The following is a 57,671-nucleotide window of genomic DNA, read 5'->3' on the forward strand; positions in this document are numbered from 1 at the left end:
ATAGAGACGTGGAACCACCTGATCCCATTCCGAACTCAGTCGTGAAACGCGTCATCGCCGATGGTAGTGTGGGGTCTCCCCATGTGAGAGTAGGTCATCGCCAGGCACCTAATACGAGAAACCCTCACCACTTCGTGGTGGGGGTTTTTTTATGCCAAAAAATGATCAGATTGAATCCTTATCAAGTAAAATTTAGGCCATAGTTAACCTAAGGAGCCTGCATGTCCTCATTTGAACTGCCCGAACTCTGGATTTATGTCCTGATTTTCCTGGTCACGGCTATTGTGCTTTGGTTGATTAAAATTATTTATGGCCAGTGGAAGAGCTTGAAGCGACTGAAACGGAACCAGGCCGAGCAGCTACAGTTAGCTGAGCGGACTAAGAAAGAAAAAGAGCGTTATATCATTGATAGTATTACCCTAATAGCACAGGGCGTAGAGGATAATCAACTTGGTAAAATTGAAGCTGCGATTCGACTCAAGGTTTTAGTTGATAATCTGCAACCCGATTTCTCTTTGTGCCAAGAGTTAAAAATCCTGACCTTTATTTATGATTCAACTCTGCATATACCGAGACTACAGGCATGGCGCGCCCTAGCCGAAGAAGATAAATCGCGTTTTGCAGAGTTTATGCAAGGGTTAGAAGTGAAGCATGCATCAGAAATTCAGGCATCCGTACAGTATCTTTTAAGTCATCCACTCATTAAGAATAGGTGATATGGAATATCTAATCATCTTTCTAGTCACGTTCTTAGTGCTGATAGGGGTTGTCTTGGCATTGGCTTTCGGAAAAACTCCAGGCTATCGCCCCTCTCGTGTCGAGGTGTTAAAAATACTCCAAGCCCTAGAATCCGGAGAGCTTGCTCAAGAACAGTGGGATATGTTTTTAGGTTATCCCATTAGCCATGATCCAGATCTAGAAGAGATACGCCGAGACTTGATTCTAATACATGAAGGTGATGGAGTGGATCTACCAGCAGGCTCAGGAATAGATGGTTATATCTATGACAGATCTGGCCGCGCTAGAGTGTTAAAAGTTCGAGAAAAGCTAGAGCTACTTATTTCTAAAGAGATGGTTTACAAAGACTTCTAGTGATTTGATCGTAAAATTCTCTCTAAACGTTGAAAAAGCTTCCATAAACCTCGGCAGTCTTGAGCTTGTAATACATCCATGAGTTCATGCACTGTTTGCTCAAGCTCGGGCTGATCATACAAGCCTGCAATTCCCTGAAGTTGATGCAGCTCGCTACTGAGAGCGGACCAATCCTTACGATGAATTTGTTGTTGGATAGCAAGGAGGCGCTTTTCTAATTCGTCCTGAAGTGCTTGGTCTGTGACAGCGGGTACAGAAACTTCTGGATAAGAGTTAAGAGTTTCACCATATACAGTCTGATAGGTTTCTTTAAGTAGGGCGAAAAGTTTCTGATTATCTAAAGGTTTGTAGAGTATCTCTGATATGCCGATGTCGGCCAATGCCTGTTCTTCTCTTGCAGAGAGATTGGCAGTGAGTGCAACAATTCGACTTGAGCTGAGAGCCTGCCGAATCAGAGCGGATGCTTGAATGCCGTCCATTTCCGGCATGTTGATGTCCATAAGGATAAGACTGGGTTGATGTGTTTTGCTGGCGACAACTGCTTCCTTGCCATTTGCACACTCAATCACTTCTGCGCCTAATTGTGCCAGGGTTTTACTGGCGAGCAGGCGATTGAAGTCATTGTCTTCTGCCAATAGAACTTTAATCGGTTTGGGTAAGGATTTTTCTACAGAATGCTGATAAGAAATTTCGCTTCTAACATCTAAATGTAAATGTTGGTAAAGTCGTTTAGGCTCCACAGGTTTGGGGAGTGCACTGATATGTGAGTGCTTAAGCTCAATATGTACGTCGCTCGGAGATAATAAAATGATTTCAGATGATTTGTATTTAAGCTTTAATTGTCGAAGGAGAATGTTGAGATTCTTTGAGTTAAACTCTCGTGCCATTAAATTAACTAAAATATGGCTGTAATCTATATACGTGCTGTCCACAAACTCTTTCGCATTAGGGAAGAAAGCAACTCGGTCTGAGATCTCTTTCAGAAGATAGCCCAATGACAACCTTGAAGTCGGATCCTGATCTAGTACGGCAATATTGAGATGACTGGGTACTTCAAATACGGGTTTGGATTCAGCTAACTCTAAAGGTAAGCTGACGATAAATTCTGTGCCTTTACCTTCTTGGCTCGTGAAGTGAATTTCGCCCTTCATGAGGTTAACCAGACGCGCAACAATTGCTAGTCCTAATCCTGAGCCACCATAACGTCGACTAATGCTGCTATCTGCTTGAAAAAATGCTTCGAATAGATTTGCTTTAAATTCTTCTCTGATACCTATGCCGGTATCTTGAATCTTAAGATGTATCTTACCTTGCTCTAGGTCGTAATCTAGGTTTAAACACACCTCACCTTGTGCTGTAAATTTAATGGCATTACCAAGCAGATTGGTCAGGATCTGCCTTAATCGGGTAGGATCACCTTTAAGCTTATTGGGCAGAGGCTGGGGTAATAAGCAGTGTAACTCAATAGATTTACTGTGCGCGGACGGCGCATGCATTTCTAAAACCCGGAATATCAGCTCGTTAGGATCGAATAAAATACTTTCGATTTTAATGGCTTCTGATTGTAGTCTAGAAAAATCGAGAACATCATCGATTAAGCTCAGAAGGGTCTTAGAGGTTTGATCGATGATACCGATGTATTGATTTCGTTCTTTTTCTGACAGATCCATCTTTAACATCTGGGTGAAGCCAATTACCGAGGTAAGGGGGGTACGTAACTCGTGGCTCATGCGCGCTAAAAAAGCATCTTTGGCTTGATTGGCTTTTTTGGCTTTCTCTTGCGCATCGATTAGATCGCGATTGGTCACTTCGGCATTTGCTAGGCTTTGTTTCAAGGCATAGGTCGCTTGTTGAATTCGACTCTCTAACTCTCTATTCGCTTCCTGCACGGTGGAGGCAAGCTGATTGATTCCTTGCCCTAGGGTATTCAATTCATCTGTAGCAATGCGCGTGGCTCTTGCACCGAGATCCCCGCGTTGTAGTTTAAAAATGATTTCACTTAATCCACTGATGGGTTCAGTGATTCTTCGTCCAAAAAGGCTGGCAATTAAAAAGGTCAGTAAAAAGCCGATAGCAATAATTAATAAACTTCGTAATAGAATTTCAAGTTGTCGTTGAATAATAGGTTTATCCGAAATCAAAATGGCAACCCAGCCGATAATCTCTCCCTCGTCCTCTTTTGGATAAAACTCTGGATTCTGATCTAACTGAACATAGGTTATAAAAACGGGCCGTACGAAGTACCAGATTTCATCCTGATAGATAACCTCCTGATTAAATTCAGGTGTTGAAATGCTGAAGCTTGCTTCACGATAGATCATCTCTTTTTTATCGTTATAAAAGATTACATCACTAATCAGAGCTTCTCGAATCAAGCGTTGACTGAGTGGCGCTAACTCACTGGGATTTGAGCTTAATATTCCAAATTCGGCTGCCGCTGCGAGAAGACGAGTCAATTGAGCGCCCTTGTCGAGAAGAGCCTCTTTACTATCGGCTAGCTTAGTGACGGTGAAATAACCTCCTAAAATGGTGGTGATGATCAACATGGGGACTAGGGATAAAAAAAGGACGCGCTGGCGGATACTGGTGTGATGCAGTCCTTTCATCGCATCTCTTCCTGGAGAAGTGCTTGCGAAAGTTGATCGAGACTCGGTAAGCGCATCCTTAAAGTGCGCTCGGTGTTGCTGTTCACTTTTAAGGTGAAGTATTGAGGAAAAGCCTGGACGGGACTTCTTCCTTGCCGAATGGCGCTCAGGGTTTCAGCCACCTGTTGTGCTTGTTGCTCAGGGGTTGAGTAAACACCAATCAGTGCACCGGCATCCACATAACTTTCCGAAAAACCAATCAGCGGGACACGATTGCGTAGGCTGATATACAGCAGCCATTTAGTAACGGTACGATTAAATAAAGTGCTGTCAGGTAGTGCTAAAAACACCTGGCTTCTTTCCAGCAAGGGCGTCAAGGTTTGTACAGGATTACCCTCTTCACGCAAGAAGTCGCTGAGTGTTAGAAACCCGTATTGCTGCGCATACTCTTCTATTTCGGTTTGATAGATCTGTGAACTTTCTCCATAGAGAGTGCCAAGATATTTGGCTTGGGGAACCAATAATCTCGCTAAAGCGACTTGACGCTGAATCGGCTGATCCAGAAACACGGCATCGATTGCGCGCTCAATATCCGTGTCTGCTTTTTGCGGATGATCAATAAGATGTTGAAATGCCTGCGAGGGTAAAAAAGTACAGATGAGACGCGTTGGTGATTGTGTATGTCTGGCGAGTTCTTCACAGGCACGTGTGCCTATCGCCACAACAATCGGGCGCTGACGTATCTCATGTGTGGCTTGATTCAGGAGGAGTGTTTCTGTTGGTAACGCCGTGCGTTGACTGATGAGCCGCGCAAATTGTTGATAGATGCCGCTGTTGTCCGTTAGAACTAATGGAATATCGGTCGCTTGTGCCAGCGGGCTGATGCAAAGACAGACGAGCCAAAGCCGTTGTACGCTTTGGCTTAGCCTTGACCTCAAAGTCTTTGCAACATCCTTGCTCAACATATCGGTTATCAGCTCAGTCAATTGACATACTGAGTCGCACTAAAAAGCGACGTTCTTGTCGATTCTCAGGATAGAACTCCTGATAATCCCTATCCCAAAGGTTTTCCACTCGACCTGCCAGCTCAAACTCCTGACCTGCTGTGGTAGACCATTGGTATTTCAAACCTAAATCAGTGCGATGGTAGGCGCTCTGACGGGGTTCCAAGACACCATAGCTTTTGCGCCAAGTCGCATTGTCCATAAAATAATGCGTAAGGTTCACCGTCCAATCGGGTTGCACTTGCCAGTTTAGAAGTATAGACAGCGTGGTTCGTGGCAGTAGTTGCCCTCCCACAAAATTGTCAAAAACTCCTTGGCTCCATTGTTGAGTCCGATTGTGGATATAAGCAGCATTCGCGAGTAGCCAAAAATCAGTTTTGGGTTGAAAGCGCAGTTGTGCCTCAAGTCCACGATTGTGCCAGCCTCCTAAATTGTCTTTCGTTCCTGCACCGTTTGTTTGTTGAGTATTGACCAATACACGACTCACTTGTTCATCAAATACACGCAGATCCAGTGAGGCTTGGAGCGCTGTGAATTCATATAACCAGCCCAGCTCCCAGCTTTGATTGAGCTCTGGTTCTAGATTGGGATTGGCCTGATCGATAGGTTGTGGATAAGGAATGAGAATCTGATAGTTTCCATGTCGTTCAAGTAGTGAGGGTAAGCGTTCACTATGGCTGTACCCAAGCCTTAGCGATTGATTAGGAGCCATCTGCCAATTCAATGCGCTACGTAATGATTGGCCCGAACCTAGAGAGGCTTGGCGTTCATACATGCCTCCCAGGTTTAACAAGAGTTGATCGTTGAGCGGGATGCCTAGGGATGAAAAGACCCGAAAACGTTCTTGTGCGATCAAACCGGATTGCAGCAGTACGGGGCTTTCTGCAGACTCTACGCGATAGCCAAAACCTGAATAGTGTGTAACCTTCTGATGTTTGTCTGATTCAAAAGCAAGCTCTAGATCTTTTGTCTGAACTTTACCTTTCTCTCGATATCCGACAAAACTGGGATTGAGTTGTTGGAAGAGTGTAGCGATCCCGAAATTCGGGATATCTCGATAGAAGGCAACTAAATCCTCAGTACTGGGCGGCATTTCATCTAGCTGAAGATCACTGCGAGACACACGTAGATGTCGCAGCATGCCCGAATTTAGTTCTTTGCTCCAATCCAACTGTTGAAAATTTGCCTGGTAGTCACGCTTACTGATATAGCGCTCTTTATCCGGGAAGCCCGAATTGGGGAAGAGGTAACCTATACGTGTATGGCCTTGATCCAATCCGAAACGTAGAGTGAGGTTATTCTGCAAGTCGGGTGTCCAAGCATAAGCACCATTCAGATACAGGCGTTCTGCTGCATCTTTGAACTGAGAACTGCCGGCATTCTGCTCATGATTCAGGCTCAGACGATAAAAACCATCACCGAGTGCTGAGCTGTGTTGCAGATGGCTGTGCTTGCGATCTCGACTGCCATATTGAACTTCGGCTGCCCACTTAGGCGTAAGGGAAGGATGGCGCGTAATAAAGTTAATAGAGCCTAAAAAGGCATTAGAACCCTGCGTTGCGGAATTGGAACCACGCACGATTTCGATCCGCTCCAGATCATTTGGATGCAGGGCTAAGGAGGTCCAATCGACCGTGCTCAATAAGGGTAAATAAACGCTGCGGCCATCAATACGGACTTCTAACTGGTTAGGAAACTCATCCGTGACACCGTGATAGTTCACACCAAACTTGTTGCTGTTTACATGAAAGACTTGAAAGCCTGGCACCAGGCGCATCAGATCAGGCAGGTTCGTGGCACCGGATGCTTCAATTGTGGCACGATCGATCACGCTGACTGAAGCCGGAGTTTGATGCAAGCTTTGGCGTATGCCACTCGCGGCTTGGGCAACAGGAATTGAGGTTAAGAAATCCGCTTCGCTGAGGTGCTGGGCATTGGGTTGTGCCTGAAGGCCACTCAGTGGCAGACAGAACAAACCGAGCAACCTGCTCCAAGATAAGCGAGAACGCAGTCTATCAAAAACCCAAAGAGACATAGGGGATCGTCTTACATGACATGGTTGGAAGTCCTTTTATGTTTAATGATATTTTAACTTGAGTTGCAGGAAAGTACGACGCTCGAAGTCGTGTAAATCATAAAATTCTTGGTAGGTTTTATTGGCAATATTTTGTACGGTTAAGGCGGCCTCAAGCGTTTGATCGGCGCTCAAATCCCACTGTTTGGACAGACGAACATCGGTTCGGTTATAAGGGCGTTTACGATCACCCTCCTGCCAAAACACATGATCCATATAGTAGTGCGCGAGACTGAGATTAAGATTATGTAATGGTGACCAGTTCACTAAGCCACCAAAGGTGTGGCGGGGCGCGTGAGGTGGGCGATTGAAATAATTTATATTACCATCTTTGTTGATTTTACCGGTTGCCCATTTCTCATGACGTGCTCTAGTGTAGCTATAGGCCAAGGATAACCATAATTTATCTGTGGGCTGTAATCTAAGTTGTAACTCAGAGCCTGTGTTTTGTAGATTACCTATATTTTGATTGTTTCTGACTCTTTGGTCTTCCATGTCATCTGTATAGATCCAGAAACTACTGATGGAGTCATTTACTTTTTCAGAGAAAACTTTCAAATCCAAATAACCGGGAATACGATTAAATTCTTTTGTGATCCCCAACTCCAAACTTCTAATATTTTCTGCTTTCAAGTCAGGATTTTCGATACTTATTTGATCATAGATTATAGGGCCGGTAGGTCCAGGCAAGAAAATGCTAGCATTGCCATACTGCTCGGCCAGTGAAGGTAGGCGTTCGCTGTAGCTGTAGCCCAATCTCAGAGTCGTGTCGATCGATGCATGATAGTTGAGAGCGGAACGAAAGGATTTAGCATCGGCAGCTGAAGCTTGTTTCTCGTAAAGTGCACCAAGGTTTAGTACCCACTCTGGTGTCAAATCCATCTGAAAATTATTAAAGGCTCGATATCGGGTTGCAGAGATATGGCCATTTTGGAAGAGCGTATCGCTTCTACCCAGATCGTGTCGAATACCCACACCACTAGAGTGTTGAATATTAGACTGATCATAATCATAGGTGACTTGTAAATCTTGTTGTCGAGTGTAGCCATTTTCTCCCGAAAACCTTAGGCCGGGATTAAGTTCGGCAGTGCTTTTAGCATAAGCGAGCTGTACTGAATTTGGATTTGTAAAACCCAAAAAATTTGCAAAATCATATACAGTAGGTGCTGCTTCCTTGAGGTTTAAGCTATTGCGATAAGCGCTGATTACAAGTTTATTGTGTGTGTCCAGATAATGTTGCCAGCGCAGATGTTGAAAATCTGCTTCATAGTCCTGACGAACAGCAATACTATCTGCTTTTTTGAAAGAACCAATTTCCTTATGCCCCCGATCTATACCCAGATTCAGATCAATTTGATCGGATAAAGTGGGTGTAAAGCTCGCGGCTAGATTTAAGTAATTACGTTGTGCACTGTCTTGATAACGCTGACTGCCCTCATTGGTATGATGAGTCATACTCAAACGGTAGTGACCGTGAGGCGTCAATTGAGTCAAACGCGCATGTCCCTCTTGAGTTCCCAAGGAACCCTGAGTATAGACAAGTGCCGCTCTCGGTTCTGCGGCAGGGATGCGGGTGATGATATTAATTGCGCCCATAAAAGCGTTGGAGCCATGAGTGGCGGTATTCGAGCCGCGAATCACTTCAATACGTTCGATATCTTCAAGGTGCAAGCCAAGTGATGTCCAATCGGGTGCTGAGATCAGAGGCATATACACGGAACGGCCATCAATCATCACTTCTAAACGATTGGGAAAATCATCACTCATGCCATGGTAGGTCACACCGTATTTGTTGGTGTTGACGTGAAAGACCTGAAAGCCAGGAACGAGGCGAAACAGATCGGGAAGATTTTGTGCACCGGATGCACTAATCATAGCGCGATCGATGACGGTCACCGAAACCGGTGCATCGGTCAGTGTTTGTGTAAAGCGTGTCGCGCTGGTGATCTGTGGAATGTCGGCTAAGAACGCTTGTTCATCGGGGAGATGTCTGGCAGGTTGAGCCTGAAGGCTCGACACTAAGATGCAACTTACACATAAAGGTAAAAACACAAAAAAACGCATGATCAAGATCCGCTGGATTGGAAAGGGCCTAGGGGCTAGCTTTCAAACATGAAAGTAATGCCGCAACCCTTTGCAGCGAGAGCAAATCCATAAAAATATTTGGTTATTCAAACACCGCTACCGAGACTTGTCCAGTCTACTTTGGCTCAGTTCAAGCCTTGGCAGCGCCCTTCTCGGTGAGGTTGCTGATAGACCCACTCTAAGAGCTGTTGTTGTAGTTGTGTGCCTAAACCTTGATGTGCCTCGGGATGATTGATTAATAACACCACTAACCAATCCTCACCACACTGACTCCTGAGGTATCCACTGATGCCTGAGACTTGATTGAGCAAGCCTGTTTTTAAATGCATCTGGCCACGCTTAGGATCTTGGCGATATTGACGTCGTGTTGTCCCATCTAAGCCGGCAATGGAAAGTGAGGAAATAAATTCAGGGCGCCAAGGACTTCTCCAGCCTGCTTGAAGAATTTGCGCCATCTGTTGTGGACTGATGCGTGCAGAACGGCTTAAACCTGAACCATTCTCGATAAACATGCCCGAGGTGTTAACGCCTAGTTCGCTCAGAACATCGTTTAGGGCAACACGTGCTTTTTCTAAGGTAGCAGGTTCACCTAAACGCTCGGCCCCAAGGGTTAAGGCCATATGACGTGTCATCACATTATGGCTCCACTTGTTGGCCACCCGAATGAGATCACTCAGGGGACGTGAGTGATGTACCATCAGCAACTGAGCATTCAGGGCGGGCCCTGAGTGAGTGCGTACACGTCCGTTCCACTCTCCACCCCATTGCTGCCAATGTAAACGAAAGAGTTCGCCCGCATAGAACTCCGGATCGACGGCGGTACGTAAGAGTTCATAGGCACCGCATTGGCTAGGATAGGCGCCAGAAAAGATCACTCGGGTGCCTTCGACCTCATAACGTATATTGCGTTGCCAGGCATCACAGCTACCGCTGCCACGGGTGAGTTGATTAACAATTTCCATTCCGGGTAATGGCGGCTCCGCTTCAATACGGATCTTGTCTGAACCGCGCTCAGGTAGAATATGGAAACGAATCGAGTTGGCATTGAATAATAAGGGGTGTGGAAGCTGGTTGTAGGCACGATAAGGCTGGCCATCAAAGGCTCCTGGATCACCCGGTGGTAAATTGAAGTAACTCGTATCTAGAATTAAATCCCCTTCGATACGTTTAAGGCCGGTGCTGCGCTGTAAATCACGCAACATGCGCCAGTGCTCTTCACTCACGGCCCCCGGATCGCCACTACCACGTAAGATCAAATCACCCCGCAAAACGCCCTGTTCAATCGGTGCGGTGGCACGGATCTCAGTGCGCCAAGTGTAATCTGGACCGAGTGCAATCAGATTGGTCAGGGTGGTGGCCAGTTTGATGGTAGAGGCGGGATTAAATAAGCGTTCAGGCTGATGTGTAGCCAGTGGAGCCGAATCTCCTATGCGCTCAACCCAGATGCCGATGGCTTCGGCCGACAGGCGTTGCTGGCTGATGAGTCGGTTCAACGAAGCTTCTTGAGTTTGCGCAAAACTGAGGCTGGTCAGCAGGCTGATACAGCATCCACCGAGTAGATAGTTGATCCAGCGCTTCATTTTAAATCGCATCTTAAATCCCATCGTACACCTCATCGTACATCCCATCGCAAATCTCTACCTTGAGTCGAATGCATGCTATGAATAGGTTCAGAATCATACGCGCTGCCGAAATGGACGGAAAGGGTATGACGGCGTAATGCGCAGTGCGCGATTTCGATCCCTTGTCTGACCTATGTTAGTCTGAGGATTCCCAGCTGCGTGAATCAGGATGTTTTTTATGTCTAAACGACCGCTGTTTGCCTCGGGCGTGAGGCTAGGTGTGGATTATATCAAGGTAATTTTACCTTTTTTGCTACTCGGTATGGCGTTATTCGCCCTGGCCTGGCCTTTTGTTGAGCCGGCACCGCCGGAGCGTTTTCGAATCGCGACCGGCATGCCCGGCGGCGCCTATGAACGTATGGGGCAGGCCTATCAGCGTTACTTTGCTGAGCAGGGTTTTGTGCTTGAAAGCCACGCCAGTGCTGGATCTGTAGAAAATTGGCAAAAGTTATTAAGGGGTGAGGTGGATGCGGCCATTGTGCAAAGTGGTACACGCCCTTTAGGGGTGGAAAATCAGTTGCAGGCCGTGGTCAGTCTTACCTTCGAACCCTTGTTTATTTTTTATCGGCAGCGTGATTTTTCTGCCCAAAAGGCACCTGGAGATCAGCTACTCTTTGATCTGGATAGTTATTTGCCTCTCAATTTAGCCATTGGAGCGGATGGTAGTGGCACCCAAAGCTTAATGACAGGATTACTGCAATTACATACAGAAAGCCTGGGCAGAATTTCGACAGATTTGACTCTGCAGGGATTGGGTGGGGAAGCAGCTTATCAAGCGCTCAAAGAGGGAAGTGTCGATTTTGCCAGCTTCGTCATGGCGGCTGATGCGCCTTTGTTGCAGCGCCTTTTGGCGGATCCAGAACTAGGGGTCGTGGATTTTGTGCGCGCCAATGCGATCAGTCAGCGGCTACCTTTTCTAAGCCCCGTTGTTCTGCATCAAGGCGTCGTGGATCTTCAGGCAAACTTGCCTGGGCGTGACGTACAGTTGGTTGCCCCCTCGGCGTATCTAGTGGTCCGTAAAGATGCGCACCGTGCTCTGGTTCAGCTTTTAATAGAAGCGGCGCGCCAGGCACAAAGTACCTCCTCTTTGACGGCACCTCAGGGGTATTTCCCCAACTTGGCGCATATGGATCTGCCCGTGGCAGAGGAGGCTGAGTATTTTTTCCAGCGAGGCCCCAGTTTCCTGTATCGGCATTTACCCTTCGGTTTGGCCATTCTGGTTGATCGCTTGGCGATTTTAATCCTGCCCTTGCTGGCTATTTTAATCCCCTTATCTAGAATGGCACCTCCGGCGTTACGTTGGCGAATTCGCCGCCGTATCTATCGCTGGTATCGTAAGCTCCGGCTGATGGATAATGCACTTCTAGAAAGCGCCCTGACCGAGGCGCAATTACACAGCTATCTGCAGCAAGTCCGGCAATTGGAAGATGAGGTGGCGAACACAGAGGTGCCGCTATCTTATATGGAAGAGTTCTATAATCTACGTTTACATGTTGCTTATATACGTCAGCGTTTGGAAACACGCTTGTCGTCATGAGGGGAGTGAAGTTGATGAGGTGGTTTCGCAGTCTATTATTATTCTGTGTCTGCGTAAGTTTAAGTGCCTGTGTGGGGATCTGGCCTTTAGGGGAAAAAGAACCCACGGCCTTGAGTCTGCAAGTGGTGACACCGACAGGTTCAGCTCTGCCCGCTGCTTCGTTAACCCGTCCACTGCTTTCCCTAGTGGTTGAGCGTCCTAGCGCACCTTCCGGGTTGAGTGGGCACTCAATTTGGTTTGCGAGCGGTCCTCATCAGCTGACCCCTTTTCGTGAGCATCAATGGCAGACTCCTTTGCCTGAACAGTTAGAAACCTATTTGCAAGCTTATCTTTCCCAAAGTTTATCCGGTGTGCGCGTCTACTTAGATCGGCCGGGTGTCAGCAGTGATTATCGACTCACTAGCGAACTGTTACAGTGGCACCTCGATCAAACCTCACAACGCTTGTTAGTCACTCTGCATGCGCATTTGTACCAAGGTGAGCGTTTACTGATCAGCTGGCAGTGGCAACATTCTGAAGCACTGCGCGAAGTCACGGCACCCGGCTTGGTGCAAGCGGGCCAAGTTTGGATGGAAAAATGGTTCCAACAATTAGAGCGTTCCCTCTGGCCCTATTTAATCCCCCTTGAGTAATTCTGCGACAGGAGTTTAATCATGAGTTTACCCACTATGCGTATTTTGTCCGATCAGTTACAAGCCTGTGGCCAGTTGAGTGCAGAAGATATTCGTGCTCTGGCCGCGCAGGGCGTGAAAACCTTGATTTGTAATCGTCCAGATCAGGAGGAAGAGGGACAGCCTGACAGTCACAGCCTGCAAGCTTTGGCTGAGTCGTTAGGCATGCAGTGGTATTTTCTGCCCGTGGTATCGGGTCAGGTCAAGGATGAAGAGGGCGATGCTTTTGCACAGATCCTCAAAAGCATGCCAACCCCAGCGGTGGCGTTTTGTCGTACCGGTGCGCGTTGTGGTTGTCTTTGGGCTTTATCGCAGCGCCATGAACGTAGTGGTGAAGAGCTGGTACGTGCTTTGCAGCAAGCGGGTTACGACATGCCAGATTTTTTCAAACGTCTAACGGCGGTTTAAATCTAGCCTGTGTTTGAGCAGATTTGCCTGATATTTCTTCATGGAGTGAGAGCTTATGCTGGAACGACTTTTTGGGTTAAAGGCGCATAACACTTCGGTTCGTACCGAAGTGCTGGCAGGTGTGACCACCTTTTTAACGATGGCATACATCATCTTCGTTAACCCAAGTATTCTGGCGTTAGCCGGCATGGATGAAGGTGCTGTATTTGTGGCCACTTGCTTAGCGGCAGCGATTGGCTGTCTGATTATGGGCATCTGGGCAAATTACCCTATCGCGATGGCGCCGGGAATGGGGCTTAACGCCTTTTTTACCTTTGGTGTCGTTTTAGGGATGGGTAAAAGCTGGGAGGTTGCGCTGGGTGCGGTTTTTCTCTCCGGTGTGTTGTTTATCCTGATCAGTATTTTTAAAATACGCGAATGGGTGATTAATGCCATTCCTGCCTCCTTAAAGCTGGGTATTGCCGCAGGGATAGGCTTATTTCTTGCGCTCATCGCGATGAAAAATGCAGGAATTATCGTTGAGCATCCAGCGACCCTTGTCACACTGGGTAATTTAGCTGAGCCCTCTGCACTTTATGCGTTTCTCGGATTTTTTGTCATCGCAGCCTTGGCCTACTTAAAAGTGACCGGTTCGGTGATGATCGGGATACTTGCGGTGACGCTGTTAGCTATGCTGTTAGGACATAATCAATACGCCGGCCTGATCTCTATGCCACCGTCTATTGCACCGACCTTTATGGCGATGGATATTGCTGGGGCATTTGAAGTGGCGATGATCAGTGTGATTTTCGCCTTTCTGTTTGTTGATCTATTTGATACATCTGGAACGCTGATCGGTGTTGCCGAGCGCGGCAAGCTCTTAGATCAAGAGGGCAAGCTACCGCGCTTAAAACGGGCGTTGATGGCCGATTCCAGTGCTACGGTTGTCGGGGCTGCGCTCGGCACTTCGTCTACCACCAGTTACATCGAAAGTGCTTCCGGTGTCGCGGCGGGGGGACGTACCGGTCTGACCGCCGTTGTCGTGGCAGGATTGTTTCTGGTAAGTCTCTTTTTCGCCCCCTTGGCGGGCTCGATACCTGCTTATGCCACATCCGGTGCCTTGATGTATGTAGCCGTTCTGATGGCAGGCAGTTTAGCCAAGGTGGATTGGGAGGATGTCACTGAAGCAGCGCCTGTATTGATTGCGGCTCTGACGATGCCTCTGACATTTTCTATCGCGCATGGTATTGCCTTGGCCTTTATTACGTATGCCGCCATCAAATTGTTTGCGGGTAAAGGCCGTGACGTGAGTCCGGCGGTGTATGTACTAGCCGCGCTGTTTATTGTGAAGTTCGTATTTTTCCCCGATTAATCTGCATGGAGAGTGAACGTTGAGCACTTCTCCTTTGCCGCCGGTTTTCAGTGTGCTCCTAGCTGGGCACCGGCAGCAGCGCTTGCAGCGTGGCTACTCAGCTGAGGTGCAAGCACAGCGCCAGGAACAACTGCAGCAGACCTTAACGACGGTCTTGTCTCATTTAGCTCAGGAGGCGGTGAGTGCCTTTGCATTAGCACAAAAGGAATACCTCCCTCTTACACCTGAATTACGCTTGTTGACGGGTACGGCGAGTGGTGTTGATGCCTTGGGTCGCGATCTCGCACCGACTCTAGGGTATCGTTTACATTTGATGAGCGCTCAAAGTTCTGCAGAGGTCTTTGAGGCAGAGCGTAATCTGGTGCTAGGCATGCAGCCTTCCTCTGAGATGAACGCGCTTCAGCAAAGTGATTACTCACTCAGAGATGATCTACTCTTGAGTTTTGCTGATCTTTTAGTGGCTGTTTGGGATCGCTCGGAAAGCGCTGAAATTAAAAGTGGGACGGCGAAATTGATTCGCAGTGCCCTGCTCAAGCGTAAACCTGTGTTGCTGATCCGTTTTGATGCCGTAGATGCTGTGCCGCAATTGCAGCTTTGTGATACCCAAAAGCTGGGAGAGTCGGAAACCCTAGAGCTGGAAACCTTTGGTCATAAGCGTGATGTGCTTGAGCAGTTCTTTTTGCCGAGTGTCGAAAGTATGGAGGCCTTACAGGCGCCCTTGCGGCTTTGGGTGCAACGTCTTCTTTGTCCTTTTGTTCAGGTTTTGCCAGAGGTGGCAGAGCAGGAAGCGCAGCTTCGCTTGATTGATGCCCAGCCTTCCTTCTTTGCCTGGCTCGGTACTTGGTGCCGTTATGTGTGGTCGGGTCGTAAAACGCCAGTTCCCTTATCTTTTGTGCGTTGGTGCACCCAAGCGCTGTTCTGGTTAAAATGGATGCTGAACCCACCCAGTGTGTCGGCTGAGCAGCGCTTGTTGCATCTCTTACAGCGACCCGTATTGCAACAAAGCCTTCAGCGGCGCTGGATACACCGTGTACATCGCTTTGGTTCAGCGCTGGCGCGCTTGGAGTGGCGCGAGGCTTTTTTAGCGCCAAAGAGTGTGTCGCATCCTGCTTGTTCTGAACCCTCATCCTTGCCGCTCTCGAGTCTGGATATCGCCTTTGTGCGTGCGGATGAAGCAGCACATTATTATGCTTGTGCTCACCGAGACGGAATTTGGCTGGTTTACTTTGCGGCGGCTTTTGCCGTTTTCTGTGCGGTGGCTGGAACCCTCCAGCTCTGGCCCGCGACTCAGGTCGGTTTAGTGATGTTTTGGGCGGTGGGTGAATTTGTACTGCTGCGATTTATCGTCGGACAGGTGTTGCAAGCTCGCTATAAGGATTGGCATGGACGCTGGATGAGTTACCGCTTTCTGGCTGAGCAGCTGCGTTATTTACGCATCGGTTATGCCATGCTGGTCTTACCTAAGGCTTTAGATACCAGTGCCTGGTATTTAGATACACAGCATCAATTCAAACTCAAACATCCCGAGGTCTGGATATTGCAGCGATTGTTAATCGCTCAGGGGTTGCCTCAAACACAAACTGCTGGAGCGATTTATCATCTCGCGCAAGAGCGGCCCCAGGCTTTACAAGCGTTCAAGCAAGCCCTGAGTGAGCATCGACACTATTTTTCACACAGCTATCATCACTTGCATCGTGAGCATGTGTATTTACATCGCTTAGCACTGATTTTATTTGTGATTACCTTTTGTGCGGTCACTTTACATTTTTTCGTCAAAATTTCCTGGATTCTGATTTTTACAGCTTTTTTCCCAGCCTGGGGTGCGGCCATCCATGGCGTGCTGACTCATAATGAAGTGGTGCGTATGTCAGCAATGGCGGGGGTGGTCTGGTCAAAGTTGGAGTATTTGCATCAAGCACTGAGCAGTCATCCACAAACTCTTAACACCTCTCTGGATAGCCCAACAGCCTGGACTGAAACCGGTGAGTTGCGTCAACTGATTGGGCATCTCATCATGATCCTAGCGGATGAGAATCAAACCTGGCGTTCGCTTTTACAACACAATCCACCCGATCTGCCTGCATAGATTAAGAGATGGTGCCGGGTGGAATCTCCACGCGTATTTTTTGGGTTTTTGCACCTAGCTGACTCAGAGCTACTCCGCTAAAAACGATGGCGACGGCAAACCATTGCTGAGTATTCAAGGCTTCTTGCAGGATTAAAAACGCAAAGAGTAGGGTAAAGACGGGCAGAAAATTCACATAAGCACCTGCTGTGGCTGCAGAAGTTTGGCTCAACGCATAGTTATAGAGGCCATAGGCTCCCACAGACACAAAGGCGCCCAAATAGAAAAGGTTCAGCCATAAGCTGCCAGGTAGGCTCTCAGGCCAAGGGCTCAGCATCGCTAAGGGAAAAAAGAACACAGCACCGGAGAGGGTTTGCACAGCCGTCAGAAATAAGGGGCTATAACGCTGAGTCAGTTTTTTCACTAAGAGCGTAAAGCCCACCGCACTGAGCATGGCTAAAAACTCTAAGAAGTTTCCTAACCAGGGTTTTGGCGCACTGGCTGAAATATCGCTATGCCAGGACATCCACAAAACACCGATTAAAGCCAAAACAAAGCCTGTCCATTGAAAAGCCGTAATCTGCTCTTTAAGAAAGAACCAGGCACCCGCCGCTACAAGGAGAGGCAGGGTGCTGGTGATCATCCCTGCTTGACTGGCGCTGGTGTATTGCAAGGCTAAACTTTCAAAAATGAAATACAGGCAGGGTTCAAACAGAGCCATACCCATTAATAATTTCCAATCTCCGGCTTGATAGTGAAAACCTTTTCGCCAAAAGCGCCAGAGTAATAAAAAGACTAGACTGCCAATCAGCATCCTCAGAAAAATTACCTGCATCGGAGCAAGCAGTGTAATGGCCATTTTTAGGGCGATAAAGGAACTGCCCCAGATCGCCATGGCCAGTAATAAGGCGCCATGGGCACGGAGGTGAAGAGATTGGGAGGTGAACACAGGGTAAGACTCAGTTGAAAAATTAGGGCCATGATAAAGTAGGCGATCAGAGTCTAAAAGTCGGTTTTGAGAGGGAGTGAACAAACATGCCTGTACGCCTAGCCTGGGTATTCTTCTTAGGTTTCTTTTGGGTCGATCTACATGCCGAACCTTTTATTGCTCCAGAAGTGTCCAGTGGCTGGCAGGTTGCAGAAACGGCGCAGTTTCAACACTGGGCCGTTGCCACGGCTCATCCGCTAGCCAGTGAAGCTGCTCATTCTATGTTGTTGGCTGGAGGCTCTGCCGTGGATGCGGCGATTGCTGCGCAATGGGTGCTCACTTTAGTCGAGCCGCAGTCCAGTGGTATTGGCGGAGGCGGTTTTATGCTGATGGCCGATGAGCAGGGTCTTCAAGCCTATGATGGACGTGAAACCGCACCTGCCGCGGCGAATGAAGGCTTATTTGTCTATGAAACGGGTGAGCCTTGGGCGTTTCGTGATGCAATGCTCAGCCCGAAAGCGATCGGGGTGCCGGGTTTGTTGGCCATGCTGGCACAGGCTCATCAAGAGCAAGGACAACTGCCTTGGGCGCAACTTTTTGAACCCGCTTTAGCCCTAGCTGAACAAGGGTTTGAGCTGACACCCCGTTTGGTTCATCTGTTGGATGTGGATTTTGCTTTAAAGAGTCGTGCTGCCGCGGCCGAATTTTTTTACGACCCGGATGGTCAGGCTTGGCCAGTCGGCACAAAATTTTCCAATCCCGCTTTGGCAGAAATTTTCCGACGTTTGGCTGCAGAGGGAGCGGAGGCTTTTTATCAAGGTGAGCTGGCGCAAGCACTGGTGGCTGAGGTGCAGGAAGCGGGTGGAATTTTGACTTTACACGATTTACAGGCCTATCGAGCTCAACAGCCGCAGGCCTTATGCACACCCTGGCGGGATTGGGTGATTTGTGGTTTTCCACCCCCTTCTTCCGGTCATATCACTCTCATGCAGATCTTATTGATGCTGGATGAAACAGAGCTACCGAGAACACTGCCACAAACCTCTGAGCAATGGGCAAACTGGATTCATTATTTTACCGAGGCATCGCGCTTGGCATTTGCGGATCGCAATCGTTATCTGGCTGATCCGGCGTTTGTGCCCGCACCCGCTTCTACCTGGCAAGCATTATTAGAGCCTGACTACCTGAGTGCGCGCAGCCAGTGGATACAGACGAATTCTATGCAGGAAGCACAAGCAGGCCAGCCCGGAGATCAGGCGAGTGTTTGGGCCGAGATGCCGACTCAAGAAGAGTATGGCACCACTCATATCAGTATCGTGGATGGTCAAGGCCGGGCGTTAGCCTTGACTAGTAGCATCGAAGCGGCTTTTGGAACACGATTTTTGCATGCTGGGGGAACCGGTTTGCCAGGAGGTTATTTTCTTAACAACCAGCTGACCGATTTTAGCTTCCAGGCAACGGATGCTCAGGGGCGTCTCGTGGCGAACCGGGTTGAAGCTGGTAAACGACCGCGTTCGAGCATGGCTCCGACGCTGGTTTTTTCAGCTGAGAAGGGTGAGTGGTTAGGAAGTTTAGGCTCGCCAGGCGGGGCGGCGATTATCCCTTATGTTGCGCGGACGCTTTGGTTCCTGCAGGAGGGCAGTCTGGACTTGGCGCAGATTTTATCCCTGCCACATGCACTCAGTCTGAATGGGCCGACCCTGTTGGAAAAAGATCGTTTTGATGGGCAGGTTAAGCAGGATTTACGCACGCGCCAACACCGGCTTCAAGAGGTGGAGCTCACCAGTGGTGTACAGATCATCTGGCGTCATCCTGATGTAGGTTTGCAAGCTGCTGCGGACCCTCGACGCGAAGGGCGGGTCCTCGGCAGATAATTTAAAAAGAGGTGAACTGCTAGACGAGGCGCTCCGTATCATTCTTGGTGATAATGCTTATCAATATCACTAAATGAATAATTACTAAGTAATAGGATGTTTATTATGTATCTTCGTAGCGCATTAATGTCAGCACTTCTTTTGGGCTCCTCTGCAGCGATGGCGGCGGTTGATAATGCTTCTTTACCTGAGGCCGTACAAGCGCCGGCGGGGCAGGTGATGAAACTGTGGACGCTGGGCGAAGGTGAGATCACCTATGCTTGTCGTGAAAAAGCCGATGAGGCAGGTGCTTATGCTTGGGTTTTTGTTGCCCCCGTTGCTGATTTGACAGATGCCCAGGGTGAAAAAGTGGGCACCTATTATAATGGTCCGACTTGGGAAGCCTTAGATGGTTCTATTGTGACAGGTAAGCAGTTGGCTGTGGCACCGGCAGGTGAGGGTAACATTCCTCTGCAGCTGGTTGAGGCTATGTCAGACAGTGAGTCGGGTTTGTTTTCGGATATCACCTATATTCAGCGCTTAAACACTAAGGGTGGCGTAGCGCCTGCCATGAGTTGCGACGCATCGAGTCTAGGTCAGGAGCAGGTGGTGACTTATGCAGCAGATTATGTGTTCTATATCGCCGAGTAAACTAGCGAGCTGAAGTTTTACAACCCTTGGAGCGAAGGGGTTAAGAAAGCCCTTAAACCCTTCGCTTCAGGTATTGATGCGCCATCACTAGAGCGTTTGGCTCTGGCTCTGGCTCTGGGTTAGTGTGTTAACTGTAGGAGCTTTAGGGAGAGGTAAAGGCGTCACATCGACAGCAACACTTAACAGATCATTACCACCACCATTCATCACACCCTTCAGCGGAGTGACATCGGCAAAGTCCCTTCCCCAGCCGAGAATAATGTAGCGCTCATCAGGCAAGCAGCCGTTGGTGGGGTCGATTTCTAACCATCCCCAATTGGGTAGATACACCGCTAGCCAAGCGTGAGTGGCATCCGCGCCTTGGAGTTTAGGCTGTCCGGGGGGGGGCAGCGTTTCCATATACCCACTGACATAGCGAGCCGCTAAGCCCAAAGAGCGTAAACAACCAATACTGAGATGGGCAAAATCCTGACAAACACCACGACGACTAGCGAGGACATCCAGAATAGGTGTGGCGATCGTGGTATGTTCAGGATCATAGGTGAATTCATTAAAAATTCGCTGGTTCAAGCAGTGAATGCTTTCGACTAAAGAGCGCCCAGGTTGAAAGCTCTCTAGAGCAAACTCGGCTAAGAGTGGATGGTGTTGGATGAAGTCTGAGTCGAGCAGCATCAGCCGCGCCGCCAATCCATCTTGATCGAGTTGTAGGCCCTCCCGAGTCTGTGCGCTGGCCATTTCCCAGGGCATATCCTGTTCTTGACTGGGCAGGGGCCGAGCAGACGTGGTGATTTCACTTTCTGCCGTCACTTCTAGGCTGCTATGTAACTCTTGCAAGGAGAAATAGCACACACGGTTACCGAAAAAATCAGCGCGTTCACGCAAACGTATGGGTGAAGGTGAAATCTCAAGCTGGGTGTTGCAGATCTCTTGCCAGGGCAAGACCCGCGGTAATAAACGCGCCTCATTGTGACTCAGCGTGACGGCACTGGAGTAGTCATAGCGGGTGGTGTGGCGCAATAAATACTTCATGAAAAGGCAGCTCGTAATTTAGACATGATTTTGCATGGTGACCAACTGGCGTGGTGCCTCAACATGGCTGAAATGGCTGTGCGAAATCGCATTAGAAAGCTCAGACAGGGGATCAAGAATCTGATCAATGAGTTGACTTAGAGCGTTTCGAGCCTCTTCAGAGCGCTCCAGATCAGTCAGTTGATTAATATCCACGAGATGTAGAGCGCTGGTCGCTTGAATCACTAAGCGTGTTTCCTGATTCCGATAAGGGGTGGCATCTGGATGCGGAAGACGCTCGATCTGTCGCCCTAAACGTTTCAGCATATAACCGACCGAACGTGGATTAGTTTCATCAAATAAGAGTAGATCCAAAATCGCCAAGGGATGTAATTGAGAGCGATAGCGGCGGCGGTATACCGTGAAGTTATCGGTGGTGGCGAGCACCACTTCCCACAAGGGGATACCCGGTCGCTGTGCTGTGAGCAGCGCTAATTTTAATAACTCGAGCGTACACAGGGTGCGTTCAATAAAGCGGCCTAAATCGAGGAAACGCCAGCCATAATGATGTGGCATGGTTTCGTTACACAAACCAAAGAAAGCGGCAAGATCGGTCACCACATTTTCCAAGTGGCGTTGTGCACCGACTGCGCCTTGAGTTCTAGGCATATCGTTAAAAATTTGCCGAAGAGTATTCACCGTGCGCCAAGCATCATCACCGAGATGATCACGTACGGCACGACAATTACGCAAAAAATGGCTGAAGAGCCAAGGCATACCATCGGTTTGATGCTCATCAAACAACTCTAAAAGTTGATTGCGCAATAAAATATATTCTTGTTTATGGCGGCGGCCACTAGGCTCAGTATGCACCTGTTCCATTTGCTCGGCGGAGGGCAAACCGAGTTCAAGTGCGGTGAATAGATCGGGAATTAGGCGAGCTTCCGTTTCGGTTTGATCTTCTTGCAGCAGGCGCGCAAAGGTTTCACGCAGTAAACGTGAGCGTATGTCGAGGCGCTCACCATAACGCCCCATCCAAAACAGACTGTCAGCCACTCGACAGGGCAAATCATTGCCATCGCGTGTGACCACGATTGGACCATGCGCTTGACGTAATAGGCTGATATGCGGTTGCGGAACCGGTGCCATGACCCAAATATCTTTAACGATTTGGCTCGCCATCAGTGCGGTTCCGGGCTCGCCAACCCAGGCTAACCCACCCGGCATAATACGATACTGGCGCTCATGCGCGGCTTTGCGCAGATCATCAGGCTCCACGAGGCTGAAAAAACGCAGGTTAACGGTCTCCGCATCAAACTCACCTGTGCGGCGATTAAACACAGGTGTTGTGGCGGCTTCAACACGCGCTTGAGCGACATAAAGATAGGGCTGGGCTTCTACCGCTTGCCAATAATCTTGCGCTTCTTGATCGGAAAGGGTTTCTGGACGAACCAGTCCAGGTTGGCGCACATTGCGCAGGATCCAGGCATCCGGTTGACTGCGGAGTGTTTCTAGAGCTTCTGTTTTGCCACACCAGAGGGTGGCGCGTCCAGGGAGCTGAAGCGTCTCGCCCAACAAAAATTCACAGAGTTGCGGCAGAAAAGCCGCCAGCGCGGGGTGTTCTAAAATTCCGCTGCCGAGCGCATTGGCAATTTCAACTTCGCCATTGCGCGCGGCCTGCATTAAACCGGGTACACCCAATAACGAGTCGCCGCGCAGTTCAAGAGGATCACACCAGGGATCATTGATCTGGCGCACAATCACATCTACCTGTTTGAGACCGCCCAGGGTCCGCATCGAGACCTGGCCATCGCGTACTACCAGATCCGCACCCTCGACCAGTGAAAAGTTCATGTAGTTGGCTAACCAGGCATGTTCAAAGTAACCGGGACTTCCCGGGCCTGGTGAGAGCAAAACGATGTTAGGTTGTTCACGATGTGCGCTGGCCAAAGAAGCTAGGCAGCGATGTTGTGCTTGCAGGAAGCCGGCCAGACGCTTCAGCGGGGCTTCACGGTACAGATTGGGCAGCGCACGCGCCAGGGTAATACGATTTTCCAACGCATAACCCGTTCCTGAGGGGGATTGCGTCCAGTCCCCCATGACCTGCCAATCGCCTTTAGCTGTCCGTACCAAGTCGATACCATGAAAGATTACCATCGGTCTTTCTGCAGGCGGTGTGCTGTCGGCAGCAGGGAAAAGAAAGCTGGGGTGGGTAAAGACCAGTTCGGCGGGGAGAAGTCCTTGCGTGAGCACCTGGCGCTGGTCATAGAGATCTTCGACCAAGGCTTCCAGCAAACGTGAGCGTTGTATTAATCCTTTTTCCAGATTTTCCCATTCTTCTGTGCTGATCACAAAGGGCAGGCAATCGAGTTGCCAGGCACGCATTTGGCCGGGGTCATCTTCATAGGTATTAAAGGTGACCCCGTTCTCATGCAACAGATTCTGTGCTTCATCACATCTCAGTTGTAAAGCATCGGGGCCAAGTTGGCTGAGCTCTTCTAGAACCGGCTGCCACTGAGCACGCAGGCGTAGATCCTTGCCAAACAGCTCATCATGGCTGGGCTGGGCAGAGTGAGCGCGCAGCTTTTCTGTGTAATTCAGCAGCCATTGCTGCATGTCTGTGGACAAGAGGTTCGGATCGAACATGGTGTTTACCGAGGATTGCTGCTCACACCCCCAAGAGGGTGTGAGCAAGGCTGGATCGACAAAGTACATTATTATACGTCAGTTTTGCTGAAAGGGTCCTGACGACGAAGATCCAAGGTGTGTGGATATTCAGGATTGATGTAATCGGGTGAGGTGCGGATAGGTCCTTGGGTATGGCCCTGCGCCCAGAAACGCGCCAGTCGACGTGCTTCGGCCTCATTCGCATTCACTGGGAAGCTCTCATAATTGCGTCCAGCAGGGTGAGAGACATGATAGGTACAACCGCCTAAAGAGCGGCCATTCCAAGTATCGACCAGATCAAAGACTAGCGGTGCATGGACAGGGATCATTGGGTGCAACGCAGAAGGCGGTTGCCAAGCACGGTAACGAATCGCCGCCACCGCTTCACTATTTACCCCTGTCGCTTGTAAGGGCACACGACGACCGTTACAGGTCAGTTGATGGCGTGCTGGGTTAAAGCCGAATACCTTGACCTGTAAACGCTCAACTGAGGAGTCCACATAACGTGCGGTACCACTGCCGCTGACCTCTTCTCCCAGTACATGCCAGGGTTCAATAGCCTGGCGCAGCTCAATCCGAACCTGGTCATAAATGACATCACCATAGTGTGGGAAGCGGAATTCCAGGAAGGGAGCGAACCACTCTGGGTTAAAGTAGAAACCGTGATCACCTAAATCATGGAGCACATCTTTCAGATCTTCCCAGAGATAGTGCGGCATCAGCCAACGATCATGCAGAGCCGTACCCCAGCGCACCAGAGGCTTACGATAAGGGTTAGCGGCAAAGCGTGCAACCAAAGCACGAATCAATAACTGCTGCATCAAACTCATTTGTGCATGCGGTGGCATTTCAAAGCCGCGCAACTCAACTAACCCCAAACGACCTGTTGCACTGTCGGGTGAGTAGAGTTTATCGATACAGAATTCTGCACGATGGGTGTTGCCGGTAATGTCAGTGAGCAGGTGGCGCAATAAACGATCCACCATCCAGGGTTGCGGGACTTCGCCCACCGGCATCTGCTGTAACGCGATTTCCAACTCATAAAGCGCTTCGTGACGCGCTTCATCAATACGTGGTGCCTGGCTGGTGGGGCCCATAAACATGCCGATAAACAGATAGCTCAGGCTGGGATGGTGTTGCCAGTAGGTAATCATGCTGGCGAGTAAGTCTGGACGGCGTAGGAAGGGTGAATCGGCCGGCGTTTCACCGCCAAGGGTGACATGGTTCCCCCCTCCGGTACCGGTATGGCGACCGTCCAGCATGAACTTCTCTGTACCTAAGCGTGATAGGCGTGCTTCTTCATAGAGTCTTGTGGTGTTATTCACCAGTTCGCGCCAGCTGCGTGCCGGCATGATATTCACTTCGATCACACCGGGATCGGGCGTAATCATAAATTTTTCGATACGTGGATCAGACGGCGGGGCATAACCCTCGATACACACGGGTAACTCCATCTCGGCTGCGGTCAGTTCGATGCAGGCCAGAAGCTCGAGATAATCCTCTAAACGTGCCAGAGGCGGCATGAAGATGAAGAGTTTACCTTCACGTGGTTCAACACAGAGGGCCGTGTGGATAATCCCTTGTGGCCTGTCGAGACTTTGCTCCTGCCAATGTTGGCCGTGTGGAGCCTGATGATGTCCGTCCCGAGTCATCGCAATCTGTTGCAAGTCGGTGTAGCGACTGGCCACTTCACCATGGAGATCGGAAAGAGGTGGGCGTGGTTCGAACAAGGATGAGGGATAGTGCATCTCTTCACGTCCTGCCAAGGGCAGTGCGGAAAGAGGTAAACGGAATCCCATCGGGGAGTCGCCCGGAATCAGATAAAGATGTTCACGTCTGAGCGGCCATTCGCCGGATAACCAGCGCTCTCGATAGAGATCGCGGCTTAAAGGCAAAGCGTAACCGGTGATCTCATCCAGACCTCGCTCCAGAAGTTGCGCTAAGCGACGACGGTTTTCTTCATCTTTAAGATCTTCTTTGCTGAGGTCGATATCCACCGGTTGCTGGCGCTCTAACCAGAGGTAGTAGTAGGCATCTTCAAAACAGGGAATCAGTCGGTCAGCGGAGACTTGCAAACGCCGAGTCAGAGCAGTGGCAAATTGGTGCGCGACTTCTGGGCTGACGGCATAGGTTTGATTCATATCGGCCAGAAGTAGATCGTTGCGCCAGATGGGTTGGCCATCTTTACGCCAGTAGCAGGCTAAAGCCCAGCGTGGTAAAGACTCTCCTGGGTACCACTTGCCTTGTTGATAATGAATCAAACTGCCGGGTGCAAAATGCGGCCGTAAACGGCGCATGAGGACTTCAGACAGACGGCGTTTATTCGGCCCGTGCGCGGCGATCGTCCATTCCGGTGCATCCATATCATCGATCGAAACAAAGGTCGGCTCACCACCCATGGTCAGGCGCAGATCTTCGGCTTCAATCGCGGCGTCCACCTCTTCACCGAGGGCACAGATGCGTTGCCACTGCTCATCCGTATAGGGTTTGGTGACACGTGGATCTTCATGGACGCGGTTGACTTCCATATGGAAGTCAAACTCGACCTCACAAGGGTCGGTACAGCCGGAAATCGGCGCGGCACTGGAGGGCTCGGGGGTGGCGGCCAGCGGGATATGCCCTTCACCGGCGAATAAACCTGAGGTGGGATCCAGACCGATCCAGCCTGCTCCTGGAATAAAGACTTCAGTCCAGGCATGCAGATCGGTGAAATCAACTTCGGTTCCAGAAGGGCCATCTAAGGCTTTGACATCAGCCGTCAGCTGAATCAAATATCCAGATACAAAGCGGGCGGCCAAGCCAAGATGACGTAGGGCCTGAACCATTAGCCAAGCCGAATCACGACATGAACCGCGATGTTTCTCCAGTGTTTCTTCTGCGCTCTGAACACCTGGTTCCATGCGAATGGTGTAATCGATGTCTTTTTCTAGGCGCTGATTCAAAGCGACTAAGAAGTTAACGATCGCTTGCGGCTCATCGGGCACTTCGCTCAGCCATTGCGTCAGTAAAGGCCCGGATTCACGAATCTCTAAATAGGGGGTGAGTTCTTTTTGCAGGGCTTCTTCATATGTAAACGGAAAATCTTTGGCATAGTCCTCAACAAAAAAATCGAAAGGGTTGATCACTGTCATGGGAGCGAGCAACTCGACCTCTACCTGAAGATGTTCAACCTTTTCTGGGAAAACCAGACGTGCGATATGGTTGCCAAAAGGGTCTTGCTGCCAGTTGATGAAGTATTCACCCCCAGAGATCTTTAACGAATAGGCGTCAATGGGTGTGCGGCAATGGGGCGCAGGGCGCAGGCGCACTAGGTGCGGAGAGAGTGAAACCGGTTTATCGAAGTCATAACGGGTTGAATGCTTCAAAGCAACACGAATAGTCATGGTCTGAATCCGCTCAGTGTCTGTTGAGTCCTCTAGTGGTAATTATGCAGCAATTGATATGCCATTCAGGTGAAAGGTTAAGAAAAAGTCTCGATCAAGCCTGATATAGAAGATCTGTCAGAAAGGCTGCTAGGTTTTGGCGCTCGTTTAGGAGAATTCAGACATTATTCGCACTATATTAGTGCAATGTAGTGGTGCATCTAGAAAAATTCTGGTGCATTGCCAGGCCGGATCTATTCGGCATGACTGATTTCTCAATAAAAAAGCGCTTTGGTATAGCAATTGCAATTCACTCGATACTGTTTTTATCAGCACTGGATGCCAGGCTATGAGTAAAGTGAACTGGAACAACTATGCGTGTAATGGTTTTTACGATGAATTGATTGCCGCGCCTGGGCAGCCCCGCCCTGAGGCGCGCATTCTAGCTGAGTATTTGGCTCAGCTGGCGCCGGATGAGCTGGCGCAACACAAAACGGCGGCTGAGGTCGCCATCCAGGTGATGGGGATTACCTTTACTGTCTATACCGAAGGCAGCATGATTGATCGTGCTTGGCCTTTTGATATTGTCCCACGCATCATTCCCCTGGATGAGTGGCAAAAAACGTCTGCCGGTTTAAAACAGCGTGTGCAAGCGCTGAACATGTTTATTGATGATCTCTACCACGACCAGCGGATTGTCAAAGACGGTATATTTCCGGCTGAGGTCTTGGCTCAATCCGTGAATTTTCGCCCCCAGTGTGTGGGTGTGACACCGCCTCATCGAGTTTGGGCGCATATCTGTGGTTCTGATCTGGTACGCGATAAGGATGGCACCCTGTATGTCCTGGAGGATAACCTGCGTGTGCCTTCTGGTGTTTCCTATATGTTGGAAAATCGTAATATCACCAAGCGCGTGATGCCTGAGCTATTTGCGACTGGGCGCATCCAGCCTGTGGATGATTACACCGATCAGCTCTACGACATGCTGGCCTCTATGTCCCCTCGTCCAGGAGATGATCCACAAATTGTGGTGCTAACCCCGGGTATTTATAACTCCGCTTACTTTGAACATGCTTACCTTGCGCAGCAGATGGGCGTGCAGTTGGTAGAAGGTAGCGATCTCGTCGTCGGTGAAGATGATTGTGTCTATATGCGCACAGTCAACGGTCTCAAGCGTGTGGATGTGATCTACCGACGTGTCGATGATATGTTCCTAGATCCTGAGGTCTTCCATCCTGAGTCGATGCTGGGTGTGCCGGGATTAATGCGCGCTTGGCGCAGCGGTAAGGTCGCTTTGGCGAACGCACCGGGTGCAGGTGTTGCCGATGACAAGGTAGTTTATGCTTTTGTACCGGAGATTATTCGTTATTACTTAGCAGAAGAGCCATTATTGCCGAATGTTCCTAGCTATCTATGTATGTTTGAAGACGATCGTAACTACGTTTTGGATAACTTGGATAAACTGGTGGTGAAGCCCGCGAATGAGTCGGGTGGTTATGGCATGCTGATCGGTCCACACGCGAGCAAGAAAGAGCGTAAAGCCTTTGCCGATCTGATTCGTGCGAATCCGCGCAACTATATGGCGCAGCCAACCCTCACTCTATCTACTGCCCCCACTCTGTGTGAGGCCGGGATAGAGCCGCGTCATGTCGACCTACGACCCTTTATTCTTTCAGGTGCTTCCACCTATGTGACCACGGGCGGCTTGACGCGTGTGGCCTTAACCAAGGGCTCTTTGGTGGTGAACTCCTCACAGGGAGGGGGCAGTAAAGATACCTGGATAGTGGATGTAAAAGGGAGCTGAGCCATGTTATCAAGAGTTGCTGAAAATATTTATTGGTTAGCGCGTTATCTGGAACGCGCTGAAGACACTGCACGCCTGATCAGCGTGAACAGCCATCTACTGCTCGACTTCCCCAAAGCAACGAACTTGGGTTGGTCTTCGCTCGTGACGATTACCGGCAGTGAAGAGATCTTTGATCAACACTATCTGCAACGGGATGAAAGCAGCGTATTGGCCTTTTTATGCGGTGATCGACGCTACACAGGTTCGATCATCTCATCCTTGGCGGCGGCACGCGAAAATCTTCGTACCACGCGAGATGTGATGCCTCGACGCATCTGGGAGGAGGTCAATCAGCTGTACATGGCGATCAGCAAACAGGTTGAAGCTGGTGTGACACCCCGTAATCGCGATCAGTTTTTGGAAAGGGTGATTCGCAGCTGTGAAAGTGTCAACGGTATGATTGAGGGGACCTTGAGCTTTACTCAGGTACGCACCTTTTTGATGCTGGGGCGTTTAGTCGAAAGAGCGGATATGACAACACGCATCATTGATGTGCGCTCGGCGAATCTTTTGCCACGCTCTCCCGAAGAGCTGACACCCTTTGAAACCTTGCAGTGGATGAGTGTGCTTAAATCCTTAACGGGTTTCCAGATGTATCGCCAGCATGTGCGTTTACGTGTGCGTGGGCCCGATGTGCTACGTTTCTTGCTACAGGATGAGCAGTTTCCACGTGCCGTCGCTTGTAGCCTGCGCTTATTGATTGCCGAAATCCAAGCCTTGCCTGCCTGTCAGACCGCAGTGCAAGCCGCTGAACATTGTTTGCAGCATCTGATGCAAGCGGATGTAGCGACCTTGGCGGCAGAGCCTGATCTGCTGCATGCCTATATCGATGAGATACAGATAGATCTTAATGAGCTGCATCAAGCGATCGTGGATAGTTGGTTTGCCTTGTTGGAGGAAAAGAAGGTGGTGGCACTGATGGCGCAGGGCCAGAATTAAGTAGGCTATCGAGATCAGATTCTAGGGGCGGCAACGCCCCTTTTGTTCTTCTGCTCGACCTCGTTTAAGGCTCGACACCCCAAAAGGCATCAGGGAGAATAGACAAAAATTATTCAACAAAGGAGTGGTTATGCAAAGCTCATCCTGGCTCTGCGTCCGTCAGGCGCTGATACGGTTTTTCTTATTGGTGCTGGCCATGCTTTGGGTGCCACTCGCGGTCTTTATTGACGTGGAATGGGTCGGCCATGGCATGCCGGAGCGAGGTTTCACCGAAATCAGCCAAGAGCTGCTGATTTTTCTTTCCAGCGCTTTGTTTGTGGTGCTGGCGGTGAAACTGACCGAACAGCGCGGTTTGATGGTGCTGGTGGCGGGCTTTTTTCTGAGCATGTTTATCCGTGAATTGGATGCTTTGTTTGATTACATCCGGCATGGTTTCTGGAAGTATCCCGTGGCTTTAGTTGTGACGATCAGTTTGGCTGTGGCCGCTTTTTACCGCCAACAACTCCTGCCATCCATGGCAGCGGCCACGCGCTCCGCAGGCTTTGCTTATATCCTGGCCGGTATCGCAATCCTGTTGGTGTTCAGCCGTGTCTTTGGAACCAGCTCTTTCTGGACAGCCATTCTCGATTCCGGTGTCGGGGTCGCGGCGCCAGCTCTGGTCAAAAATGTCGTCCAAGAAGGACTGGAGCTGTTGGCTTATGTTCTGATTTTTTATGGAGCCACGGGGGTCTATTTGGAACATTTTCCACTTACTCGCCGAGATAACGTTGACGTTTCTTGAGTTTGATTTTGTCGAGATCGACCAATACCAAACCATCGATGCAATAGCCAAAGTCGGCATCGACCCCAAAATCTAAAAAACTGACCCCACCCTCTTCACAGAGTTCAGTGTACTGTTTGTAGAGGGTCGGGACGGTCACCCCATAACAATCTAAGCGTTCTTTCAAACGCGTGAAATCTTCTTTGGCATCGCTAAAACAGAAGAGCTTTTGTGCCTCGTTAAATCCACTATCAGAAGGAATATAGGGTGCATTGGCCAGTGCCCAGCCTTTCTTATGTGCATAATAATGTCGATAGTAGATCACCATTAGATCGCGGGCCGGTTGGGGTAACTTGGCGGATAAGGAGACAGGCCCCAGGAGATGTTGAATGTCGGGGCGAGCTTTTAAATAGGCACCAATACCATACCAGAGATAATCTAGGCTTCTGCGTCCCCAGTAGCGAGGCTGGACAAAACTACGCCCTAACTCGACGCTGTTTTGCAGTACAGGTTGAATACTATCCTGATAACGAAAGAGTTCAGCAGAGTAGAGACCATCCAGTCCCTGATCTTGCATCAGTCGTGCACATTCACCTAAGCGATAGGCACCGACCAACTCCAGAGCGCTATCATCCCAAAGAATAAGATGTTGATAAGCACGATCAAAACGATCAAGGTCCCATTTTTGCCCTGTGCCTTCCCCAACGCGCCTGAATGTCATTTCGCGTAAGCGCCCAAGCTCACGCATTACGGCTGAGTCTTTACGATAATCAAAGAGATAGATATGCATCCCATCGGCAGTGACACCTAAGCGCTGAGCCTGTTGCAGTTCACGGCGAACAGCCAAACGTTCTTCTGGGCGTGCGATCGCTTTTTCGGTGACAAACAAGGATTTTTTGTTTTTGGGTAAGCGATACACCTGTTTGCGCAGTAATTTCACCTTGGTCTTCAGTGGCAGATCTGGACGATCAAAGCGCTCTAACGGAATCAGCTCACCAATACGAATAGGCAGGTCTTCCGCATGCTTACGGAACATCTCACGCACCAGCATTAGCCCCCCGATGGGGCGATAAATTAACGAGAGCGAATAAAAGAGCGCTGAGTTTTTACTGTTGAGATGAATCGGCAATAAAGGGGTATTGGTTTTGCGCGCAAAATGCACAAATCCACTCTGCCAGGGACCATCCTTGATTCCCGTTGGCCCCGCACGCGAGACTTCTCCAGCGGGAAAAATAATCAGCGCTTCTTCATTTAATAAACAGTCGGTCACTTTTTTCAGCGTTTCACGATAGCCGCTTTTAGTCAGGGCATCGACAGGGACTAACAGCGGGCGTAGGGGTTCAAATTGCCAGAGCAGGTCATTGGCCAGAATCTTTACATCACTGCGCACTTCAGAAATCAGCTTGAGTAACAACAGTCCATCGAGTGTGCCCAAGGGATGGTTGGCTACAATAATGACACGTCCTTCCGTAGGGATGTTGGCCATCTCGCGTGCGCGAACCATATAACTGATTCCAAAATGCTCCAGCACCCGCTCGGTAAACTCTAACGCTCCCAGATCAGCATACTGCTGTAAAAAATCATTCACTTCCTGCTCATGAAAGAGTTGACGCAGAAGATGATAAACCGGTGTTTTCACCAGCTTGGGCTTGCGTTCCAGAGCGGGGTATTTTTCAGCAATCAGAGCTTGGATATTAAGCATAAGCACACCTGAATAGAGCAAGTGCGCCTAGCCTAGAGGGTCTAGGTGACGAAGCTGTGAAGTTAGGATGAAGAACTGATGAATCGTCTTAACGAAAGCGTTCAGGTTTAGATGAGAGGGGGAGGCGGCTTGGCCTCCCCGACGGCTTTAGACTTTGTTTTGACGGGTAGCGAAGGTGCGTCCTGCGGTGAATGCAGCGGTGATGAGTGCTGCGCCCAAGGCAGGGATGAGATAGCCTTCAACCTGAGGTAGTGTGCGTAGGAAGACAAAAGCCACAGCGGTGGGGGCAATAAAGCGCACCAAGAATTGCCAGGTGTGGAACCAGCGATCATTGGTATCCATTTCATTCAGGACCTCTTCACGGCTCAGTGCCCAGCCTGCAAAGAGGGCAATCAGCAAGCCGCCTAAAGGCATCATGATATTGGTCAGAAATTCGAGAATCTCAAAAGGTGAACGACCAAAGAGTTGGTGGGTCCAGGTACCTTCTGACCAGAGATTAAAGCTAAAGACGGTCAGTAAACCCAATAACCAGCAGAGGCCTGCCATGATGCTGGTCGCCAGAGGGCGGCTGAAACCAAACCGCTCGACCAAAAAAGCAGCGACCGGCTCAACCAGTGAGATGGCTGATGTTAGCGCGGCACCAATCACTAGGATAAAGAAAACGCCACCGAGCAAAGCGCCACCAGGCAGATCTGCAAACGCGATGGGCAGCGTGACAAACATGAGTCCAGGTCCTTGTCCTGCATCCATGCCGGCCCCAAACACTAAAGAGAAAATCGCGATACCCGCAATCAAAGCAATCGCCGTATCGACCAGTGCAATCGAGATGGCCGTGCGCGTGAGCGAGGCTTCTTTCGACATGTAAGCACCGTAGGCCATAATCGCTCCCATGCCTAGGCTCAGGGTAAAGAAGGATTGCCCCATCGCCTGTAACCAGCCCTCTAAGCTCAGATCGTTGAGGTTAAAGGTGAAGAGAAATTTGATCGCCGCTACCGCATCTCCAGTCATCACGCCATAGGCCAGTACAATCATCAGGATGATAAAGAGGGCTGGCATCATAAAACGTAAGCCGTTTTCAATGCCTTTATGAATGCCCATTCCGACGATTAAAGCCGATGCCAGCATAAAGAGTGTGTGGTAGAGCAAAAGCTGGTTGGGAGAGGCCAATAGTTCACCAAAGGAAGCGCTAATCACGTCTGCACTGGCACCACTGAGTTGACCGGAAAACATTAACCAGGTGTAGTGGATCGCCCAACCGGCAATTACCGAGTAAAAGCTTAAAATAATAAAGGCGGCACTGGCTCCCATCCATCCGATCACTTGCCAATGGCGGCTGGTGCCATGCGATTCGGTTAGATATTTCATGCCCATAATCGGGCTTTTGCGACTGGCGCGTCCTAGGAGTGTTTCTGCAATCAGAATCGGAATGCCCACCACGGCGATCGTCAGAGCATAGACCAAAATAAAAGCACCGCCCCCGTTCTCTCCGGTGAGATAAGGAAAGCGCCATAGGTTGCCCAAACCGACCGCTGAACCGACGGCGGCCAGTAAGAAGGTTCCTTTATGTGTCCAAATTTTAGTAGAACTCATGGTTTCTAATCCTATCGCTATAGGCTCGCATTGCGCTGAGGTTAGGCGCTTTGCAGCAAAAAGGTTACGGGTCCATCATTGATAAGATGTACCTGCATATCGGCACCAAAACGGCCACTGGCAACCGGAGAATGCAAGGCTTGTGCCTGCTGCCGAAAATAGTTGTATAGCGCTTCACCCTGTTCGGGGCTAGCACCCTTGGAGAATCCGGGGCGTAAGCCACGATCCGTTTCCGCCACCAGGGTGAACTGAGAAACAATTAAGAGTCCAAAACCGGTGTGTGCGAGGCTCAGATTCATGCGCTGTGCCTGATCGGGGAACACTCGATAATTCAGAATCTTATGTAAGAGTTTATCGGCACTTTCTTGGGTGTCGTCGCGCTCAATACCCAAGAGTAATAACAATCCTTGCTGGATCTCACCGACGCACTCACCTTGAATCTCTACTCTGGCTTGGGTCACACGCTGTATCAGTCCTTTCATGGTTTAGGCTCGCTGAGCAACAAACGCATCGGTCGCGCGAATCAAATTATCCGTAATGCCCGGCTCAAAGGCTGAATGGCCGGCATCCCGAATGATGTGCAATTCTGCATCCGGCATGACCTGATGCAGTGCATGGGCTTGTTCTAAAGGGCATACCAGATCATAACGGCCATGCACCAGGGTGCAGGGAAGGTGACGAATGCGCGCGGCATTCTTCAGAAGTTGATCGGGTGCTAAAAAAGCCTGATGTACAAAATAATGTGCTTCAATGCGAGCCATGGCTAAGGCAACATGAGGTTCGGCAAAGTGCGCGGCAAGATCAGGATTCGGCTGTAGCGTCGAACAGCGGCCTTCCCAAACCGACCAAGCCTTTGCCGCCGCCATACGGGCCAATTCATTATCCGAGGTGAGGCGTTGATAATAGGCTTGTAACAGATCCTCGCGTTCCTCTTCGGGAATGACCTGTAGGTAGTCTTGCCAGTAGTCTGGGAACACCGCGCTGGCGCCACGTTGGTAGAACCACTGAATATCTTGATCACGGCACAGGAATATACCGCGTAGAATCAGTCCCAGCACCGCTTCCGGATGTTCTTGAGCATAGGCTAGCGCCAGCGTGGAGCCCCAAGATCCTCCAAATAGCAGCCACTCTTTGATCTCCAGATGGCACCGTATGCTCTCAATATCGGCAATCAGATGTTGTGTTGTATTACGCTCTAGGCACGCATGTGGGGTTGAGCGCCCGCAGCCACGTTGATCAAATACAATGATGCGATAGCGCTCAGGATTAAAAAAACGTCGATGCTGAGGCGAACTGCCACCACCTGGGCCACCATGGATAAATAGCACGGGTAGGCCCTGGGGATGGCCGCTTTCCTCTATATATAGAGTGTGTAAATCATCGACTGGCAGATAATGCTCGGCATAGGGCGTGATCTCAGGATAGAGGCTGCGCATAGAAATTCTCTGAACTAAGTGTCTGAATCGAGTATAGAAGAGATTGTGGATGAGAGCAGACAAGAGAAAGGCAGCCCTTGAGCTGCCTTGATCATCCTAATCCTGCTGTGAAGCTGATTACTTCTTGTTGCGTTTACGCTCGTTTTCTTTCAGCAGCTTCTTACGGATACGAATGTGGTTAGGGGTGACCTCAACCAATTCATCATCTTCAATGAAATCCAGCGCCTGCTCCAGAGAGAAGAGGATAGGTGGTGTCAGAATGATGTTTTCATCCGTACCGGAAGCACGCATGTTAGTCAGCTGTTTGCCCTTGGTAGGGTTCACGACCAGATCATTCGAGCGGCTGTGAATACCGATGACCATGCCTTCATAGACTTCGATGTTCGGATTGATGAACAAGCGGCCACGTTCTTGCAAGCTGAAGAGGGCGAAAGCCAAGGCTTTACCATTCACCATGGAGACCAGTACACCGTTGTTACGTGCGCCCATTTCGCCATCTTTGATGCGACCGTAGTGATCAAAGACCGAAGTCATAATCCCGGTGCCTGAAGTCATGGTCATAAACTGGCTACGGAAACCGATCAGACCACGTGATGGGATCATAAAGGTGACGCGTACGCGGCCTTTACCATCCACTTCCATATTGGTCATATCGCCTTTGCGTTTGCCCAGCTCTTCGATGACAGAACCCTGGTGCTGTTCTTCTACATCGAGCATAACTAATTCGTAAGGCTCACGCAGTTCACCATCGATCTCTTTCTGGATAACTTCAGGACGTGAAACCCCGAGTTCAAAGCCTTCACGACGCATGGACTCAATCAGCACCGACAGATGCAATTCACCACGCCCCGAGACCTTAAATTTCTCAGGGGACTCACCTGGCTCGACGCGCAGGGCAACGTTGTGAATCAGCTCACGCTCAAGACGATCCTTAATATTACGACTGGTGATGTATTTACCATCCTGGCCGGCAAAAGGTGAATCGTTGACTTGGAAAGTCATCGAAACAGTTGGCTCATCAACAGACAGGGCCGGCAGTGCTTCGACGCAGTTCGGATCACACAGTGTATCCGAGATGTTCAGCTGATCTAGACCGGTTACACAAACGATATCGCCTGCTTCGGCCTCAGTGACTTCCACCCGCTCTAAGCCGTGGTAGCCCATGATCTGTAAGACACGACCATTACGCAACTGTGCGTGGCTGTCGATGACTTTAACCTGAGTGTTGGTTTTCAGGCGACCGCGTGTGATACGACCGACACCGATAACACCGACATAGCTATTGTAATCCAGAGCTGAAATCTGCATCTGGAAAGGACCTTCCGCATCCACGCGAGGTGGATGTACATGCTTAACGATCGCTTCAAACAGCGGGGTCATGTCTTCAGCCATGTCATCCGCATCTAAGCCTGCAATACCGTTCAGAGCGGAAGCATACACAACCGGGAAGTCGAGCTGCTCATCGGTCGCACCGAGGTTATCAAACAGATCAAAGACCTGATCCATGACCCAATCTGGACGTGCGCCGGGACGATCGATTTTGTTGATGACGACAATCGGGTGCAAACCCTGAGCAAAGGCTTTCTGGGTGACAAAGCGTGTTTGAGGCATGGGGCCATCGACCGCGTCGACCAGCAACAGGACGGAATCCACCATGGACAGTACGCGCTCTACCTCACCACCGAAGTCGGCGTGGCCCGGTGTGTCAACGATATTGATGCGATAGTCATTCCAGCGGATGGCCGTGTTTTTAGCCAGAATGGTGATGCCGCGCTCACGCTCCTGATCATTGGAGTCCATGACGCGCTCTGCACTTTCATCGCGACGTGTCAGAGTACCTGACTGTTGCAGCAGCTTATCGACCAGAGTGGTTTTGCCATGATCGACGTGAGCGATGATGGCGATGTTTCTGAGCTTTTCGATCACAAGTGATTACCCGGTTCTTTTGTAAAGGCCAGCATTATACGCAAGGGGCGGCGAACAATCGATTAAAGTTGACAAAAACCTAAAGGAAAAAACAAATGCCCCAGGATAGAGCAAGTCTGCGGTTCATCGAGTATCATTACTACACCGGTTGCACCTAAAAAGAGAGCAGAATAGACGGTATTTTGCTCCAATATTGTGCATAGTTTGTTTTGATGCATTTTTATGGTGCGATTAAGCAGAGAGCTGCTGTCAAAGGCCGCGAAAAATGAGGCTGTTTAACAGGGTTTTCGTGCTGGCACGCCGTTTGCTTTACACATATCAAGCGGTGCGGCATGAATGAACAATAGGTCATTCGGCTTCCGGCAAATTCATATCAAATTGTGGAGAGAGTCGTATGTCAGAGAACACTCTGAATCTGATCAAAGAAAGCGGTGCTAAATGGATCGATATGCGCTTTACCGATTTCAAAGGTAAAGAGCAGCACGTGACCATTCCAGTATCGGATATGGGTGATTCCTTCTTCGAAGAAGGCAAAATGTTCGATGGTTCTTCTATTGCAGGTTGGAAGGGTATTCAGGAATCCGACATGATTCTGCTGCCAGACGACAGCGCATCTGTGATGGATCCTTTCTCTGAAGCACCGACTGTTATTGTACGTTGTAACATCATCGAGCCAGCAACAGGCCAGGGTTATGACCGCGACCCACGCTCTGTAGCCACTCGTGCGGAACAGTACCTGAAATCCACAGGCATTGCAGATTCTGCGATGTTAGGCCCAGAACCTGAGTTCTTCGTATTTGACGAAGTGAACTGGCATGCCGATATCGGTGGCTGTGGTTACACCATCAGCTCTGAAGAAGCGGCTTGGGCTTCTAGCCACAAAATTGAAGGTGGCAATACCGGCCACCGTCCACGCGTAAAAGGCGGTTACTTCCCAGTACCGCCAATCGACTCTCTGCACGATCTGCGTGCGGCGATGTGTGATGCGATGGAAGCCATGGGCCTGACCATCGAAGTTCACCACCACGAAGTGGCGACAGCGGGTCAGTGCGAAATCGGCGTACGTGGCAACACTCTGGTGAAAAAAGCGGACGAAGTTCAGATCCTGAAGTACTGCGTACACAACGTGGCGCATGCTTACGGCAAAACTGCAACCTTCATGCCTAAGCCACTGGTCGGTGATAACGGTTCAGGTATGCACGTTCACCTGTCCATGAGCAAAGATGGTAAAAATATCTTCGCGGGTGACGGTTACGGTGGTTTGAGTGAATATGCACTGTATTACATTGGCGGTATCATCAAGCATGCTAAGGCTTTGAATGCGCTGTGTAACCCATCGACTAACTCTTACAAGCGTTTGGTTCCAGGTTTTGAAGCACCTGTTATGTTGGCTTACTCAGCACGTAACCGCTCGGCTTCTCTGCGTATTCCTTACACTACGTCGCCTAAAGCACGTCGTGTTGAAGCACGCTTCCCAGATCCAGCAGCGAACCCATACCTGTGCTTTGCAGCACTGTTGATGGCCGGTATCGATGGTATTCAGAACAAGATCCACCCTGGTGATCCAGCGGATAAAGATCTGTATGACCTGCCACCTGAAGAAGCTAAGCAGATCCCAACGGTTGTTGGTAGCCTGACCGAAGCTCTGGATGCGCTGGAAGCGGATTATGAGTTCCTGACTAAGGGCGGTGTCTTCTCTAAAGACATGCTGGATGCTTACATCAAGCTGAAGCGTGCTGAGGTTGAGCGTGTCAATATGACCACTCACCCAGTTGAGTTTGATCTCTACTACTCCGTATAAGCTTGTCGTGGCACCTCCTGCTAGGGCAGGAGGTTGTTCTGCAACGCCTACTTAAAAAGCCTCCTACGGGAGGTTTTTTTCTGCCCGAAATTAGAGTTTGCAAAATGAGCTTCTCAAGAGGAAAAGTCTAGGGCTTCATTCTGGCACGTTCGTGTTCAAAAAAATCGCACAAGCACTAATTTGGTGCAAATAACGCGCTATAGTCGAATATTAGATCGGCGACTTCCACAACAAACTGCCCATTTTAGTGCGTTGGAGTGGAATCTGGTTTCTGGCCTCTATTTTGCTAGACATAGGTCAGACAGGAGAAGGTGCATGTTACACCACGAAATTACACGCAATATTCTGGATAATTTGACGACCTCTATCGTCTTTCTAGATCTGAATTTAAATATCAGTTACCTGAACCCCGCTGCGGAAATGCTGCTGCAGGCGTCTTTGCGCCGTTTGGAGGGTAAGTCGATCTATGACTGGCTCACGTTGAGTGAGGAAGATATCGCCTTGTTGAATGACTCTCTGCAGACCGGGCACCCTTTCAGTAAGCGTGAAGCGCGTGTCTTTACTGCTCAGGCGCAGGAGCTCTTGATCGATTACAGCGTAAATCTGTTACCGAATAAAGGCTTGTTGCTGGAGATTCAGGCGCGTGATCGTTTGATGCGTATTGAGCGTGAAGAGGAATTGCTCACACGTCATGCCACCGCTCGCTCTTTGGTCAGAGGTTTAGCGCATGAGATCAAAAACCCCCTTGGGGGGATACGAGGCGCCGCGCAATTATTGGAGCGCGAGCTGACAGATGTTGAATTGCATGACTACACTCGTGTCATCATCGAAGAGGCTGATCGCCTGCGCAATCTAGTGGATCGTTTGTTGGGTCCACATAAGCTACCGCACATCGAGCAGATCAATATTCACGCTATTTTGGAAAGGGTTTGCAGTCTGGTCAGAGTGGAGTCTGGACACAAAATCCAGATCGTCCGCGATTATGATCCGAGCATCCCCGAGTTTAGTGGCGATAAGGAGCAGTTGATTCAAGCTACCTTGAATATCGTGCGTAACGCCATGCAGGCCTTGCAGGAGTCCGCCACTGAACATCCACAGATTACTCTGCGCACGCGTGCTTTACGTCAGTTGACTTTAGGCAGCGAGCGCCATCGTTTAGTTTGCTCAATCGATATTATCGATAACGGGCCGGGTATCCCGAGTGAATTGATCAGTTCTATTTTTTACCCCATGGTGACAGGGCGTGCCGAAGGATCAGGTCTGGGGCTGTCGATCGCTCAAGCCATTATTAATCGTCATAAAGGCCTGATCGAATGTAACAGTGAGCCAGGGCAAACACGCTTTCAACTTTTAATTCCGCTGGAGCAGAAGAATGAAAACACCGGGTCATGTCTGGATAGTTGATGATGATCGTTCGATTCGTTGGGTATTGGATAAGGCGCTGACTTCAGCCGGTCTGAAAACAGCGATCTTTGAGAATGCCGATGGCTTGATCAAACGTCTGGAGCGTGAGCAGCCAGATGCCATCATCAGTGACATACGTATGCCGGGAATGGATGGACTGGAGTTGTTAAACCATATCCAGAAAATCAATTCGCAAATGCCGATCATTATTATGACTGCGCATTCCGACCTCGACAGCGCGGTGGCTTCTTACCGTGGTGGAGCCTTTGAGTACCTGCCTAAACCCTTTGATGTGGATGAAGCAGTCGCTTTGGTGCAGCGTGCAGTCGAACACGCCTATGAACGACGTGAGCAGAGCCCGGAAGTGGCGCTAGCGGATACGGCGGAAATTATCGGTGAAGCTCCGGCGATGCAGGAAGTGTTTCGTGCCATCGGACGCTTATCTCAATCGAACATCACCGTGTTGATTAACGGTGAGTCGGGCACGGGTAAGGAGTTGGTGGCACATGCGCTGCATCGTCATAGCCCGCGTGCCAGCCAGCCCTTTATCCCTTTGAATATGGCGGCGATCCCTAAAGATTTGATTGAATCCGAACTGTTCGGCCATGAAAAGGGGGCCTTTACCGGTGCCACCGCAGCGCGGCGTGGGCGTTTTGAGCAGGCGGATGGCGGCACTTTGTTTCTGGATGAAATTGGAGACATGCCTGCGGATACACAAACGCGTTTGTTGCGTGTCTTGGCAGACGGTGAGTTTTACCGAGTGGGCGGACATACTCCCGTGAAGGTGGATGTCCGTATTATCGCGGCGACTCACCAAAATCTGGAAAATCTAGTTAAAGAAGGGCGTTTCCGTGAGGATCTATTTCACCGCCTGAATGTGATTCGTATCCATATTCCGCGCTTGTCGCAAAGGCGTGAGGATATTCCACGCTTAGCACGGCATTTCCTTGCACGTTCAGCGGAAGAGCTGAATGTTGAGCCTAAAATATTGAAACCGGAAACAGAAGCTTTTATCTGTGATCTGCCTTGGCCGGGTAACGTGCGTCAGCTGGAGAACACTTGTCGTTGGTTAACAGTGATGGCTTCGGGACGTGAAGTTCTGGTATCGGATCTGCCGCCGGAGTTGTTGGAGCAGCAGGAGCCGGGTACCGTGGTTAGTGGTAGCTGGGAGCAGCTGTTGCGCAACTGGGCAGACCAGCAACTAGGGCGGGGCCGTAAAACGATTCTGAACGAAGCGGTTCCACAGTTTGAGCGTGCGATGATAGAAGTGGCTCTGCGCCATACTGCTGGACGCAAACGTGATGCCGCCGAGCTTTTGGGCTGGGGACGTAATACCTTAACACGTAAGATCAAAGAGTTAGGGCTAGAAACCGGCACCGATGATGAGGATGACGAAGATTAGGGCTTTGTGCTCTGGGCTGGCAAGGTGGCCTGACGTTGTTGTTGACGCAGTGCCACCGCATACTCTGCCACCGTTAAGGCTTGTTCATGGCTGAGATTCGGGAAGTGGCCCATGGGATGACCGAGTTGGTAGCCGTGTTTGATGATCAGCACTAGATCATGTACCTGCAATTGGCTCACGCCAACTGGTAGATGTTCGAACTCTGCGCCTATGCCGCGATGTAGGTGGCATTCGCGGCAATAATAGCCATAGAGCTGATCACCACGTTGCATCTTTTCTGGGGAAGGCTCACGACTGCAAGCGCTGAGTAAACCGCTCAAGATGAGCAGCATCAAAATTGATCTGTAACCCGTCAAGTTCATATCTCCTCACCAGCAGAAACAAAAAGTGCAGACTGTCCACTGAGTTCCCAGACGAGCTGAGACAAGATAATCCAGACATCGCCTTTTTCTTGGCCTTTAATCCTTGCATCTGCTTGTGCGCAGCGCATCAACAGGCGTTGTAACTGTGTCAGGGGAAGGCGTCTTAAACAGCGTTGTACCAATTGTTTACGCTTGCCCCAAAGCTTTTCACTTTGCGCCAGACTATCAAAGCTTTGGCCTCGTGCTAGCCCCTGTTGTACTTGAATCAAGCTGCGCAGATCACGGCTAATCGCCCACAATACAATTGCAGCTTCCACCCCTTCATGGCGTAGAGCCTGCAAAATACGCTCGCTGCGTAGCGTATTCGATTCTAGGGCCGCATCCATTAAGGCAAACACATCAAAGCGTGAAGAGTCCGAGACAGCGCCGAGAATCTCCTCACTGCCTAAGGCTTGATTGGGAAAGAGCAGGGCAAGTTTATCGAGTTCCTGTTTGGCCGCGAGTAAATTGCCCTCTATTCGGTCCGAAAGCAAGCGTGCTGCTTCTTCGCTCAGTTGCAGCTGGAGGCTTTGTGCGCGTTGTAATAACCAGCCAAGGAGTTGCTGAGGTTCAGGCGGCCAGATCTCTAGGATACAACCACTGGCATCTATCGCACTGAACCAAGCACTTTTTTTCTGTCCGGCATCGAGGCGCCCCGCAATGAGTAGCAAACAGCTATCGGGTGAGGGATTGCGTAAATAGGCTTGCAGAGCTTGGCTTTCAGGCTTAGAGAATTTAAGACTGGGGGCGCGCACTTCGAGTATCTTGCGCTCAGCAAACAGGGATAACGCATTCGCTTGTTGGAGCAGAACCTCCCAGTTAAAACTACTCTGGTCGGCATGCACAAGTTCACGTTCGCTAAAACCCTGAGCTTTTAGATGACGGCGCAGTAGATCTGCGCTTTCACCGCACAACAGAGGCTCATCACCCGCGATCAGATAGATAGGTTGGACAGGCTGGCGCCCCAGATGGTTTGCCAGCTGTTCGGCACGCAGTTTCACGGACGCAGGCGAGTGTACTGACGCACGATTTGTTGTGCGAGGTCTTGCGTGATCTGACGGCGCAGTAAAGGTTCTTGTGATTCACTGGCCGTAATATTGTTCGGATCGACGCTGTAGACACGCTCTGTAAATAAACGCGTGGGGGGCAGTAAGAGCTGCCCTTCACGATCGCTGACTTGGAAAGTCACTTCACTGCGTAACTCATACTCCGAAACACGGGCGTCACTGCCCAAGGAAATGGCGCGACGAATCGAGTCGATTTCCAGCAGTTCGATACGATAAGGCGCATCGGCCTCTAGGTGCACCCCATTCACGCGTAGTGTTTGTTCAAGGGTGCGCTCCAGATCACCTGGGCGCTCCGAGGATACTAGGCTGACTTGACGCAGGGCTTCTGGGATATCAAAGACACCGCGTAGCTTAAAACCACAGGCGGAGAGCAGTAGGCTCACCACTAAGAGTCCTAGAATCAGATGCCCACGCTGGGCAAGGGTAGAGGCCATGTATTTCTCCTAGCCAACCACGAGGTTTAAGAGCTTATTGGGCACCGCAATTTTCTTGCGGATCGCCTTACCTTCTAGATGCTTCTGTACGTTTTCTTGTGCCAGAGCCAGATGCAGCAGGGTGTCTTCATCAGCATCTGCGGCCACTTGAATGCGTGCACGCACCTTACCGTTTACCTGCACCACTATGTCGACGCTGGCACGTGTCATGGCCGCAGCATCGGCTTGTGGCCAGGGCGTTGTAACCACCGCATCGCGGTGACCTAAAGCTTCCCAGAGCACATGGGTGATATGAGGAACGATAGGGGCAAGTAAGCGGACAGAGGCTTCTAAGGCTTCTTGCATCACCTTGCGTCCGAGTTCACTGTGGTCAACAAAGCGCGCAATAGCGTTCGATAGCTCCATGATGGCTGCGATCGCGGTATTGAAGGTTTGGCGACGCTCGATGTCATCGCTGACCTTCTGGATGGTTTCATGCACTTTACGGCGCAGTTCACGCTGTTCATCGTTGAGTTCGTCTTGCGCCTGCAGAGGGGCCGCTACACCCTGCAGCAGATGATCATGGACTTGTTTCCATAAACGGCGCAGGAAGCGGTGTGCGCCCTCGACCGCAGAATCAGACCATTCCAGGGACTGCTCAGGCGGGGCTGCAAACATCATAAACAGGCGCACGGTGTCGGCACCGTAACGATCAATCATCACTTGCGGGTCAATGCCGTTGTTCTTGGATTTCGACATCTTGGCCATTCCCGATACGATCACCGGTTGACCATCTACCTTATGTTTGGCGGCGATGATGCGACCTTTTTCATCCGTTTCAGGAATCACATCGGTCGGAGCAATCCAGGTTTGTGCACCACGCTCATCTTCACGGTAATAGGTTTCAGCCAATACCATGCCTTGGCACAAAAGGCGCGCAAAAGGCTCGTCTGAGTCTACTAGGCCTTCATCACGCATCAGTTTGTGGAAAAAGCGCGCATAGAGCAGATGCAAGATGGCATGTTCAATCCCGCCGATATACTGATCAACCGGCAACCAGTATTTGGATTGCTCAGGGTCTAGCATAGCATCGGCGCTGAAACGGCTGGCGTAACGCGCGTAGTACCAGCTGGATTCCATAAAGGTGTCAAAGGTATCGGTTTCACGCTCGGCCGCACCGCCACATTCTGGGCACTGAGTGTGAATGAAGCTCTGCATCTTTTTAATCGGAGAGCCGACACCATCAAACTCGACCTCTTCAGGTAGAATGACAGGTAGTTGATCTTCAGGAACAGCCACAGGACCACAGCTTGGGCAATTAATGACCGGGATAGGAGTGCCCCAGTAGCGTTGACGTGATACGCCCCAATCGCGCAATCGATAATGGATCGTGACCTGGCCACGGCCGCGTTGCGACAGCTCTTTGGTGATAGCTTTAAAGGCCAGATCGAATTCTAAGTCATCAAAATCACCAGAGTTGATCAACACCCCTTTCTCAGTAAAGGCTTCTTGGGCAAGATCAATCGGTGTTTTCGCCTCTAAAGGGGCAATGACCTGTTTCATGGGCAAGTTGTATTTCTGCGCAAACTCCCAGTCACGCTGGTCGTGGGCCGGGACGGACATGACAGCACCCGAGCCGTAGTCCATTAAGACAAAGTTGGCCGTCCACACCGGGATGCTTTCACCCGTGATCGGATGGATAGCCTGAATGCCTAGAGGCATTCCCTTTTTCTCCATGACCGCTAGGTCGGCTTCTGCCAGCTTGACGTTTTTGCATTCATCAATAAAACGTGCCAGTTCAGGGGAGGTTGCGGCAGCTTGCAGAGCTAAAGGATGCTGAGGTGCCACAGCGACATAGGTGACTCCCATCAGAGTGTCGGGACGTGTGGTAAAGACTTCTAAGTCGCCATAACCTTCGACGCGGAAACAGATTTCAGCGCCGTGTGAACGACCAATCCAGTTGCGCTGCATGGTTTTGACCTGCTCGGGCCAACCCTCAAGCTTATCCAGATCGTCTAACAGCTGATCGGCATAATCGGTAATTTTTAAGAACCACTGTGGGATCTTTTTGCGTTCAACCAAGGCACCTGAGCGCCAGCCACGTCCATCAATCACCTGCTCGTTGGCTAAAACTGTTTGGTCGACGGGATCCCAGTTCACTTCAGCTTCACGTTTGTAAACCAGTCCTTTTTTCATCAGACGGGTAAAGAACCATTGCTCCCAACGGTAGTATTCAGGATGGCAAGTTGCCAGTTCACGTGACCAGTCATAACCAAAACCCATCTGCTTGAGCTGGTTACGCATGTAATCGATATTTTCATAGGTCCATTTTGCCGGTGCCACCTTGTTGTTGATCGCGGCATTTTCAGCGGGTAGACCAAAAGCATCCCAGCCCATCGGCTGCAGGACATTTTTACCCTGCATGCGTTGGTAGCGTGAGATCACATCACCAATGGTGTAGTTGCGCACATGCCCCATGTGCAGGCGGCCACTGGGATAAGGGAACATGGAGAGGCAGAAGAATTTCTCTTGGGATGAGTCATCACTGGCGCGAAAACATTCCTGTTGCTCCCAGTAGTCTTGGACTTGGGGTTCGATGGCCTGTGGCTGATACTGTTCGTTCATTGTCTCAGATCGGATCTCTAGGTCAGTGCTCAAACCGCTGCAGAGGTTTACCTGGTGGCTCGGCACAAACTGATTAATTGGAAAGATGCTTTATATGCGCCATAGCATACAATATATGGTGAAAGGCCAACAGAGTTTGCCGTTGTCACCTCCGGGTGATTAAGGAGAAGTAAGATGACCGACCCTAAAAAACCTCTGGATCCGAAAAAGGGTTTCCCGGAAGCCTATGATCGTATTCTGGATCGTTTGCGTGGATCTTTAGATGACGCCGGGCTGACCACTTGGGAGTCTCTGCAAGCGCGGATTCGGGAAGTGGTGGAGCTAGAAATGGCCGCCGAGGAGATGACGCGAGATGAGCTGGATCTTCTCAGTGCTTATGTAGAGCGTGATTTAAAAAGCCTGGGTTATTATGCCCATGAGACCGGAGAAGGCATTGCCGCTTGGCTGCATTTTGATCTGAACGTGTTGGAGCAGACCCTAATCAAGCGTTTATGGGATCTCGCCGACCAGACGCGTGTTCAGCATGAGCTGCTGCGTGAGCAGCTGTCTCATTCAGAGACGGAATATGTCGCCGGTGAAGTCTCCTTGCCAGGACTCTTTCGCTGCAGCCAATGTGGTGAAGAACAACGCTTATTAAAGACATCCCATCTTCAGCCTTGTGCACGTTGTTCAGCTGTGCTGTTTGAGCGGGTTTCGAAACCTTGGACCACCGAGGATTAAAAAGATCAGGCTCAACACGAGGCTCGGCCAAACGCCCCAGCGTTGATAGGGTGTTTGGCCCTGCAGCGCTGGGGCTTCTGCGCTGAAACTGGTCGCGCTAAAGCGCTCTGCTTGTTTGATGACTTGCCCTTGTGCATCGACCAGGGCGCTAATTCCATCGTTGGTGCCGCGTACTAACCAGCGTCCATTTTCAATGGCTCGCATCCGCGCGATTTGGAAGTGCTGATCCCCTGCTATTGAGCGTCCAAACCAGGCATCGTTAGAGACGGTGAGTAAGAGATCACTGATCGCTGCACTCTTGCGGGTGAGCTCCGGGTAGGCAATTTCGTAACAGATTAACGGCGCAATCGCGAAGTTCTGCACAGCAAGTATCAGCTCGCTACTCGGCGGGAGACTGAACTCCGACATGGGTAAATCAAAGAAGTCGATTAAACCACGTAGCTGTGCTTCGAAAGGTACATATTCACCAAAAGGCACTAAGCGTTGTTTGTGGTAGACCCCCACGCCCACACTAAAGATCGCCAGGCTATTATGAAAAACAGGGCGATCAGGGCTTTCGGCATAGAAGGTCATATAGGGAAAGCCGCTGATAAGTGTAATGTCGAGATCATCCAGCTGATCAAAAAAAGGTTCGACATAGGGGGCGGCTTGGTAATACAGCGTCGGAATGGCAGTTTCTGGCCAGAGGATGAGATCCACATCTAGATGCTGTTGGCTGAGTTGTATCTGTTTGTCTAATAATCCGGGTAAAAAGTCGGCACGCCACTTATCGTGCTGAGAAATATCCGGTTGAATCACCGCCACGCGTAAAGACCCTTTCTCGGGATCGGCTTGAGTCCAGCTTTGCGGCAGAAGTAACAGTAGGGCCGGTAGCAGCCAGACACTTAACCACACAGCACGTTTTTGTTGCCAGGCAGCGTACAGGCTGCAGCCCAGTAATACACTGAGTAAGGATAAGCCCCAGACGCCGGTCACAGCGGCCAAGGGTGCCCAGGGGGTGTCAATCCAGGCATAACCTAAATAGAGCCAGGGGAAGCCAGTCAAAAACCAACTACGCAGCCATTCGAAGAGCAACCATAAACCACAGAAACCTAAGGCACGGTAGAGCGATCGTCCGCACAAGCGTTGATAAAGGTAGGTTTGGCACATAAACAGTAACGCCAGCGCCAGGATAAAGGCCAGAGTCATTAAGCTCGCTAGAGCCGGTGAAGCACCCCCAAAAGTATGGATGCTGACATAGACCCAAGAGACCCCCGCACCAAAAAAGCCTGTGCCATAGGCCAGGCCTAAGAGTGCGCTTTGGCGTGGCGAGAGATGATCGAGCAGAGCGAACAAAAGCGCTGGGCTGAGCAGGGCCAAGAGCCAGAGATTAAAAGGGGCCAGGGCGAGCGTGACGAGCGCACCGGCCAGCAGGGCGAGGACTAAACGCAAAGCCCAAGAAAGAGGCAAAAAGACACGGCTTGAGCTGGGCATTTTAAGTGGGCGTCACCTGAAGCAGACGGATACGGCGATTATCTGCAGACAGCACGGTGAAGTTATAAGCGTTTAAGCTGACGCTTTCACCTTTTTGGGGCAAACGTCCAAAACGTTGGGTGATGATACCACCGAGGGTGTCAAACTCATCATCCGGTAGATCGGCATCGAAGTAGTCATTGAAATCTTCAATCGGTGTCAGTGCTTTAACCAGATAGCCCTTGTCATCGAGAGGTTTGATATTGCCTTCGTCTTCATCCTCATCGTGTTCATCTTCGATTTCACCGACGATCTGCTCTAACACATCTTCTATGGTAATTAAGCCGGAGATACCACCGTACTCATCGACCACGATGGCCATGTGATTACGTGTGGAACGGAATTCACGTAAGAGCACATTCAGGCGTTTACCTTCCGGGATAAAAACGGCAGGACGTACGCAGTCGGCGAGATTAAAGCTTTCCAAATTGCCGCTGAGCATAAAGGGCAAAAGATCTTTCGCCAGAAGAATACCAATGACTTCATCTGGGTTTTCACCGCAGACGGGGAAGCGTGAGTGAGCGGTTTCGATAATCAGGGGAAGGAATTCAAGCGGGGTCTGGTTAACCTGGACCATGGTCATTTGTGCGCGAGGGATCATCGCATCCCGCACCCGCATATCGGAGACCTGCATCGCGCCTTCAATAATATTTAAGGCATCGTTATCCAGTACCCCCGCTTCAGCGGCTTCGTAAAGGCCGGATATCAGATCTTCACGGGTCGGTGGTTCATCAGAAAAGGCTTGCGCCAGTCGGCCTAACCAGCTTTTGCCGGTCGAGCCCGATCGCTCTTCGCTCATACAGTCCTCTAAGCGGATTCGTAAGGGTTGGGAATCCCCAGCCGAGCCAGCAAACTGATTTCCAGTGCTTCCATCTCTTCGGCTTCAGCGTCATTTATATGGTCGAAACCGATGAGATGCAAGAGGCCATGAATGACTAAATGCGCCCAATGGTCGAGTTCCTGTTTGCCCTGTTCCAGAGCTTCTTGCTTCACCACTTCTGCACAGATGACCAGATCCCCGATTGAGTCGATGGGAATCCCAGGCGGTGCTTCGAACGGAAAGGAGAGTACATTGGTCGGATAATCCTTTCCACGCCAGGTGCGGTTGAGTTCTTGGCTCTCTGCGGCGCTGACCAAGCGAATACACACTTCGGCACGTAAGCGACGGCCTTGGAGTGTGGTGTGTGTCCAGAGTTGGAAGGCTTGCGCATCGGGTAAGCCGGAGCGTGGCACTTCGTATTGGAGATCGACTGAGTAGGACATCAGCGTTTACCTGTTTGGGCTTGGCGTTGTGCTTCGTTTTTTTCGTAGCGATCATACGCGAGCACGATGTGTTGTACCAATGGATGACGCACCACATCTTTGGCTTCAAAGTGGGTAAATCCTATGCCTTCAACCCCTTTAAGAACCTCTATGGCATGGACCAGGCCGGAGGCAACACCTTTGGGAAGATCGATCTGAGTGACATCACCGGTAATGACAGCGGTCGAGCCAAAGCCAATACGGGTCAGAAACATTTTCATCTGTTCACGTGTGGTGTTTTGACTCTCATCCAGAATGACAAAGGAGCCGTTCAGCGTACGTCCACGCATGTACGCGAGGGGGGCAATTTCGATGACATTACGCTCGATCAGTTTGGCGACCTTTTCAATTCCGAGCATTTCATAGAGAGCATCATAAAGAGGGCGCAGGTAAGGATCGACTTTTTGTGATAGATCGCCTGGCAAAAAGCCGAGTTTTTCACCCGCTTCCACCGCCGGGCGCACCAGGAGGATGCGGCTGATCTCTTCGCGCTCCAGAGCTTCTACGGCACAGGCTACGGCCAGGTAGGTTTTGCCGGTTCCCGCCGGGCCAATGCCAAAATTAATGTCGAGGCTCTGGATAGAGCGTACATAGCGTTTTTGGTTGTCGCTACGTGGGCGTATCTGCAGTTTACGTGTGCGGATCGTGACATCACGGTCATAGGGGCTAGCAGGAGGAAGCTGCTGCTCGATCCCTGTTTGCTGTAACGCAAGATGAATGTGATCAGGGGTTAAGGCAGTCCCAGCACAGGCCTCGCTATACAGTTGTTGTAAAACCGGCTTGAGCAGGGTGGCGAGCGTGCGGTCTCCAAGAATCTGGAAACGGTTGCCACGACTGAGAATTTCCAGGCCTAGGCGCTGCTCGATCAAGAGCAGATGCTCATTCATCTGCCCGGAAAGGACAGCGAGCGCGGCAGGATTGTCCGGTTCAAGTGAAAAACTGACTGAAGGCTGTGCTGACAAAGGGGTATCCTAGATTTTAGACACTAAGGGTAGAAGGGGGCGCTTTCAGTGAAGCGCCTCGATTTCGGAGCTGATCAGCTCACCCACCAGCGAGTTCGCGTAAGCTTCGACTATCTTGACCTCAGCAAAATAGCCGATCAAGTCAGGATTGTCACAACGGAAATTGACCACACGGTTATTCTCTGTGCGGCCGGAAAGTTGGCCGGGGTCTTTCTTAGAGTAACCATTGACCAGAATCCGCTGAGTGCTACCGACCATGCGGCGACTGATCTGCATCGCTTGTTGAGTGATACGATCCTGTAAAATATTTAGACGCAGTTTTTTGGTTTCTTCGCTGATCGTATCCGGCAAGTCGGCAGCCGGAGTGCCTGGGCGGCGACTGTAGATAAAGCTGAATGAGGAATCAAAGCCAATTTCCTGAATCAGATTCATTGTGGCTTCAAAATCTGCATCGGTTTCACCCGGGAAACCTATGATAAAGTCGGATGAAAAGCTGATTTCAGGACGCAGTTTACGAATGCGGCGCAGTTTGGATTTATATTCCAACACGGTATGGCCGCGTTTCATCGCCATCAGAATACGATCGGAACCACTTTGTACCGGAAGGTGTAGATGGCTGACCAGTTCCGGGACTTCCGCAAACACCTGAATCAAACTGTCACTAAACTCCACCGGATGTGAGGTGGTAAAACGGATACGATCGATGCCTGGGATGGCGGCCACACGACGAATCAGTTCGGCCAGATCGGCATCCACTCCATCCTGGGTCGCACCGCGATAGGCGTTGACGTTCTGACCGAGCAGGTTCACTTCGCGAACTCCCTGTTCAGCCAGTTCTTCGCATTCACGCAACACGTCCTGAAGAGGGCGGCTGACCTCTTCACCGCGGGTGTAAGGGACAACGCAGAAGGTACAATATTTACTGCAGCCTTCCATGATGGAAACAAAGGCTTCCGCGCCTTCCACCTTGGGAGCGGGGAGGTGATCAAACTTTTCAATTTCCGGAAAACTGACGTCGACAATGCCAACAGCGCCCTGGCGTGATTCGTTGATCATCTCAGGTAAACGATGTAGCGTTTGTGGGCCGAAAATCATATCAACATAGGGCGCGCGGTCACGGATCGCAGCACCTTCTTGGCTGGCGACACAGCCGCCGACACCAATAATCAGATCGGGACGCTTCTCTTTGAGCTTGCGCCAGCGCCCCAGCTGGTGAAACACCTTCTCCTGCGCTTTTTCTCGAATCGAGCAGGTATTCAGGAGAAGAACATCGGCCTCATCCGGAGAATCGGTCAATTCCAGCTCATGGCTATCGCCGAGTAAGTCTGCCATGCGCGAAGAATCATATTCGTTCATCTGACAGCCGTGTGTCTTGATAAACAGTTTTTTGGCCATGTCTCACCTGTGTTGCTTAATCGAGAGGAGAAAAAGAGGGCGGATTATAGCGGAGCGACAGAGGATGGACTAGGGATTGATTAAAAAACGATCAGTCTGTACGAAGATAAAGGGTGGAAAAGGCAGGAAAAGTCGGGCGTGGCGTGTGTGCAGGCTCATCCCTGAGCCTTAAAGTATGGGTCTAGAGGAAAATCCATTAAGAGCAGGTGTTGTCGCGGTCACTATCCGGTAAGAAAGAAAGACGGTCTGAGTGATAAAACTCGACCATGCCATCCATATAGATCAGCTCAACCCCCTCGATCTCAAAGCAGTTAAGATCACGGTTCTGCCAAAGTTGCTCCCAGTGACGGCTGCCACTGGCCTGACCGGGTGCAAAGGGGCCAGCTACTCGCAACCAGGTGTTGGGATCACCGGATTTCTTCGAATGCACAATGCGGCCATTACGATCATAGGCGGTGGTTTTGAACATTACGTATTGCACGGTTAAGTCTGTGCCGTTGATGAAGTTGATAAACGCCCCCGCATCACCACGTGCCTGAGGTTTCTCTGGCATCATTTGGCTGATAATGAGCGCCGGTTTAGGCAGGGGAGGTGGCGGTGGAACCTCCACAACAGGTTCAGGTTCAGGTTGTTTTTTCTTAAAAAAAGAGTATTTACAACCTGAAAGGCTGCCAGCCAGAATCAGGGTTAGGGAAAGCGAAAGAATCAACGAGGGTCTGAATGCTGAGCCAAGACTCATTGCACTGCTCCAGATGAGTTAGGTAAGTCGAGCAGGGGTGCCAGTAACGTTTTGGCTGGACGCCCCGGAATTTCGCGTGCCAGTCGTGGCACCAGATAACCCGGTAGCTCACGCTGCAACTCTCCCATCAGCTTTTGCCCAAACTCATCTTCAAGATCAAAATGAGCGGCGCCCGCGACGGGGTCAAACAGGAAGAGATAATACGGGATAACGCCGGCAGCGAAAAGAGTTTCGCTGAGTGTTTTTTGTACAATTAGATTGTCATTGATGCCGCGCAAGAGTACGGCTTGATTCAACAGATGGATACCCTGTTGGCGAGCTTTGGCCAGGTAGAACCTAACCTGGGCGTCGATCTCATTGGGGTGATTGATATGCAGTACCAGTAGCGTATCCAAACGTGATTGGCCGAGACGGCTGATGAGCTGATCCGTCAGTCGCTGCGGAATCACGACCGGCAATCGACTATGGATACGTAAGCGCTTCAACTGCGGAAGCGCTTCAAGATCATCGATGAGTTGTGCAAGGCGCTGATCCGGTGTGGCGAGGGGATCACCTCCTGAAAAAATCACTTCATCCACTTCGGGATGGGCGTGCAGATAGGTCAGCACTTCTTGCCATGGCTCTTTGCCGAGCTGATTGTCGGCATAGTTAAAATGACGACGGAAGCAGTAACGACAGTTAATTGCACAAGCACCACTGAGAATTAACAGGATTCGGTTTTTGTACTTATGAATCAAGCCTGAGGATAAGTTGGCTTGCTTTTCCGCGAGCGGATCCGCGACAAAGCCCGGCACCGCAGTGTGTTCGGTCGCTAAGGGTAAAACTTGCCGTAATAAGGGGTCGTTCGGGTTACCTTTTTCAATCCGCGATAGATAGGGCTCGGGCACTCGAATCGGAAAGAGTTGATGCCCTAACTGAGCACCCTCTAGCAGGGTTTCCGGAAGTTCAAGCGCTTTGAGTAAGCTGGGCGCGTCGCGGATGGCGTCACGCAGAACTTCTTGCCAACTCAGCGCTTCTGAGTCGTTCGCTAGAGGGTGTAGAGGAATCGACATGCTGCAGATTAAGACCGCTGATCAGGGTGAATAAATTGGCCTGCATTCTCGTTTCTAGTAGAATCCCTGTCAATTTTAATCCGATCAAGACACTACAAGGAAAACCCATGGCCAACTATTCCAGTAACCAGTTAAAAAACGGGCTCAAAGTCATGCTTGATGGTGATCCCTGTAACATGCTGGATGTTGAATTTGTTAAGCCCGGCAAAGGCCAGGCCTTCACCCGCGTTAAACTGCGTAACTTGCTAACAGGGCGTGTTTGGGAGCGTACCTTTAAGTCCAATGAAACCATTGAAAGCGCAGATGTAATGGATACCGATATGGAGTATCTGTACAACGATGGTGAGATGTGGCATTTCATGGATCCGAACAGCTTTGAGCAGGTCGCGGCAGAAAAAAACGCTGTCGGTGATGCCGCTAAATGGCTGAAAGAGCAAGATAAGATTACTGTGACTCTGTGGAACGGTAATCCGATTGCGGTCACTCCGCCTAACTTTGTGGAATTGGAAGTCGTGGAAACTGATCCCGGTGTGAAAGGTGACACAGCTCAGGGCGGCTCTAAACCGGCAACCCTGACGACCGGTGCGGTGGTGCGTGTGCCACTGTTTATCGAAATTGGTGAAAAGCTGCGTATTGATACCCGTACCGGTGAATATGTCAGCCGTGCCTGATCTCGATTGGCAACCGAGCGCAGCGCTTGATACGCTGCGTAAACGAGCAGAAGGACTGGCGCTATTGCGCCAGTTTTTTTCTCAGCGCCAGGTGATGGAAGTGGATACCCAACTGTTGTCGCACAGTGCAGGCTGTGATCCATTTATCGATTGCTTTGATGTGCTTTATCGAGCCTTTCCCGGTGCAGAGCCGGAATTCCTATACCTGCAAACTTCTCCCGAATATGCAATGAAGCGTCTACTCAGTGCCGGTAGTGGCCCGATCTACCAGCTCGGTAAGGTGTTTCGTAATGGTGAGCTGGGGCAGCGTCACAACCCTGAGTTCACGATGCTGGAGTGGTATCGCCCCGGTTGGAGCATGGCTGAGTTGATGCAAGAAGTGAGGGCTGTGGTACAGCTGTTTTTGCCGCAGCAAACCTTTGTTGAATGTGAATATCGTAGTCTTTTTCGTCAGCATCTGGGGTGGGATCCTTGCACCACCTCGTTAGCCGAAATCAAGGTTTTTGCACGCCAGCATCTCGATCTCTCTTTTGACGATGAAGATCGTGATACTTGGCTCAATTTATTGATGTCGCACTTGATCGAGCCCCAGCTGCAAGGGGGGGTGTTTGTCACTCATTTTCCCGCTTCACAGGCGGCCTTGGCAAAACGTGTCCATGATGTGGATGGGGAGCCGATGGCCGCACGCTTCGAGTTATATCTGGATGGATTGGAGTTGGCCAATGGGTATCAAGAGCTGACGGATGCTCAGGAGCAGGCGGCACGCTTCCAAGCGGATCAGGCGCAAAGAGCTGCTTTGAATCTGCCAGTGCGCCCCCTGGATCAGCGCTTATTGGCCGCTCTGGCCGCTGGGCAGCCGGAGTCGGCAGGGGTGGCTCTGGGTGTGGATCGCCTGTTTATGCGGGCTTGGGGTAAAGAGACTTTGGCGGAAGTTTTGCCTTTTGCTTTCAGTCGCGCCTAATCTCTTGCCCTAACCGAAGCTTAGGCGGGTAGATGGGTCAAGAGCGCTCGGCGCATGCGTTGACAGGCTTCTGTCAGGAGCGCGCGAGGGCAGCCAAAATTCAAGCGCATAAATCCTTCATCACCAAAATCGCGGCCAGGTGAGAGACCCACACCGGCTTGCTCAAAGAAATGCATTGGGTTTTCTAGGTGCGCAGCGCTCACATCAATCCAAGCCAGATAGGTCGCTTCGATGGGGGCTAGGCTCAGCCCAGGCATGGCGTTCACTTCTTGCAAGAGATAGTCACGGTTAGCACGAAGATACTCTAATTGTGCTTGGTTCCAAGCCTCTCCCTCACGAAAAGCGGCGATAGCGGCGGTGTAACCCAGCAGGTTCACATCCGGTACGATGCCTTTACGCACTCGTTGAAAGGCTTTGCGCAGCTCAGGATTTTGAATCACAGCAAAAGAGCAGCCGAGTCCGGCGATATTAAAGGTTTTGCTCGGGGCCATCAGGGTGATGCAGCGTTGGGCAATGTCCTCACCCAGGCTGGCGAGCGGGATATGTTCTAAGCCTGGCTCGAGGATTAATTCACAGTGGATCTCATCTGAGCAGACAATCAAGTCGTGACGAATAATGCGCTCGGCCAGTGCCTCGAGTTCATGGCGACGATAAACCGTGCCACCGGGATTATGTGGATTGCAGAAAAGCAGCAAGCGGCTGTGTGGAGTGATCGCCGCATCCAGTGCTTCCAGATCCAAAGTCAAACGCCCCTGCTGGCGCTGCATGGGGACTTTCACCAGTTGACGATCAGAAAGGCGCGGTGCGGTCATGAAGGGTGGGTAAATCGGACAGGGGCTGAGCACTTCGCTCTGTGTATCCCCTAGGCTACGGCAGGCGAGGTTGAGTCCTGAAACTAAGCCTGGTAGCCACACCAGCTCTTCTGCTTGCACCGGCCATTGATAGAGCCGAGCTAAACGTGCTTGCACTAGATCGATGAGTTCACTCGGGGTATGGGTGTAACCAAAGACCCCATGATCGATGCGCTGGCGCAAAGCATCAAGAACCGCAGGGGGAGCCATAAAATCGGTATCGGCCACCCACATGGGCAGGATCGCAGTATCTCGATAGCGCTCCCATTTCTCGCTACCGGTATTGCGGCGGTCGATCAGGCGGTCGAAATCTGTAGCATGCATAGGGTGATCCTACCTTCTAATAAATGGAAAGGGGCTAGCTGTACAAGGAGCTATAAGGAGCTCTAAAAGGGCTATCAGGATGATAAACAAAATTATAGTGGACTGGCATTGCAAATAAATGCCCAAGCGCTAGTCTGCTTAGCCATCATCTGTGCCTGAGATCTGTTAAAATTAAAGAATTACCCTCTGTGGCACAGTCGTTTTTTCAAGTTTTGTATCGGGTCTTCTATCTGGAGTTTCAGCATGAGCACGAATCGCGTCATTATTTTTGATACCACTCTGCGGGATGGCGAACAAAGTCCGGGTGCCTCCATGACGCGCGATGAAAAGTTGCGTATTGCTCGACAGTTGGAAAAGATGCGCGTTGATGTCATCGAAGCGGGTTTTGCGATTGCCAGCCCCGGTGATTTTCTGGCGGTGAAAGCGATCGCTGATAGCATTAAAGACAGCACAGTTTGCTCCTTATCACGTGCCTTGGATGCTGATATTGACCGTGCCGGTGAAGCGCTGGCTAATGCGAACTCAGGCCGTATCCATACGTTTATTGCCACCTCCCCGATCCATATGAAATATAAACTACAGATGACGCCGGATCAGGTGGTGGAGAATGCCGTGCGTGCGGTAAAAAGGGCGCGCAATTTGATCGATGATGTTGAGTTTTCTTTAGAGGATGCCAGCCGCTCTGAGCTGGACTTTATGTGCCGTATTATCGAAGCCGTGATCGATGCTGGGGCTCGAACCATTAACATCCCCGATACCGTGGGTTATGCCGTGCCGCAAGAGTATGGCAATACGATTGCGCAATTAATTCAACGTATCCCGAATGCCGATAAAGCGATATTTTCAGTGCACTGTCACAATGATTTGGGTCTAGCGGTGGCGAATTCTCTGTCTGCGATCGCAGCTG

45 protein-coding genes and 1 rRNA gene (1 of these 46 running past the window's edge) are annotated in these 57,671 nt (G+C 50.4%); 20 read left to right on the forward strand and 26 right to left on the reverse strand.

Annotation, left to right across the window (positions count from 1 at the left end):
* The 3 genes from rrf to E1H14_RS07155 all read left to right on the forward strand — a co-directional run.
* A 5S ribosomal RNA gene (rrf, locus tag E1H14_RS07145) occupies window positions 1-106 on the forward strand; the annotation flags it as partial.
* A gap of 115 nt (window positions 107-221) precedes the next feature.
* A complete protein-coding gene (locus E1H14_RS07150) occupies window positions 222-716 on the forward strand; it encodes a DUF2489 domain-containing protein (RefSeq protein ID WP_149390779.1) in 495 nt (164 codons plus the stop codon).
* Window position 717: 1 nt separating this feature from the next.
* Complete coding sequence (locus E1H14_RS07155) at window positions 718-1,092, forward strand: hypothetical protein (RefSeq protein WP_149390780.1); 375 nt, start codon at window positions 718-720, stop codon at window positions 1,090-1,092.
* Here the strand turns inward: E1H14_RS07155 and E1H14_RS07160 are convergent.
* From E1H14_RS07160 to dacB, 5 genes are all read right to left on the reverse strand, one after another.
* A complete protein-coding gene (locus tag E1H14_RS07160; RefSeq protein ID WP_149390781.1) occupies window positions 1,089-3,698 on the reverse strand; it encodes a hybrid sensor histidine kinase/response regulator in 2,610 nt (869 codons plus the stop codon). The two genes, E1H14_RS07155 and E1H14_RS07160, sit on opposite strands and share 4 nt — an antisense overlap.
* Complete coding sequence (locus tag E1H14_RS07165; protein ID WP_160142037.1) at window positions 3,695-4,615, reverse strand: ABC transporter substrate-binding protein; 921 nt, start codon at window positions 4,613-4,615, stop codon at window positions 3,695-3,697. The genes E1H14_RS07160 and E1H14_RS07165 overlap by 4 nt, the downstream gene beginning before the upstream one ends.
* Before the next feature lie 40 nt (window positions 4,616-4,655).
* The gene (locus tag E1H14_RS07170; RefSeq protein ID WP_235017415.1) at window positions 4,656-6,656 is read right to left on the reverse strand and encodes a TonB-dependent receptor plug domain-containing protein; all 2,001 of its coding nucleotides are present in this window, start codon (window positions 6,654-6,656) and stop codon (window positions 4,656-4,658) included.
* A gap of 102 nt (window positions 6,657-6,758) precedes the next feature.
* On the reverse strand, window positions 6,759-8,819 hold the full coding sequence (locus E1H14_RS07175; protein ID WP_149390784.1) for a TonB-dependent receptor plug domain-containing protein: 2,061 nt from the start codon (window positions 8,817-8,819) through the stop codon (window positions 6,759-6,761).
* Between the two features lie 146 nt (window positions 8,820-8,965).
* Window positions 8,966-10,432 (reverse strand): D-alanyl-D-alanine carboxypeptidase/D-alanyl-D-alanine endopeptidase, encoded by a 1,467-nt coding sequence (gene dacB, locus E1H14_RS07180; protein WP_149390785.1) that lies wholly within the window; start codon window positions 10,430-10,432, stop codon window positions 8,966-8,968.
* A gap of 208 nt (window positions 10,433-10,640) precedes the next feature.
* On the opposite strand from dacB, the gene E1H14_RS07185 reads away from it, so the two are divergent.
* Genes E1H14_RS07185 through E1H14_RS07205 form a run of 5 tightly spaced genes read left to right on the forward strand, consistent with a single transcriptional unit; the run spans window position 10,641 to window position 16,515 of the window.
* Window positions 10,641-11,999 carry a TAXI family TRAP transporter solute-binding subunit gene (locus E1H14_RS07185; RefSeq protein ID WP_160142039.1) on the forward strand — a complete coding sequence of 453 codons (1,359 nt, stop codon included), beginning with the start codon at window positions 10,641-10,643 and terminating at the stop codon, window positions 11,997-11,999.
* A gap of 14 nt (window positions 12,000-12,013) precedes the next feature.
* A complete protein-coding gene (locus E1H14_RS07190) occupies window positions 12,014-12,631 on the forward strand; it encodes an ABC-type transport auxiliary lipoprotein family protein (protein ID WP_160142040.1) in 618 nt (205 codons plus the stop codon).
* A gap of 21 nt (window positions 12,632-12,652) precedes the next feature.
* On the forward strand, window positions 12,653-13,078 hold the full coding sequence (locus E1H14_RS07195) for a TIGR01244 family sulfur transferase (protein ID WP_149390788.1): 426 nt from the start codon (window positions 12,653-12,655) through the stop codon (window positions 13,076-13,078).
* A 55-nt stretch (window positions 13,079-13,133) separates the two neighbouring features.
* Window positions 13,134-14,429: an NCS2 family permease gene (locus tag E1H14_RS07200; protein ID WP_149390789.1), complete on the forward strand. Its 1,296-nt coding sequence runs from the start codon at window positions 13,134-13,136 to the stop codon at window positions 14,427-14,429.
* Between the two features lie 19 nt (window positions 14,430-14,448).
* The gene (locus E1H14_RS07205; protein ID WP_149390790.1) at window positions 14,449-16,515 is read left to right on the forward strand and encodes a hypothetical protein; all 2,067 of its coding nucleotides are present in this window, start codon (window positions 14,449-14,451) and stop codon (window positions 16,513-16,515) included.
* A gap of 1 nt (window position 16,516) precedes the next feature.
* Here E1H14_RS07205 and E1H14_RS07210 read toward each other — a convergent pair whose 3' ends face one another.
* Window positions 16,517-17,443, reverse strand: a complete 927-nt coding sequence (locus E1H14_RS07210; protein WP_235017416.1) for a DMT family transporter — start codon at window positions 17,441-17,443, stop codon at window positions 16,517-16,519.
* An 86-nt stretch (window positions 17,444-17,529) separates the two neighbouring features.
* On the opposite strand from E1H14_RS07210, the gene E1H14_RS07215 reads away from it, so the two are divergent.
* Together E1H14_RS07215 and E1H14_RS07220 are read left to right on the forward strand one after the other, a co-directional pair.
* Window positions 17,530-19,296, forward strand: a complete 1,767-nt coding sequence (locus tag E1H14_RS07215) for a gamma-glutamyltransferase family protein (RefSeq protein ID WP_149390791.1) — start codon at window positions 17,530-17,532, stop codon at window positions 19,294-19,296.
* A gap of 105 nt (window positions 19,297-19,401) precedes the next feature.
* Window positions 19,402-19,926, forward strand: coding sequence for a DUF3455 domain-containing protein (locus tag E1H14_RS07220; RefSeq protein WP_235017417.1), 525 nt, complete (start codon window positions 19,402-19,404; stop codon window positions 19,924-19,926).
* A gap of 87 nt (window positions 19,927-20,013) precedes the next feature.
* Here the strand turns inward: E1H14_RS07220 and E1H14_RS07225 are convergent, their stop codons facing one another.
* The 3 genes from E1H14_RS07225 to E1H14_RS07235 form a co-directional block, all read right to left on the reverse strand.
* Window positions 20,014-20,955 carry a transglutaminase family protein gene (locus E1H14_RS07225; RefSeq protein ID WP_149390793.1) on the reverse strand — a complete coding sequence of 314 codons (942 nt, stop codon included), beginning with the start codon at window positions 20,953-20,955 and terminating at the stop codon, window positions 20,014-20,016.
* Window positions 20,956-20,973: 18 nt separating this feature from the next.
* Window positions 20,974-23,580, reverse strand: coding sequence for a circularly permuted type 2 ATP-grasp protein (locus E1H14_RS07230; protein ID WP_160142041.1), 2,607 nt, complete (start codon window positions 23,578-23,580; stop codon window positions 20,974-20,976).
* Between the two features lie 71 nt (window positions 23,581-23,651).
* Entirely contained in the window at window positions 23,652-26,984 is a 3,333-nt protein-coding gene (locus E1H14_RS07235; RefSeq protein WP_149390795.1) for a transglutaminase family protein, read from the reverse strand.
* Between the two features lie 328 nt (window positions 26,985-27,312).
* Between E1H14_RS07235 and E1H14_RS07240 the strand changes: the two genes are divergently transcribed.
* From E1H14_RS07240 to E1H14_RS07250, 3 genes are all read left to right on the forward strand, one after another.
* Window positions 27,313-28,767: a circularly permuted type 2 ATP-grasp protein gene (locus tag E1H14_RS07240; protein ID WP_149390796.1), complete on the forward strand. Its 1,455-nt coding sequence runs from the start codon at window positions 27,313-27,315 to the stop codon at window positions 28,765-28,767.
* Between the two features lie 3 nt (window positions 28,768-28,770).
* Entirely contained in the window at window positions 28,771-29,748 is a 978-nt protein-coding gene (locus tag E1H14_RS07245) for an alpha-E domain-containing protein (RefSeq protein ID WP_149390797.1), read from the forward strand.
* A 130-nt stretch (window positions 29,749-29,878) separates the two neighbouring features.
* Complete coding sequence (locus tag E1H14_RS07250; RefSeq protein WP_149390798.1) at window positions 29,879-30,529, forward strand: hypothetical protein; 651 nt, start codon at window positions 29,879-29,881, stop codon at window positions 30,527-30,529.
* On the opposite strand, the gene E1H14_RS07255 is transcribed toward E1H14_RS07250, so the two are convergent.
* The 5 genes from E1H14_RS07255 to typA form a co-directional block, all read right to left on the reverse strand.
* Window positions 30,498-32,210 (reverse strand): lysophospholipid acyltransferase family protein, encoded by a 1,713-nt coding sequence (locus tag E1H14_RS07255; protein ID WP_149390799.1) that lies wholly within the window; start codon window positions 32,208-32,210, stop codon window positions 30,498-30,500. The genes E1H14_RS07250 and E1H14_RS07255 overlap by 32 nt on opposite strands.
* Window positions 32,211-32,357: 147 nt before the next feature.
* A complete protein-coding gene (locus tag E1H14_RS07260) occupies window positions 32,358-33,800 on the reverse strand; it encodes a sodium-dependent transporter (protein WP_149390800.1) in 1,443 nt (480 codons plus the stop codon).
* Between the two features lie 41 nt (window positions 33,801-33,841).
* Complete coding sequence (dtd, locus tag E1H14_RS07265; RefSeq protein ID WP_149390801.1) at window positions 33,842-34,282, reverse strand: D-aminoacyl-tRNA deacylase; 441 nt, start codon at window positions 34,280-34,282, stop codon at window positions 33,842-33,844.
* Window positions 34,283-34,285: 3 nt separating this feature from the next.
* Window positions 34,286-35,236: a prolyl aminopeptidase gene (gene pip, locus E1H14_RS07270; RefSeq protein ID WP_149390802.1), complete on the reverse strand. Its 951-nt coding sequence runs from the start codon at window positions 35,234-35,236 to the stop codon at window positions 34,286-34,288.
* Window positions 35,237-35,353: 117 nt separating this feature from the next.
* The gene (gene typA / locus E1H14_RS07275; RefSeq protein ID WP_149390803.1) at window positions 35,354-37,162 is read right to left on the reverse strand and encodes a translational GTPase TypA; all 1,809 of its coding nucleotides are present in this window, start codon (window positions 37,160-37,162) and stop codon (window positions 35,354-35,356) included.
* A gap of 394 nt (window positions 37,163-37,556) precedes the next feature.
* Between typA and glnA the strand changes: the two genes are divergently transcribed.
* The 3 genes from glnA (at window position 37,557) to glnG (ending at window position 41,769) form a co-directional block, all read left to right on the forward strand.
* Window positions 37,557-38,963 carry a glutamate--ammonia ligase gene (glnA, locus tag E1H14_RS07280; protein ID WP_149390804.1) on the forward strand — a complete coding sequence of 469 codons (1,407 nt, stop codon included), beginning with the start codon at window positions 37,557-37,559 and terminating at the stop codon, window positions 38,961-38,963.
* A gap of 315 nt (window positions 38,964-39,278) precedes the next feature.
* Window positions 39,279-40,367, forward strand: coding sequence for a nitrogen regulation protein NR(II) (gene glnL / locus E1H14_RS07285; protein ID WP_149390805.1), 1,089 nt, complete (start codon window positions 39,279-39,281; stop codon window positions 40,365-40,367).
* The gene (glnG, locus tag E1H14_RS07290) at window positions 40,336-41,769 is read left to right on the forward strand and encodes a nitrogen regulation protein NR(I) (RefSeq protein ID WP_149390806.1); all 1,434 of its coding nucleotides are present in this window, start codon (window positions 40,336-40,338) and stop codon (window positions 41,767-41,769) included. The genes glnL and glnG overlap by 32 nt, the downstream gene beginning before the upstream one ends.
* On the opposite strand, the gene E1H14_RS07295 is transcribed toward glnG, so the two are convergent.
* Genes E1H14_RS07295 through leuS form a run of 4 tightly spaced genes read right to left on the reverse strand, consistent with a single transcriptional unit; the run spans window position 41,766 to window position 46,275 of the window.
* Window positions 41,766-42,131: a c-type cytochrome gene (locus E1H14_RS07295; RefSeq protein ID WP_160142042.1), complete on the reverse strand. Its 366-nt coding sequence runs from the start codon at window positions 42,129-42,131 to the stop codon at window positions 41,766-41,768. The two genes, glnG and E1H14_RS07295, sit on opposite strands and share 4 nt — an antisense overlap.
* Window positions 42,128-43,171, reverse strand: a complete 1,044-nt coding sequence (gene holA / locus E1H14_RS07300; RefSeq protein WP_149390808.1) for a DNA polymerase III subunit delta — start codon at window positions 43,169-43,171, stop codon at window positions 42,128-42,130. Before holA ends, E1H14_RS07295 begins: the two co-directional genes overlap by 4 nt.
* On the reverse strand, window positions 43,168-43,671 hold the full coding sequence (locus E1H14_RS07305; protein ID WP_149390809.1) for an LPS-assembly lipoprotein LptE: 504 nt from the start codon (window positions 43,669-43,671) through the stop codon (window positions 43,168-43,170). Before E1H14_RS07305 ends, holA begins: the two co-directional genes overlap by 4 nt.
* Before the next feature lie 9 nt (window positions 43,672-43,680).
* A complete protein-coding gene (gene leuS / locus E1H14_RS07310; RefSeq protein WP_149390810.1) occupies window positions 43,681-46,275 on the reverse strand; it encodes a leucine--tRNA ligase in 2,595 nt (864 codons plus the stop codon).
* Between the two features lie 174 nt (window positions 46,276-46,449).
* Between leuS and E1H14_RS07315 the strand changes: the two genes are divergently transcribed.
* Entirely contained in the window at window positions 46,450-46,995 is a 546-nt protein-coding gene (locus E1H14_RS07315; protein ID WP_149390811.1) for a zinc ribbon-containing protein, read from the forward strand.
* On the opposite strand, the gene lnt is transcribed toward E1H14_RS07315, so the two are convergent.
* The 7 genes from lnt to epmB form a co-directional block, all read right to left on the reverse strand.
* Window positions 46,945-48,468, reverse strand: coding sequence for an apolipoprotein N-acyltransferase (gene lnt, locus E1H14_RS07320; RefSeq protein ID WP_149390812.1), 1,524 nt, complete (start codon window positions 48,466-48,468; stop codon window positions 46,945-46,947). The genes E1H14_RS07315 and lnt overlap by 51 nt on opposite strands.
* Window position 48,469: 1 nt before the next feature.
* On the reverse strand, window positions 48,470-49,306 hold the full coding sequence (locus E1H14_RS07325; protein ID WP_149390813.1) for an HlyC/CorC family transporter: 837 nt from the start codon (window positions 49,304-49,306) through the stop codon (window positions 48,470-48,472).
* A gap of 8 nt (window positions 49,307-49,314) precedes the next feature.
* Window positions 49,315-49,770, reverse strand: a complete 456-nt coding sequence (gene ybeY / locus E1H14_RS07330) for an rRNA maturation RNase YbeY (protein ID WP_149390814.1) — start codon at window positions 49,768-49,770, stop codon at window positions 49,315-49,317.
* Window positions 49,770-50,771, reverse strand: coding sequence for a PhoH family protein (locus tag E1H14_RS07335; RefSeq protein WP_149390815.1), 1,002 nt, complete (start codon window positions 50,769-50,771; stop codon window positions 49,770-49,772). The genes ybeY and E1H14_RS07335 overlap by 1 nt, the downstream gene beginning before the upstream one ends.
* Window positions 50,772-50,816: 45 nt before the next feature.
* Window positions 50,817-52,166, reverse strand: coding sequence for a tRNA (N6-isopentenyl adenosine(37)-C2)-methylthiotransferase MiaB (gene miaB / locus E1H14_RS07340; RefSeq protein WP_149390816.1), 1,350 nt, complete (start codon window positions 52,164-52,166; stop codon window positions 50,817-50,819).
* Between the two features lie 196 nt (window positions 52,167-52,362).
* A complete protein-coding gene (locus tag E1H14_RS07345) occupies window positions 52,363-52,905 on the reverse strand; it encodes a hypothetical protein (RefSeq protein WP_149390817.1) in 543 nt (180 codons plus the stop codon).
* Window positions 52,902-53,957 (reverse strand): EF-P beta-lysylation protein EpmB, encoded by a 1,056-nt coding sequence (epmB, locus tag E1H14_RS07350; RefSeq protein WP_149390818.1) that lies wholly within the window; start codon window positions 53,955-53,957, stop codon window positions 52,902-52,904. Before epmB ends, E1H14_RS07345 begins: the two co-directional genes overlap by 4 nt.
* 107 nt (window positions 53,958-54,064) lie before the next feature.
* Between epmB and efp the strand changes: the two genes are divergently transcribed.
* Together efp and epmA are read left to right on the forward strand one after the other, a co-directional pair.
* On the forward strand, window positions 54,065-54,628 hold the full coding sequence (gene efp, locus E1H14_RS07355) for an elongation factor P (RefSeq protein ID WP_149390819.1): 564 nt from the start codon (window positions 54,065-54,067) through the stop codon (window positions 54,626-54,628).
* Window positions 54,612-55,589: an EF-P lysine aminoacylase EpmA gene (gene epmA, locus E1H14_RS07360; RefSeq protein ID WP_149390820.1), complete on the forward strand. Its 978-nt coding sequence runs from the start codon at window positions 54,612-54,614 to the stop codon at window positions 55,587-55,589. Before efp ends, epmA begins: the two co-directional genes overlap by 17 nt.
* Before the next feature lie 20 nt (window positions 55,590-55,609).
* On the opposite strand, the gene E1H14_RS07365 is transcribed toward epmA, so the two are convergent.
* Window positions 55,610-56,764 (reverse strand): MalY/PatB family protein, encoded by a 1,155-nt coding sequence (locus tag E1H14_RS07365; protein WP_149390821.1) that lies wholly within the window; start codon window positions 56,762-56,764, stop codon window positions 55,610-55,612.
* Window positions 56,765-57,007: 243 nt separating this feature from the next.
* Here E1H14_RS07365 and E1H14_RS07370 point away from each other — a divergent pair, with 243 nt between their 5' ends.
* Window positions 57,008-57,671, forward strand: partial view of a 2-isopropylmalate synthase gene (locus E1H14_RS07370; protein ID WP_149390822.1) — the start only. The gene runs 875 nt beyond the window's last position; the window shows 664 of its 1,539 coding nt (coding positions 1-664); the start codon lies at window positions 57,008-57,010; its stop codon lies off the right edge, out of view.

The organism is Nitrincola tapanii (assembly GCF_008368715.1).
Classification (GTDB): Bacteria; Pseudomonadota; Gammaproteobacteria; order Pseudomonadales; family Balneatricaceae; genus Nitrincola; species Nitrincola tapanii.

Bases quoted from the DNA above. Each gene is read 5' to 3' on its own strand.
- E1H14_RS07150 (WP_149390779.1), top strand. From the start codon at position 222: ATGTCCTCATTTGAACTGCCCGAACTCTGGATTTATGTCCTGATTTTC.
- E1H14_RS07155 (WP_149390780.1), top strand. From the start codon at position 718: ATGGAATATCTAATCATCTTTCTAGTCACGTTCTTAGTGCTGATAGGG.
- E1H14_RS07160 (WP_149390781.1), bottom strand. From the start codon at position 3,698: ATGAAAGGACTGCATCACACCAGTATCCGCCAGCGCGTCCTTTTTTTA.
- E1H14_RS07175 (WP_149390784.1), bottom strand. From the start codon at position 8,819: ATGCGTTTTTTTGTGTTTTTACCTTTATGTGTAAGTTGCATCTTAGTG.
- dacB (WP_149390785.1), bottom strand. From the start codon at position 10,432: ATGCGATTTAAAATGAAGCGCTGGATCAACTATCTACTCGGTGGATGC.
- E1H14_RS07185 (WP_160142039.1), top strand. From the start codon at position 10,641: ATGTCTAAACGACCGCTGTTTGCCTCGGGCGTGAGGCTAGGTGTGGAT.
- E1H14_RS07190 (WP_160142040.1), top strand. From the start codon at position 12,014: ATGAGGTGGTTTCGCAGTCTATTATTATTCTGTGTCTGCGTAAGTTTA.
- E1H14_RS07195 (WP_149390788.1), top strand. From the start codon at position 12,653: ATGAGTTTACCCACTATGCGTATTTTGTCCGATCAGTTACAAGCCTGT.
- E1H14_RS07200 (WP_149390789.1), top strand. From the start codon at position 13,134: ATGCTGGAACGACTTTTTGGGTTAAAGGCGCATAACACTTCGGTTCGT.
- E1H14_RS07215 (WP_149390791.1), top strand. From the start codon at position 17,530: ATGCCTGTACGCCTAGCCTGGGTATTCTTCTTAGGTTTCTTTTGGGTC.
- E1H14_RS07220 (WP_235017417.1), top strand. From the start codon at position 19,402: ATGTATCTTCGTAGCGCATTAATGTCAGCACTTCTTTTGGGCTCCTCT.
- E1H14_RS07225 (WP_149390793.1), bottom strand. From the start codon at position 20,955: ATGAAGTATTTATTGCGCCACACCACCCGCTATGACTACTCCAGTGCC.
- E1H14_RS07230 (WP_160142041.1), bottom strand. From the start codon at position 23,580: ATGTTCGATCCGAACCTCTTGTCCACAGACATGCAGCAATGGCTGCTG.
- E1H14_RS07235 (WP_149390795.1), bottom strand. From the start codon at position 26,984: ATGACTATTCGTGTTGCTTTGAAGCATTCAACCCGTTATGACTTCGAT.
- E1H14_RS07240 (WP_149390796.1), top strand. From the start codon at position 27,313: ATGAGTAAAGTGAACTGGAACAACTATGCGTGTAATGGTTTTTACGAT.
- E1H14_RS07245 (WP_149390797.1), top strand. From the start codon at position 28,771: ATGTTATCAAGAGTTGCTGAAAATATTTATTGGTTAGCGCGTTATCTG.
- E1H14_RS07250 (WP_149390798.1), top strand. From the start codon at position 29,879: ATGCAAAGCTCATCCTGGCTCTGCGTCCGTCAGGCGCTGATACGGTTT.
- E1H14_RS07255 (WP_149390799.1), bottom strand. From the start codon at position 32,210: ATGCTTAATATCCAAGCTCTGATTGCTGAAAAATACCCCGCTCTGGAA.
- E1H14_RS07260 (WP_149390800.1), bottom strand. From the start codon at position 33,800: ATGAGTTCTACTAAAATTTGGACACATAAAGGAACCTTCTTACTGGCC.
- dtd (WP_149390801.1), bottom strand. From the start codon at position 34,282: ATGAAAGGACTGATACAGCGTGTGACCCAAGCCAGAGTAGAGATTCAA.
- pip (WP_149390802.1), bottom strand. From the start codon at position 35,236: ATGCGCAGCCTCTATCCTGAGATCACGCCCTATGCCGAGCATTATCTG.
- glnA (WP_149390804.1), top strand. From the start codon at position 37,557: ATGTCAGAGAACACTCTGAATCTGATCAAAGAAAGCGGTGCTAAATGG.
- glnL (WP_149390805.1), top strand. From the start codon at position 39,279: ATGTTACACCACGAAATTACACGCAATATTCTGGATAATTTGACGACC.
- glnG (WP_149390806.1), top strand. From the start codon at position 40,336: ATGAAAACACCGGGTCATGTCTGGATAGTTGATGATGATCGTTCGATT.
- E1H14_RS07295 (WP_160142042.1), bottom strand. From the start codon at position 42,131: ATGAACTTGACGGGTTACAGATCAATTTTGATGCTGCTCATCTTGAGC.
- E1H14_RS07305 (WP_149390809.1), bottom strand. From the start codon at position 43,671: ATGGCCTCTACCCTTGCCCAGCGTGGGCATCTGATTCTAGGACTCTTA.
- leuS (WP_149390810.1), bottom strand. From the start codon at position 46,275: ATGAACGAACAGTATCAGCCACAGGCCATCGAACCCCAAGTCCAAGAC.
- E1H14_RS07315 (WP_149390811.1), top strand. From the start codon at position 46,450: ATGACCGACCCTAAAAAACCTCTGGATCCGAAAAAGGGTTTCCCGGAA.
- lnt (WP_149390812.1), bottom strand. From the start codon at position 48,468: ATGCCCAGCTCAAGCCGTGTCTTTTTGCCTCTTTCTTGGGCTTTGCGT.
- E1H14_RS07325 (WP_149390813.1), bottom strand. From the start codon at position 49,306: ATGAGCGAAGAGCGATCGGGCTCGACCGGCAAAAGCTGGTTAGGCCGA.
- ybeY (WP_149390814.1), bottom strand. From the start codon at position 49,770: ATGTCCTACTCAGTCGATCTCCAATACGAAGTGCCACGCTCCGGCTTA.
- miaB (WP_149390816.1), bottom strand. From the start codon at position 52,166: ATGGCCAAAAAACTGTTTATCAAGACACACGGCTGTCAGATGAACGAA.
- E1H14_RS07345 (WP_149390817.1), bottom strand. From the start codon at position 52,905: ATGAGTCTTGGCTCAGCATTCAGACCCTCGTTGATTCTTTCGCTTTCC.
- epmB (WP_149390818.1), bottom strand. From the start codon at position 53,957: ATGTCGATTCCTCTACACCCTCTAGCGAACGACTCAGAAGCGCTGAGT.
- efp (WP_149390819.1), top strand. From the start codon at position 54,065: ATGGCCAACTATTCCAGTAACCAGTTAAAAAACGGGCTCAAAGTCATG.
- epmA (WP_149390820.1), top strand. From the start codon at position 54,612: ATGTCAGCCGTGCCTGATCTCGATTGGCAACCGAGCGCAGCGCTTGAT.
- E1H14_RS07365 (WP_149390821.1), bottom strand. From the start codon at position 56,764: ATGCATGCTACAGATTTCGACCGCCTGATCGACCGCCGCAATACCGGT.